Origin of the sequence: Xanthomonas prunicola, from assembly GCF_002846205.1 — a bacterium.
GTDB classification, from domain to species: Bacteria; Pseudomonadota; Gammaproteobacteria; order Xanthomonadales; family Xanthomonadaceae; genus Xanthomonas; species Xanthomonas prunicola.
The window spans coordinates 55,104-109,441 of the sequence record NZ_PHKV01000002.1 but is presented as its reverse complement, the minus strand read 5'-3'; the positions used below and the strand labels follow the sequence as shown (position 1 = coordinate 109,441).

General features: G+C 64.9%; 56 protein-coding genes and 2 other RNA genes (2 of these 58 cut by a window edge). 25 read left to right on the top strand and 33 right to left on the bottom strand.

The features are described 5' to 3' along the window. The 6 genes from XpruCFBP8353_RS07045 to XpruCFBP8353_RS07020 all read right to left on the bottom strand — a co-directional run. Positions 1-154 carry the start of an ABC transporter permease gene (locus tag XpruCFBP8353_RS07045; RefSeq protein WP_101362604.1) on the bottom strand. The gene continues 731 nt to the left of window position 1, outside the view, so only the first 154 of its 885 coding nucleotides appear in the window; it begins with the start codon at positions 152-154; its stop codon lies off the left edge, out of view. Next, positions 151-984, bottom strand: coding sequence for an ABC transporter ATP-binding protein (locus XpruCFBP8353_RS07040; RefSeq protein ID WP_101362603.1), 834 nt, complete (start codon positions 982-984; stop codon positions 151-153). The genes XpruCFBP8353_RS07045 and XpruCFBP8353_RS07040 overlap by 4 nt, the downstream gene beginning before the upstream one ends. Positions 985-987: 3 nt before the next feature. Further along, positions 988-2,034, bottom strand: a complete 1,047-nt coding sequence (locus XpruCFBP8353_RS07035) for an ABC transporter substrate-binding protein (protein ID WP_101362602.1) — start codon at positions 2,032-2,034, stop codon at positions 988-990. A gap of 41 nt (positions 2,035-2,075) precedes the next feature. Beyond that, positions 2,076-2,993 carry a TauD/TfdA dioxygenase family protein gene (locus XpruCFBP8353_RS07030; protein WP_162300977.1) on the bottom strand — a complete coding sequence of 306 codons (918 nt, stop codon included), beginning with the start codon at positions 2,991-2,993 and terminating at the stop codon, positions 2,076-2,078. 293 nt (positions 2,994-3,286) lie between these two features. Then, positions 3,287-5,770, bottom strand: coding sequence for an ABC transporter permease (locus XpruCFBP8353_RS07025; protein WP_101362601.1), 2,484 nt, complete (start codon positions 5,768-5,770; stop codon positions 3,287-3,289). Next, entirely contained in the window at positions 5,767-6,384 is a 618-nt protein-coding gene (locus tag XpruCFBP8353_RS07020) for an ABC transporter ATP-binding protein (protein ID WP_279327727.1), read from the bottom strand. The genes XpruCFBP8353_RS07025 and XpruCFBP8353_RS07020 overlap by 4 nt, the downstream gene beginning before the upstream one ends. A gap of 91 nt (positions 6,385-6,475) precedes the next feature. Between XpruCFBP8353_RS07020 and XpruCFBP8353_RS07015 the strand changes: the two genes are divergently transcribed. The 3 genes from XpruCFBP8353_RS07015 to XpruCFBP8353_RS07005 all read left to right on the top strand — a co-directional run bounded on the left by XpruCFBP8353_RS07015 (position 6,476) and on the right by XpruCFBP8353_RS07005 (position 9,365). Continuing rightward, complete coding sequence (locus XpruCFBP8353_RS07015; RefSeq protein ID WP_207759613.1) at positions 6,476-7,144, top strand: arylesterase; 669 nt, start codon at positions 6,476-6,478, stop codon at positions 7,142-7,144. Positions 7,145-7,235: 91 nt separating this feature from the next. Next, entirely contained in the window at positions 7,236-7,949 is a 714-nt protein-coding gene (locus XpruCFBP8353_RS07010; RefSeq protein ID WP_002811889.1) for a response regulator transcription factor, read from the top strand. Between the two features lie 144 nt (positions 7,950-8,093). Next, on the top strand, positions 8,094-9,365 hold the full coding sequence (locus XpruCFBP8353_RS07005) for a sensor histidine kinase (RefSeq protein ID WP_101362598.1): 1,272 nt from the start codon (positions 8,094-8,096) through the stop codon (positions 9,363-9,365). 432 nt (positions 9,366-9,797) lie between these two features. Here XpruCFBP8353_RS07005 and XpruCFBP8353_RS07000 read toward each other — a convergent pair whose 3' ends face one another. Next, positions 9,798-10,499 (bottom strand): SGNH/GDSL hydrolase family protein, encoded by a 702-nt coding sequence (locus tag XpruCFBP8353_RS07000; RefSeq protein ID WP_101362597.1) that lies wholly within the window; start codon positions 10,497-10,499, stop codon positions 9,798-9,800. Positions 10,500-10,681: 182 nt separating this feature from the next. On the opposite strand from XpruCFBP8353_RS07000, the gene XpruCFBP8353_RS06995 reads away from it, so the two are divergent. From XpruCFBP8353_RS06995 to XpruCFBP8353_RS06960, 8 genes are all read left to right on the top strand, one after another. Then, positions 10,682-11,062 (top strand): diacylglycerol kinase, encoded by a 381-nt coding sequence (locus XpruCFBP8353_RS06995; protein WP_101362596.1) that lies wholly within the window; start codon positions 10,682-10,684, stop codon positions 11,060-11,062. A 101-nt stretch (positions 11,063-11,163) separates the two neighbouring features. Continuing rightward, positions 11,164-11,790 carry a LemA family protein gene (locus XpruCFBP8353_RS06990; protein ID WP_101362595.1) on the top strand — a complete coding sequence of 209 codons (627 nt, stop codon included), beginning with the start codon at positions 11,164-11,166 and terminating at the stop codon, positions 11,788-11,790. A 331-nt stretch (positions 11,791-12,121) separates the two neighbouring features. After that, positions 12,122-13,012, top strand: a complete 891-nt coding sequence (locus XpruCFBP8353_RS06985; RefSeq protein ID WP_101362594.1) for a TPM domain-containing protein — start codon at positions 12,122-12,124, stop codon at positions 13,010-13,012. Further along, the gene (locus tag XpruCFBP8353_RS06980) at positions 13,012-13,503 is read left to right on the top strand and encodes a TPM domain-containing protein (RefSeq protein WP_101362593.1); all 492 of its coding nucleotides are present in this window, start codon (positions 13,012-13,014) and stop codon (positions 13,501-13,503) included. Before XpruCFBP8353_RS06985 ends, XpruCFBP8353_RS06980 begins: the two co-directional genes overlap by 1 nt. Before the next feature lie 53 nt (positions 13,504-13,556). Further along, the gene (gene lgt, locus XpruCFBP8353_RS06975; protein ID WP_101362592.1) at positions 13,557-14,447 is read left to right on the top strand and encodes a prolipoprotein diacylglyceryl transferase; all 891 of its coding nucleotides are present in this window, start codon (positions 13,557-13,559) and stop codon (positions 14,445-14,447) included. Further along, complete coding sequence (locus tag XpruCFBP8353_RS06970) at positions 14,444-15,238, top strand: thymidylate synthase (protein ID WP_101362591.1); 795 nt, start codon at positions 14,444-14,446, stop codon at positions 15,236-15,238. The genes lgt and XpruCFBP8353_RS06970 overlap by 4 nt, the downstream gene beginning before the upstream one ends. A gap of 52 nt (positions 15,239-15,290) precedes the next feature. After that, positions 15,291-15,812: a hypothetical protein gene (locus XpruCFBP8353_RS06965; RefSeq protein WP_133125628.1), complete on the top strand. Its 522-nt coding sequence runs from the start codon at positions 15,291-15,293 to the stop codon at positions 15,810-15,812. Positions 15,813-15,814: 2 nt separating this feature from the next. Beyond that, a complete protein-coding gene (locus tag XpruCFBP8353_RS06960) occupies positions 15,815-16,309 on the top strand; it encodes a dihydrofolate reductase (protein ID WP_101363063.1) in 495 nt (164 codons plus the stop codon). Between the two features lie 47 nt (positions 16,310-16,356). On the opposite strand, the gene XpruCFBP8353_RS06955 is transcribed toward XpruCFBP8353_RS06960, so the two are convergent. From XpruCFBP8353_RS06955 to XpruCFBP8353_RS06910, 10 genes are all read right to left on the bottom strand, one after another. Then, positions 16,357-17,343, bottom strand: a complete 987-nt coding sequence (locus XpruCFBP8353_RS06955) for a symmetrical bis(5'-nucleosyl)-tetraphosphatase (protein WP_101362589.1) — start codon at positions 17,341-17,343, stop codon at positions 16,357-16,359. Between the two features lie 28 nt (positions 17,344-17,371). After that, positions 17,372-17,755, bottom strand: a complete 384-nt coding sequence (gene apaG, locus XpruCFBP8353_RS06950; protein WP_101362588.1) for a Co2+/Mg2+ efflux protein ApaG — start codon at positions 17,753-17,755, stop codon at positions 17,372-17,374. 36 nt (positions 17,756-17,791) lie between these two features. Continuing rightward, positions 17,792-18,580: a 16S rRNA (adenine(1518)-N(6)/adenine(1519)-N(6))-dimethyltransferase RsmA gene (rsmA, locus tag XpruCFBP8353_RS06945; RefSeq protein ID WP_101362587.1), complete on the bottom strand. Its 789-nt coding sequence runs from the start codon at positions 18,578-18,580 to the stop codon at positions 17,792-17,794. A gap of 48 nt (positions 18,581-18,628) precedes the next feature. Continuing rightward, positions 18,629-18,714, bottom strand: a non-coding RNA gene (locus XpruCFBP8353_RS06940) — sX9 sRNA. Between the two features lie 58 nt (positions 18,715-18,772). Beyond that, a complete protein-coding gene (gene pdxA, locus XpruCFBP8353_RS06935; RefSeq protein ID WP_162300976.1) occupies positions 18,773-19,759 on the bottom strand; it encodes a 4-hydroxythreonine-4-phosphate dehydrogenase PdxA in 987 nt (328 codons plus the stop codon). A gap of 20 nt (positions 19,760-19,779) precedes the next feature. Next, a complete protein-coding gene (locus XpruCFBP8353_RS06930; protein ID WP_101362586.1) occupies positions 19,780-21,171 on the bottom strand; it encodes a peptidylprolyl isomerase in 1,392 nt (463 codons plus the stop codon). After that, positions 21,168-23,597 (bottom strand): LPS-assembly protein LptD, encoded by a 2,430-nt coding sequence (lptD, locus tag XpruCFBP8353_RS06925; protein ID WP_101362585.1) that lies wholly within the window; start codon positions 23,595-23,597, stop codon positions 21,168-21,170. Before lptD ends, XpruCFBP8353_RS06930 begins: the two co-directional genes overlap by 4 nt. A 127-nt stretch (positions 23,598-23,724) precedes the next feature. Continuing rightward, on the bottom strand, positions 23,725-24,633 hold the full coding sequence (locus XpruCFBP8353_RS06920) for a histone deacetylase family protein (RefSeq protein ID WP_101362584.1): 909 nt from the start codon (positions 24,631-24,633) through the stop codon (positions 23,725-23,727). Between the two features lie 38 nt (positions 24,634-24,671). Continuing rightward, a complete protein-coding gene (locus XpruCFBP8353_RS06915) occupies positions 24,672-25,229 on the bottom strand; it encodes a cob(I)yrinic acid a,c-diamide adenosyltransferase (RefSeq protein WP_101362583.1) in 558 nt (185 codons plus the stop codon). Positions 25,230-25,232: 3 nt separating this feature from the next. After that, positions 25,233-25,811: a hypothetical protein gene (locus XpruCFBP8353_RS06910; protein ID WP_101362582.1), complete on the bottom strand. Its 579-nt coding sequence runs from the start codon at positions 25,809-25,811 to the stop codon at positions 25,233-25,235. A gap of 128 nt (positions 25,812-25,939) precedes the next feature. Here XpruCFBP8353_RS06910 and XpruCFBP8353_RS06905 point away from each other — a divergent pair. From XpruCFBP8353_RS06905 to XpruCFBP8353_RS06880, 6 genes are all read left to right on the top strand, one after another. Next, a non-coding RNA gene (locus XpruCFBP8353_RS06905) (sX9 sRNA) lies at positions 25,940-26,015 on the top strand. A gap of 133 nt (positions 26,016-26,148) precedes the next feature. Beyond that, positions 26,149-27,357 (top strand): 2-octaprenyl-6-methoxyphenyl hydroxylase, encoded by a 1,209-nt coding sequence (ubiH, locus tag XpruCFBP8353_RS06900; protein WP_101362581.1) that lies wholly within the window; start codon positions 26,149-26,151, stop codon positions 27,355-27,357. Then, complete coding sequence (locus XpruCFBP8353_RS06895) at positions 27,354-28,535, top strand: UbiH/UbiF family hydroxylase (RefSeq protein ID WP_101362580.1); 1,182 nt, start codon at positions 27,354-27,356, stop codon at positions 28,533-28,535. Before ubiH ends, XpruCFBP8353_RS06895 begins: the two co-directional genes overlap by 4 nt. A gap of 127 nt (positions 28,536-28,662) precedes the next feature. Next, positions 28,663-29,385: an alpha/beta fold hydrolase gene (locus XpruCFBP8353_RS06890; RefSeq protein ID WP_101362579.1), complete on the top strand. Its 723-nt coding sequence runs from the start codon at positions 28,663-28,665 to the stop codon at positions 29,383-29,385. A 99-nt stretch (positions 29,386-29,484) separates the two neighbouring features. Continuing rightward, entirely contained in the window at positions 29,485-29,916 is a 432-nt protein-coding gene (locus tag XpruCFBP8353_RS06885) for a nuclear transport factor 2 family protein (protein ID WP_101362578.1), read from the top strand. Positions 29,917-30,057: 141 nt separating this feature from the next. Then, complete coding sequence (locus XpruCFBP8353_RS06880) at positions 30,058-31,089, top strand: SphA family protein (RefSeq protein ID WP_162300975.1); 1,032 nt, start codon at positions 30,058-30,060, stop codon at positions 31,087-31,089. 167 nt (positions 31,090-31,256) lie between these two features. Here the strand turns inward: XpruCFBP8353_RS06880 and XpruCFBP8353_RS06875 are convergent, their stop codons facing one another. Then, positions 31,257-31,931 (bottom strand): GntR family transcriptional regulator, encoded by a 675-nt coding sequence (locus XpruCFBP8353_RS06875; RefSeq protein ID WP_101362577.1) that lies wholly within the window; start codon positions 31,929-31,931, stop codon positions 31,257-31,259. Between the two features lie 235 nt (positions 31,932-32,166). On the opposite strand from XpruCFBP8353_RS06875, the gene XpruCFBP8353_RS06870 reads away from it, so the two are divergent. From XpruCFBP8353_RS06870 to XpruCFBP8353_RS06860, 3 genes are all read left to right on the top strand, one after another. After that, positions 32,167-33,063, top strand: coding sequence for a gallate dioxygenase (locus XpruCFBP8353_RS06870; protein ID WP_101362576.1), 897 nt, complete (start codon positions 32,167-32,169; stop codon positions 33,061-33,063). Positions 33,064-33,073: 10 nt separating this feature from the next. Next, entirely contained in the window at positions 33,074-33,433 is a 360-nt protein-coding gene (locus tag XpruCFBP8353_RS06865) for a protocatechuate 3,4-dioxygenase (RefSeq protein WP_101362575.1), read from the top strand. Between the two features lie 65 nt (positions 33,434-33,498). Beyond that, positions 33,499-34,500, top strand: coding sequence for a LysR substrate-binding domain-containing protein (locus XpruCFBP8353_RS06860; RefSeq protein WP_101362574.1), 1,002 nt, complete (start codon positions 33,499-33,501; stop codon positions 34,498-34,500). 174 nt (positions 34,501-34,674) lie between these two features. Here XpruCFBP8353_RS06860 and XpruCFBP8353_RS06855 read toward each other — a convergent pair whose 3' ends face one another. From XpruCFBP8353_RS06855 to XpruCFBP8353_RS06825, 7 genes are all read right to left on the bottom strand, one after another. Then, positions 34,675-36,153, bottom strand: coding sequence for an AMP-binding protein (locus XpruCFBP8353_RS06855; protein ID WP_101362573.1), 1,479 nt, complete (start codon positions 36,151-36,153; stop codon positions 34,675-34,677). Between the two features lie 204 nt (positions 36,154-36,357). After that, entirely contained in the window at positions 36,358-37,827 is a 1,470-nt protein-coding gene (locus XpruCFBP8353_RS06850) for an aldehyde dehydrogenase (RefSeq protein ID WP_101362572.1), read from the bottom strand. A gap of 83 nt (positions 37,828-37,910) precedes the next feature. After that, positions 37,911-38,738, bottom strand: a complete 828-nt coding sequence (locus tag XpruCFBP8353_RS06845; RefSeq protein WP_101362571.1) for a p-hydroxycinnamoyl CoA hydratase/lyase — start codon at positions 38,736-38,738, stop codon at positions 37,911-37,913. Positions 38,739-38,783: 45 nt separating this feature from the next. Further along, on the bottom strand, positions 38,784-39,257 hold the full coding sequence (locus tag XpruCFBP8353_RS06840) for a MarR family winged helix-turn-helix transcriptional regulator (RefSeq protein ID WP_101363060.1): 474 nt from the start codon (positions 39,255-39,257) through the stop codon (positions 38,784-38,786). Positions 39,258-39,387: 130 nt separating this feature from the next. Further along, entirely contained in the window at positions 39,388-39,795 is a 408-nt protein-coding gene (locus XpruCFBP8353_RS06835) for an EF-hand domain-containing protein (RefSeq protein WP_101362570.1), read from the bottom strand. A gap of 200 nt (positions 39,796-39,995) precedes the next feature. Next, on the bottom strand, positions 39,996-40,718 hold the full coding sequence (locus XpruCFBP8353_RS06830; RefSeq protein ID WP_101362569.1) for a hypothetical protein: 723 nt from the start codon (positions 40,716-40,718) through the stop codon (positions 39,996-39,998). An 81-nt stretch (positions 40,719-40,799) separates the two neighbouring features. Then, positions 40,800-41,705 (bottom strand): SMP-30/gluconolactonase/LRE family protein, encoded by a 906-nt coding sequence (locus XpruCFBP8353_RS06825; RefSeq protein WP_101362568.1) that lies wholly within the window; start codon positions 41,703-41,705, stop codon positions 40,800-40,802. A gap of 168 nt (positions 41,706-41,873) precedes the next feature. On the opposite strand from XpruCFBP8353_RS06825, the gene XpruCFBP8353_RS06820 reads away from it, so the two are divergent. Then, positions 41,874-42,983: a Gfo/Idh/MocA family protein gene (locus XpruCFBP8353_RS06820; RefSeq protein WP_101362567.1), complete on the top strand. Its 1,110-nt coding sequence runs from the start codon at positions 41,874-41,876 to the stop codon at positions 42,981-42,983. Between the two features lie 312 nt (positions 42,984-43,295). On the opposite strand, the gene rlmM is transcribed toward XpruCFBP8353_RS06820, so the two are convergent. From rlmM to XpruCFBP8353_RS06795, 5 genes are all read right to left on the bottom strand, one after another. Further along, positions 43,296-44,339, bottom strand: coding sequence for a 23S rRNA (cytidine(2498)-2'-O)-methyltransferase RlmM (rlmM, locus tag XpruCFBP8353_RS06815; protein ID WP_101362566.1), 1,044 nt, complete (start codon positions 44,337-44,339; stop codon positions 43,296-43,298). A 36-nt stretch (positions 44,340-44,375) separates the two neighbouring features. Then, complete coding sequence (locus tag XpruCFBP8353_RS06810) at positions 44,376-44,936, bottom strand: nucleoside deaminase (RefSeq protein WP_101362565.1); 561 nt, start codon at positions 44,934-44,936, stop codon at positions 44,376-44,378. Further along, the gene (locus tag XpruCFBP8353_RS06805) at positions 44,936-45,340 is read right to left on the bottom strand and encodes a hypothetical protein (protein ID WP_101362564.1); all 405 of its coding nucleotides are present in this window, start codon (positions 45,338-45,340) and stop codon (positions 44,936-44,938) included. The genes XpruCFBP8353_RS06810 and XpruCFBP8353_RS06805 overlap by 1 nt, the downstream gene beginning before the upstream one ends. A gap of 295 nt (positions 45,341-45,635) precedes the next feature. After that, on the bottom strand, positions 45,636-46,577 hold the full coding sequence (locus XpruCFBP8353_RS06800; protein ID WP_101362563.1) for a DMT family transporter: 942 nt from the start codon (positions 46,575-46,577) through the stop codon (positions 45,636-45,638). A gap of 383 nt (positions 46,578-46,960) precedes the next feature. Beyond that, positions 46,961-48,700, bottom strand: coding sequence for a glutamine--tRNA ligase/YqeY domain fusion protein (locus tag XpruCFBP8353_RS06795; RefSeq protein WP_101362562.1), 1,740 nt, complete (start codon positions 48,698-48,700; stop codon positions 46,961-46,963). A 420-nt stretch (positions 48,701-49,120) separates the two neighbouring features. Between XpruCFBP8353_RS06795 and XpruCFBP8353_RS06790 the strand changes: the two genes are divergently transcribed. Both XpruCFBP8353_RS06790 and XpruCFBP8353_RS06785 read left to right on the top strand, forming a co-directional pair. After that, positions 49,121-49,762, top strand: coding sequence for a glutathione S-transferase family protein (locus tag XpruCFBP8353_RS06790; RefSeq protein ID WP_101362561.1), 642 nt, complete (start codon positions 49,121-49,123; stop codon positions 49,760-49,762). Positions 49,763-49,764: 2 nt separating this feature from the next. Then, positions 49,765-49,995, top strand: a complete 231-nt coding sequence (locus tag XpruCFBP8353_RS06785) for a putative signal transducing protein (protein WP_010367414.1) — start codon at positions 49,765-49,767, stop codon at positions 49,993-49,995. A gap of 35 nt (positions 49,996-50,030) precedes the next feature. On the opposite strand, the gene XpruCFBP8353_RS06780 is transcribed toward XpruCFBP8353_RS06785, so the two are convergent. The 3 genes from XpruCFBP8353_RS06780 to XpruCFBP8353_RS06770 are packed head-to-tail and all read right to left on the bottom strand — an operon-like array spanning position 50,031 to position 53,106. Next, on the bottom strand, positions 50,031-50,495 hold the full coding sequence (locus tag XpruCFBP8353_RS06780) for a response regulator (protein ID WP_101362560.1): 465 nt from the start codon (positions 50,493-50,495) through the stop codon (positions 50,031-50,033). After that, positions 50,492-52,402 carry an ATP-binding protein gene (locus tag XpruCFBP8353_RS06775; protein ID WP_101362559.1) on the bottom strand — a complete coding sequence of 637 codons (1,911 nt, stop codon included), beginning with the start codon at positions 52,400-52,402 and terminating at the stop codon, positions 50,492-50,494. The genes XpruCFBP8353_RS06780 and XpruCFBP8353_RS06775 overlap by 4 nt, the downstream gene beginning before the upstream one ends. After that, on the bottom strand, positions 52,399-53,106 hold the full coding sequence (locus XpruCFBP8353_RS06770; protein WP_101362558.1) for a helix-turn-helix transcriptional regulator: 708 nt from the start codon (positions 53,104-53,106) through the stop codon (positions 52,399-52,401). The genes XpruCFBP8353_RS06775 and XpruCFBP8353_RS06770 overlap by 4 nt, the downstream gene beginning before the upstream one ends. Positions 53,107-53,229: 123 nt before the next feature. Here XpruCFBP8353_RS06770 and XpruCFBP8353_RS06765 point away from each other — a divergent pair, with 123 nt between their 5' ends. Then, positions 53,230-53,745 (top strand): SgcJ/EcaC family oxidoreductase, encoded by a 516-nt coding sequence (locus tag XpruCFBP8353_RS06765; RefSeq protein ID WP_101362557.1) that lies wholly within the window; start codon positions 53,230-53,232, stop codon positions 53,743-53,745. Positions 53,746-53,840: 95 nt separating this feature from the next. After that, on the top strand, positions 53,841-54,338 hold the 5' portion of the coding sequence (msrA, locus tag XpruCFBP8353_RS06760) for a peptide-methionine (S)-S-oxide reductase MsrA (protein ID WP_101362556.1). It continues 153 nt past the right edge of the window; only the first 498 of its 651 coding nucleotides appear in the window; the start codon lies at positions 53,841-53,843; the stop codon falls past the right edge of the window.

The window sequence follows — 54,338 nt, the reverse complement described above, 5'->3', positions numbered from 1 at the left end:
CCAGCACCAGTGCTTTGCGCAGCCACGGCGGTGCCTGCCAACGCGTGGGCGTCGCAGCGGCGACCAGGGCAGGGTCCAGCGGTGTCAATGCCACTTCGTACTCGGGCCGCACCGGCGGAATCGGCGGCAGTGCGGTCGCGGTGTTGCGGCTCATGTCAGTGCCTCACGTTGGCGCAAGGAGGAGCGACGCAGCGGTGCCACCTTGTCGTCGTCCAGCGTCTCATCGGGCAGATCGAACAGCAGTCGGTGAATGCGTTGCGCGGTTTGCTGGAATGCCACGCTACCGGCGCTGTGCGGGCTGAATGCATGCGCGTTGAGTTCGGCGCGTACCTGGCCCGGGTGCGGCGACAACAGCAAGACGCGGTTGCCGACCACCAGCGCTTCTTCGATGGAATGGGTGACGAACAACAGCGTGAACCGCGAGTGTTCCCATAATTCCAGCACCTGCTCCTGCATGCGCGAACGCGTCAACGCATCCAATGCCGCGAACGGTTCGTCCATCAGCAGCACGCGCGGGCGCATCGCCAGTGCGCGTGCGATTGCCACGCGCTGTTTCATGCCGCCGGACAAGGTGTGCGGGTAGGCATCCGCGAATGCACTCAGCCCGACCTGGGCCAGACTTTCATCGGCGCGCTCGCGCGCTTCAGCGCGGCCGAGCTTGCGCGCTGCGAGCAGGCCGAACACCACGTTCTGGCGTACGGTCTTCCATGGTGCCAGCTGGTCGAATTCCTGGAACACCACCACCCGGTCTGGCCCCGGCCCGGTGACCGCAAGACCATCCAGACGGATCTGCCCTTCGCGCGGTGCAACGAAACCGGCAACCGCCTTGAGCAGGGTGGATTTGCCGCATCCCGATGGCCCCAGCAGCACGAAGCGGTCGGCCTCATGCACATCGAAGCGCACACGATGGGTGGCCCGCACCACGCGTTGCGCGGAGGCGTATTCCAGGCTGACATGATCGACTTGCAGCAGCGGCGCACTCATCGCTTAGCTCCCGCCCGCAATCAGCGGGTCATCGAAGAAATAATCGCCCACCTTGGCGGGTGCCTGCTTGATCGCACCGCTGCGCTGCATGAATTTGCCCAGTCCCAGCGTGTTCTGCGGCGCCACGGTGAACTGCACCTTGGGGTCCTTGAGAATCTGCAGGACCAGCGCGCGGTCGATGCTCGACCCGTTACGACGCAAAAAGATATCGGCCGCCTGCTCCGGATGGGCAGTGACGAACTTCGCTGCCTGATCCAGTGCTGCGACAAACGCGCGGTAGGTCTTGGGATTGTCGCTGCGGAATTTTTCGGTGGCATACAGCACCGTTGCCGACGACGGGCCGCCTTCGATCTCGTACGAGCTGGTGACGATGTGCGCGGCCGGATTGCGAGACAGCTCCTGCTCCTGAAACGGCGGGCTGGCGAAATGCGCGGTGATTTCGCTGCGCCCACGGATGATCGCCGCGGCGGCATCCGGATGCGGCAACGCGACCTGCAGCGCATCGAGCTGATGGGTGCCCTTGTCGCCCCAGCATTGTTGCGATGCGTGTTGCAAGAAACGTGATTGCACCGAGACACCCGTCGCAGGGACCGCAATGTGGTCCTTTGGAGTGAAATCGCCAATGGATCTGATGCGCGGGTTGTTGCTGATCAGGTAGTACGGGAAATTGCCCAGCGAGGCCACACCACGCACATTCTGCCGGCCGCGCGTGCGGTCCCAGATGGTGAGCAGCGGCCCGACGCCTGCGCCTGCGATATCGATCGAACCGGTGAGCAAGGCATCGTTGACCGCCGCGCCGCCGGAGAGCTGCAGAAACTGCACGTCGATATCCACGCCGGCGGCCTTGCCCTGCTGTTCGATCAACTTTTGATCCTGCGCCACGTCCAGCAGCAGGTAGACGATGCCGAATTGTTTGGCGATACGCAGCTTGCCTTCGGCGTGCGCATGCGCGCTATGTAGCAGCGGCAGCGCAGCCAACACCAGCAGCGCGATACGCCGCAAAAAACGCCAGCGCTGGGCGGGCGCGTGAGAAGTGACAGTCAAACGCATGCGGCGCTCCAGTCGGAAAGGGGGAGGGAACAGGTGCATGCTCAGAACGGCGCATCGCCTTCGATGGTGGTGCGGTTGAGCCGACGGCGCAGATGATCCGGCGTACCTGCTGCCAGATGCATCACCGAACGGTTGTCCCAGAACACCATGTCGTGCGGCTGCCAGCGATGTCGATACACCAGCGCAGCGCGCGTGGTGTGCTCGAAGAGTGTGTGCAGCAGCGCGCGGCTTTCGTCTTCGGGAAGGCCGACAATGCGGGTGGTGAAATGTTCGCTGACGAACAGCGCCTTGCGGCCGGTTTCCGGATGCGTACGCACCACCGGATGCTGCACGGGTGTCACTTCGGAAATCTGCTCGGGCGTCAGTGCCGGGCGCCACGGATTACGCGCGCGCAACTCTTCGTACTTGGCCAGATAACTGTGTTCGGCACGCAGGTCCTGCACCGTGCGCTTGAGCGATTCGGGCAGCGTTTGCCACGCCAGATGCTGGTTGGCAAACAGGGTATCGCCGCCTTGGGCAGGCAGCTCCTGCGCATGCAGCAGCGATCCCAGGCTCGGAGTTTCCTTGTACGACAGATCCGAGTGCCAATAATGTCCGGCGTCGCCCAGGCCGATCGGCTCGCCATTCTCCTTGATGTTGGACACCACCAACACTTCCGGATGTCCACGCAGTTGGAAATTGCGCAGCACATGAATCTGCAACGGTCCGAAGCGACGGCTGAACTCCACCTGCTGGGCCGGTGTGATGCGTTGATCGCGAAACACCAGTACGTGGTGATCCAGATGCGCCCGATGGATGCGGGCGAAGGTGTCGGCATCCAGCGGTTGCGAGAGGTCCAGGCCGATCACCTCGGCGCCCAGCGGGCCATCGAACGCCACGATCCTGACGCTGGAGCTCTGCACGGGGGAAGGCGCATCGCGCGGCGTCTGCACACGCGCTGCGGAAGTGATGCTGACCATGACGTGGCACCTCGACGCAACGAAAGGCCGCCTGGGCCGGCGACCGGACACACCACTCTAGGCAGTCGTGTCGCCGCTGCGAACGTACGATTTGCAAGGTGCTTATGCGTTGCCGGTATATGCAAGCCCTGCTAGCGAGCGCCGCATGGCACGCGCGGCAACCTCCGTTGCGCTGATTGCCGGCACAGCGCATGCCGACGCCAGCATGCGCGGCGTTCCCGCGCGCCTAGAGCGGCGGCCAACACGTAGCGAGCAGCCGTCAGACAGCTGCGCAGCTGTGTTGTTGGCTGCGCTTATTCGCTACGCAACGCCAACGCCGGCGGCGTGGACAGGATGCGCCGGGTGCCCGACCAACCCGCCAGCAGGCTCAAGGCCAACCCGAAGGCGCCGCCGATCAGCAGCCGCGGCCAATCCGGCGTCAACGCGATGTCGAATGCCTGCTTCCCGACCACCGCGCCGATCACGGCCGCAGCGGTGACCGCCAGCGTGGCGGCCAGCAAGCCGAGTGCACCGAATTCCACCAGCACCGCACCGCGCAACTGACCACGGCGTGCGCCCAGCGTGCGCAACACCGCGCTGTCGTAACGTCGCTCGCCAGCGGTGGCCTGCAACGCGGCCAGCAATACCAGCACGCCGGCGAGCAGGCTGAAGCCCATCACCAACTGCACCGCCTGCGCTACCTGGTCGATCACCTCGCGTACGCGGCCCAGGATGGCGTCGATATCCAGCAACGAGATATTGGGATAGTCGCGGCTCAAGGACGCCAGCTTGGACGCAGTGCCGGGCGGCAGGTGGAAGGCGGAAATCAGGTTGTACGGCGCATCGCCGACCGATCCCTGGTTGAGCAGCAGGAAGAAGTTGACCCGGAATGAATCCCAATCGGCCTTGCGGATGCTGGTCACGGTGAACGTGCGTTGCTGTTCGCCCAGCAGCAAGGTGATGCGATCGCCCAGTTTGAGCTGGTAGCGCTGCGCCCAGCCTTCTTCCACCGACGCTTCTGCGGCGGTGCTATCGGCTGCCCAGAATTTGCCCTGCAGCAGCGTATTTGCCGGCGGGAATGCATGCCGCCAGGAAAAATTGACTGGGCGGTTGTCACCGTCGCCATCGTCCTGCGGGTCGCGATCGTCGCGCACCGGCGGTTTGTCGTTGATGGCGACCAGGCGGCCGGTGGAGAACGGCTCCACTGCCGCGCCCTCCACACCCAGGCCGCGCAGCGTCTGCAGCACTGGCTGGGTCTGTTCGGGCTGGATGTTCATGAGAAAGTAGTTCGGCGTGTCCGCCGGCAAGCGATCGCGCCACTGGCCAAGCAGGCCTGGGCCAACCACCGCCAGCAGCAACAGCGCACATAACGACAGCGACAGCCCGACCAACTGCACCACACTCAGCCCGCGGCGCCGCGTCAGCGAGGCAAGGCCCAGCTTCCAGGAACCGCGCAGGCGGTGCTGGATCGGCCGCAGCAACGCCAGCAAGCCCAGCCCCAGCAACATCGCCACCAGTGCCAGCGCGGCAAGGCCGCCCAACACCCAGCCGGCCAGCACCAAGTTGCCAGTGGCGTAGACGGTGAGCGCCAGCGTCGCGGCCAACGCCGCGCCGTAGACCAGCAACGAGCTCGGCGGCACCGCAGCAAAACTGCGGTTGAGCACGCGCATTGGCGGCACGTTGCGCAGCCGCAACAGCGGTGGCAGACCGAAGCCCAGCAACAGCACCAGGCCGATGCCTGCACCGGCCAGGGCCGGCGTGGCCTGTGGCAGCGGCAGCCGGTTCGGGATCAGGCTGCCCAGCGCCTGTACGAGGCCTTCCTGCGCCAGCATGCCCAAGCCAATGCCGACCAGACAGGCCGGGATCGCGGTCAGCAGCAACTGCAGCGACAGCATCGCCAGGATGTCGCGCTGCCTGGCGCCCAGGCAGCGCAGCACCGCCACGGTGTCGATGCGCCGCATCGCAAACCGGTTGGCCGCCAGCGCAGTGGCGACGCCGGACAACAACACCGCCAGCAAGGCCGACAGGGCCAGGAAACGCCCGGCGCGATCGAACGCGGCGCGCATGCCGCGCTGGGTGTCTTCGATGCCGACCAGGCGGTATTGGCTGGCGCGCGGCTTGAGCCAGGCGCGCAGGTCGGCGATCGCGTCCGGCGCACCGGCAAACATCAATCGGTAGGAGGCGCGGCTGCCCGGGCCCAGCAGGCCGGCGCCGTCGATATCGGCACGGTTGACCAGCAGCGGCGGCGCAAGCTGCATCAGCTCGCCAGAGGCATCCGGCTCGGCGCGCAACACGCCGGTGATGGTCAGATGGCCGGCGCCGAATTCCAGCTGCTCGCCAACGCGCAGGCCCAGTGTTTCCAGCAGCCGCGGATCGGCATAGGCCTGGCCCGGCGGCGGCGCGCTGGCGACGCTGCCTTCCGTCCCGGTGCCATCCTTGGACACCAGCAGCTGCCCGCGCAGCGGGTAGCCCGCACCCACGCCGCGGATATTGGCCATCTGGCTGGCATCGCCATGGAACAACACGCTGGGGAAGCTGACCATGCGCGTGCTCTGCAGGCCACGCCGTTTGGCTTCTTCGGCAAAATCGGCCGGGATTTCCTGCCGCCCGGTCACGCCCAGATCGCCGCCGAGCACTTCGGCCGCGCTGGAGGTCAGCGCCAGGGTGACCCGGTCGACCAGGGTGCCCACCGCCGTCATCACCGCCACGCCCAACACCAGCGCGGCGAACACGGTCAGCAGATCGCCGGCCAGGAATTCGCGGCGCACTGCCCGCGCGGCTTGGCGCACGACGTTCATGCGGCCGAACCGGTCTGTGCATGCAGACGGCCGCTGTCGATGCGGTAGATGTGACGGCAGCGCTGCGCCAGGGTCATGTCGTGGGTGACCAGCACCAGGGTGGTGTCGCTGGTGGCATTGAGCGTGAACAGCAGGTCGCTGATCTGCGCGCCGGTGGTCTGGTCCAGGCTGCCAGTGGGCTCATCGGCGAACAGGATGCGCGGCTTGGCCACGAACGCGCGCGCCAGCGCCACGCGTTGCTGCTCGCCACCGGACAGCTGGCGCGGGTAATGCCGCGCACGTGCGCTCAGGCCCACTGCTTCCAGCACCTCACGCACCCGTGCCGGATCTTCGCGTCCGGCCAGTTCCAGCGGCAACGCGACGTTTTCTTCGGCGGTCAGCGCCGGCAGCAAGTGGAAGCTCTGGAACACAAACCCGACCTCGCGGGCACGTAGCGCGGCCCGGGCTTCTTCGTCGAGCTTGCCTAAATCCTGGCCTGAGAGCGCGATGCTGCCGCGGCTGGGCAGGTCCAGCCCGGCGAGCAAGCCCAGCAGGGTGGTCTTGCCCGAACCGGAAGCACCCACAATGGCGATACTGTCGCCTTCACTGACCGTCAAGCTGACGTTGTCGAGGATGTGGAGTGTTCCCTCCGGGCCACTGACGGACTTGCCGACCTCGCGAACGTCGATGGCGGTGTGGGTGCTGGAGCGGGGGGCCAGACTGTCGATGAGGAATCTCCGAATGCGTGAAAGAACACTGCGATATGGCGCGCTGGCCTTGTGGCTGCTGACACTCTCCCTGCTTGCGCCGGTGATTGCCTCTGCCAAAAGTCCGCTCGCAACCGCGCCGATCCTGGTCGTCGGCGACAGTTTGAGCGCCGCGCACAACATCCCGGTGCAGTCCGGCTGGGTCACCTTGCTTGACCAGCGCCTGAAACGTGACATGGCGACGCCACCGCCGGTCGTCAATGCCAGCATCAGCGGCGAGACCACATCCGGCGCACTGACCCGCCTGCCCGGCTTGCTGCAAAAGCACCATCCCGGTGTGGTGGTGATCGAACTCGGCGGCAACGATGCGTTGCGCGGACTGACCCCGGCCCAGCTCAAGGGCAATCTGGAAAAGATGGTCCAGCTCAGCCAGCAGGCCGGCGCCAAGGTGCTGCTGCTCGGGATCGACGTGCCGCCCAATTACGGCCCAGCCTACCGCGAGCGGCTCAAGGCGACCTACGCCGACCTCTCCAGACAGTACAAAACCGCGCTCGTGCCGTTTTTCCTGGAAAAGGTTGCGTTGCAGCCTGGGCTCATGCAGGCCGACGGTCTGCACCCCACTGCCGCTGCGCAGCCGAAGGTGCTGGAAACGGTGTGGCCTGCGTTGCGTCCGCTGCTCGGCCGCTGAACGCTGAGCAAAGCAAAACGTTATCCAGTCTTCACGCCCTTTCCACCGTCGATCGGGCATGTTTCACAAAGCTGAAGACCGAGGAAAGTCCATGCGTCAGACCAAGGAAACGTCCGGCCTCGTGCTGGTCGTCGAAGACAATCGCAATATCTCCGAAATGATCGGCGAATACCTGGAAGGCCGTGGCTTCGAGGTCGACTACGCGCAGGACGGCCTGGACGGTTACCGTCTGGCCGCCGAGAACAGCTACGACGTGGTCGTGCTGGACCTCATGCTGCCACGCCTGGACGGTATCGAAGTGTGTCGCCGCCTGCGTAACGACGCACGCAAGTCCACCCCGGTGCTGATGCTGACCGCCCGCGACACGCTGGACGACAAGCTCACCGGCCTGGGGTTCGGCGCCGATGACTACCTGACCAAGCCGTTCGCGATTCAGGAACTGGAAGCGCGCCTGCGTGCCCTGATCCGCCGCGAGCGCCGCCAGGTCGGCTCGGAAGTGCTCAAGGTCGCCGACCTGGTGCTCGATCCGGTGAGCATGCGCGCCACCCGCGCCGGCACCGAGCTGCAGCTCTCGCCGATCGGCCTGCGCCTGCTGACCATCCTGATGCGCGAATCGCCGCGTGTGGTGACCCGCCAGGAAATCGAGCGCGAGATCTGGGGCAACGGGTTGCCGGATTCGGACACCCTGCGCAGCCATCTGTACAACCTGCGCAAGATCATCGACAAGCCGTTCGACCGTCCGCTGCTGCACACCGTGCAGAGTGCCGGCTATCGTATCGCCGACATCGCCCAGCCGATGGCCTGATGTCACCGGCCGGCCGCCGTTCTGGCGGCCGGTCACCTCCTCTAGGCGCCCACGCGCCTGTCGCTTCCGCGTGCTGCCGTCTGGCTGCACGACGGGCTTACGGAAGCGTTGCCTATACTCCGGCGCTCTCCCCTGGATGCAGCAATGCCGCACGGGCTTCCACGAAAAATACGTCTCGCCTTCCTGTTGCAGGTCGCGTTGGCGAGTCTTGCCCTCGTGCTGGCCGGGTATCTGGTGTCGTTCGTCGTCAAATACAGCCTGGTGCGCACCGTGCTCGCCGACGAGGCGGTGCATTTCTGGCAGATGCAAAAGAGCGTGCCGGACAACCGGCCGCCGAACACGCGCAACATCCAGGGGTACTTTTCGCCCGCAGGCGCTGCTGCCGATACCACGCCGCCCGCGCTGCGTGCGCAGTCGCCGGGTTTCAGTGAAGTCGCTGCCGCCGATGCACTGGTGTATGTCGATCAACGTCCGGAGGGGCGCCTGTATCTGGTGTTCCCGCGCTCGCGTGCGGCGCATCTGACGCTGTGGTTCGGCGTGGTACCGGCGATCGTGGTGTTGCTGGCGATCTACGGTGTGTCCTGGGTGACCTACCGTGTCTCCAAACGGCTGGTCTCGCCGATCAGCTGGCTGGCGCGGCGTGTGTCGCAATGGGACCCACGTAACCCGGATGTGGACGAACTGGCTCCGGAACGGCTGCCTGCCGAATTACAGGGCGAAACGCGCCAGCTCGCCGCCGCGTTGCATGCGTTAGGGCTACGCGTCAGCGAGCATGTGGCGCGCGAACGCAATTTCACTCGCGATGCCAGCCATGAATTGCGCACGCCACTGACGGTGATCCGCGTGGCCAGCGACATGGCATTGGCCGACGACGCATTGTCGCCGCGCACGCAGCGCAGCCTGCGCCGTATCCAGCGTGCTGGCCACGATATGGAAGCGGTGATCGACGCATTCCTGATCCTGGCACGCGAAGCCGAGATCGATCCGCAAAGCGAAAACTTCGATGTCACCGAACTAGCCAGAGAAGAAGTCGAGAGCGCGCGTGACTTGCTTGGCGACAAGCCGGTGTCATTGCGCATGGTCGGCGACCGTAGCCTGCAGATGTTCGCACCGCCCAGGGTCATGCGCGTGGTGCTCAGCAATCTGTTACGTAACGCCTGCGCTTACACCGATACCGGCAGCATCGATGTCGAGGTGACGCACGATCGCATCGTGGTGCGTGACACTGGGATCGGCATGAGCGAGGAAGCGCGCGCACGTGCGTTCGAACCGTTCTTCCGCGCCGACCCCACCCGCCCGCAAGGCACCGGCCTGGGCCTGTCGATCGTGCGCCGGCTTTGCGACCGCTTTGGCTGGCGCATCGAATTGCAGAGCGAACCCGGCGTCGGAACTTCGGTGGCGGTGGTCGTGGCCTGAGGTGGAGGTCGGTCGGCATGGTGTTGGCTGATCACGTCTTACTGCCGCCCACGTAGCCCGGCAGCAGATACCGGCAAAGCGTATCAACGGCTGCGGCACGCGGGATTCGACCGCCGCGTCGTTGGCCAAGTTCAGCAGCTCGGCAGCCACAACGATCGATAGCGGTGTGACCAGCGCAGCGCCGATGCGCCTACGCTCTTGTAACGGCTGTCAGCGACGTTAAAGATGGTTGAGCCTTGCTGCGATCTCGCGCGCATCGCCGAGCGACGTCAGCTGCGTGCGCAATAGCAGATGGCTAAATCAGTTGCATGCCGTAGCGACTTCGACGCTTTGCCGCCGCGCCGACATGCGCGCTGCAGATGAAGCGTCGACCAGCGCATCGCCTGCATACCGGCCGATCCGACGCCGCGCGCCGGATCGATTCCATTGCGTTTAGCGGTCTTCCAATACCGGTGCCACGATCTTGCGCCAGATCGCGTACCCATCGGCCGTCATGTGCAGCCTGTCTGTGCGGAACAGTTCTGCGCGCGGTTTGCCGCTGGCATCTAGCATCGGCGTGTAGATGTCGACGAAGTCCACGCGCGGTAGCGGTGCGAGCGCTTCCTTGATCAGCCGGTTGGCAGTGATGACCTCCGGCAGCAGTTGCGCGCGCGACGGGCTGGGCTTGATCGACAGATAGCTGATGCGTGCCTCGGGCAGATCGCGGCGAACGCGCGCCACGAATGCCAGCACGTCATCGCGCACCTGCTCGGGCGAGCGGCCGCTGTTGAGGTCGTTGTCGCCGGCATACAGCACCACCTGGCGCGGTGCATACGGAATCACGATGCGGTCTGCGTACCAGGTGCTGTCGCGCACTTCCGAGCCGCCGAAACCGCGGTTGATGACCGGTTTGCCCGGGAAATCCTGGGCCAGCGTTTCCCAAAACCGGATCGACGAGCTGCCGACGAACACGATGCCGTGCTTGGCAGGCGGCTGACGTGCGTCGCTTTCGGCGAAGCGTTGCATGTCTTCTTCCCAAGCGGCGTTGGAGACCTGCGTCGGCACGGCGGGAGCGGTGTGCAGCGCGTCGGCGGACACATGGCCGGACAACAGGGCGAGGGCGCACAGCACCGTGCGCAGGCGATAGAGGGGCATGCAGGAACCTTGAGCAGTGAGGCAGGCTGCCATGGTGCGCCAGGCTGGAAGCTGAGGGCAAACCGGCTCGCCGCTGGCGGGGCGGAGCGTCACGGTGCAAGATTCGCACTTTCCTCAGTAGCGACCCTGCCATGCGTTCGATTTGTTCCCATATTCGCCTTCATGGCGGGAAGCGCTGACGCATGGCTGATCAATTGGGGCACGTCCCGCGCGGCCCGCGCCGTATGCTCAAGGCGGCGATCTGGTCATGGCAGGGATTGCGCGCGGCGTGGCTGCATGAATCTTCGTTCCGGCTGGAAGTCTGCCTGGCGGCGGTGCTGGTACCGCTCGGTCTGTGGCTGGGTCAGTCGGGACTCGAGCGTATTGCACTGATCGCACCGTTGTTGATCGTGCTGGCTGCCGAACTATTGAACTCGGCGATCGAGGCGGTGATCGAACGCTATGGCCCGGAGCATCACGTACTGGCCGGGCGTGCCAAGGACATGGGGTCGGCCGCGGTGTTCGTGCTGCTGATCAATGTGCTGCTGTGCTGGGGGTTGATCCTGCTGCCGCGGCTGTTCTGAAGCGGCGGTACCACCGGCGAGCGAGCCGGGCAGGGCCATGTGCATGCGGGCTTGACTTGGCCCATGGCATGCTCGGGCTCTCTTTCAACGGAATCGCCTGCATGCCTGTCCTGATTCGCGCCCTGGCGTTGCTGGTCCTGACCGCTTCGCTGTCGGGTTGCGGCTATAACGCGATCCAGCAGAAGGAAGAAGGCGTCAAGGCCGGTTGGTCGGAAGTGCTCAATCAATATCAGCGTCGCGCCGATCTGATTCCCAATCTGGTGCGCACCGTGCAGGGCTATGCCCAGCAGGAACGCCAGGTGCTGACCGAAGTGACCAATGCGCGCGCGCGCGTGGGGCAGATCCAGGTCAATGCCGATGACGAAGCGTCATTGAAGCGGTTCCAGCAGGCGCAAGGCGAGCTGGGTAGCGCGCTGTCGCGTTTGTTGGTGGTCAGCGAAAACTATCCGCAGCTCAAGTCGGACCAGTCGTTCCGCGATCTGCAGGTGCAGCTGGAAGGTACCGAAAACCGCATCACCGTGGCACGTGGTCGGTATATCCAGACCGTGCAGGACTACAACACCTATATCCGTTCGTTCCCGCAGGTGATCACGGCGAAGATGTTTGGATATCAGCCAAAGCCGAATTTCAGCGTGGAAAACGAAGCGCAGATCTCGCGCGCTCCGCAGGTGGATTTCGGTCATCAGCAGACGCCGCAGCAACAGCCCGCACCGCAGCCTGCCCAGTAATCAGCTGTCGTGCGTGTGCGGTGCCCGCGCAGTCGTCGGTTGCAAACGCCATACGCGCGATGCCAAAGCAGCCTAGGCACGCGCCAAGGCAACGCACGCCGAGCAGCACGTCCGTACGCATCTGCGGACCAAACCAACAGAACGTGTCGAAGCGGAGAGCTTTCCAGTCGGGAGAGGGGGGATGACGCGGGGCCCAGCAGTCGTCCCAGCCCCAGGTGGCTCCGCTTCCGGCACCTTTTCTCTCTGTAAGGGGCAAATGTTCCACAGGGACAAGCAGTAGCAAAACCCAGCGCTGATCGACGATCAGCGCGCATCAGGTTAGGAGTTGGCAATGCGGCGAACGTCTTTGGGAGTGGTGTGGATGATGGTGTTGCTGCTGCCGGCGGCGCTGCTGGCGCAGGGGTTGGCTGCCATCCCGCCGCTGCGCTCGCCGGTTGTCGATGTCACCGGCACCCTGGATGCGGGGCAGATCCAGCAACTCGAGCAACAGGCGCTGGCCTTGCAGCAGCGCAAGGGCGCGCAGCTGCAGATCTTGATCGTGCCGACCACGCAGCCGGAAGCGATCGAGCAGTACACCCAGCGCGTGTTCGATCAGTGGAAGATTGGCCGCAAGGGCGTGGACGACGGCGTGCTGCTGCTGGTGGCCAAGGACGACCGCCGCGTGCGTATCCAGCCCGGTTACGGCCTGGAAGGCGCCATTCCCGACATCACGGCCAACCGCATCATTCAGGAGTATCTGGCGCCGCGCTTCCGTGAGGGTGACTACGCCGGCGGCATCGGTGCTGCAACCGCGACGTTGGCCGGCCTGATCGAGGGTGAGGCCCTGCCGCCGCCGGTCAGTGGACATGCCGATGGCGGCAACGGCGCGGGCGGCGGTGGCTGGATCATGGCGCTGTTCGTCGGTTTCGTGGTGGCCATGGTCGCGCGCGGGATCCTGGGCGCGTTACCTCGCCCGCTTCGCGCCTTGCTGACCGGGGTTGCTGCGGGCGGCGCGGCATTGCTGTTTACGTCGTTGCTGTTCGCCAGCGCGGGCGCGGCGGTGATCGGCTTGCTGGCCGGCCTTGCCGCTGGCTCGCCTGGACGCTTCGTTGGTGGCGGCGGCTGGGGTGGCGGCGGCTTCGGTGGATTTGGCGGCGGCGGCCGTGGCGGTTTCGGCGGTGGTGGTGGCTGGGGCGGCGGCGGCGGGTCATCAGGAGGCGGTGGCGCCTCGGGGAGCTGGTAATGCGGTGGCTCAGGCATCTTTTCGCGCCCTCGGCGCAGCGTAGTTTTCCAGCCGCGTGCATGGACGCCATTGCAGCGGCGGTCTCCGCTAGCGAGCGTTCCCACACCGGCCAGATCATGGTGGCTGTCGAGGCCGACCTGCCGCTGGACGCGTTGTGGCGTGGGCATAGCGCCCGCCAGCGTGCCGAGCAGGCCTTCGCGCAATTGCGCACCTGGGACACCGAGGCCAACAATGGGGTGCTGATCTACCTGCTGCTGGCCGACCACGCCATCGAAGTGGTCGCCGACCGCGGCCTGCGCAGTCAGGTGCCGGAGGCGCAGTGGGCGGAGGTGTGCCGGCGCATGCAGCAGTTCCTGCGCGAAGGCCAGCACGAGGCCGCAGTCCTGGCCGGGATCGAGGCGGTGACCGAGTTGCTGGTCGTGCATTTCCCGGCCGCCGGCGACGTGCAGCATGAAGACGAGCTGCCCGATCGGCCACAGCTCTTAGGCTGAGCGCGCCCGAGGTGTCAGAATAGCGGCCTCGCTCTACGTGATACGCGGTCCGCATGATCTATCTGCACGCCATCGACCCCATCGCCTTCTCGCTCGGCCCGGTGCAGGTGCACTGGTACGGTTTGATGTACCTGGCGGCCTTCTTTTCCGCCTGGGCGCTGGGCCGCTCGCGCATCCTGCGCGGCCGCCTGCCCGGCGTGGACATGGACGGTTTTTCCGATCTGCTGTTCTACGGCATGCTCGGCGTGGTGCTGGGCGGGCGCATCGGCTACATGCTGTTTTATGCGTTCGAGACTTTCCTGGCCAACCCGCTGATCCTGTTCAAGGTGTGGGAAGGCGGCATGAGCTTCCACGGCGGCCTGCTCGGCGTATTGATCGCCTGCTGGTTGTGGGCGCGCAAGCACCGGCTGCACTTCTTCGATGTGATGGATTTCGTTGCGCCGCTGGTGCCGTTGGGTCTTGGCTTCGGGAGGCTCGGCAATTTCGTCGGCGGCGAATTGTGGGGCAAGTTCACCCAGGCCGGCTGGGGCGTGATCTTCCCGCATGCGCCGGAACTGGCTGACCAGTTACCTGCGCAGATCCAGGCGCAGTACGCCGCCGGTGCGTTGAACCAGTTCGCACGCCACCCCTCGCAGCTCTATGAAGCTGCACTGGAAGGCGTGGTGATGTTCGTGGTGTTGTGGACGTTCTCGATGAAGCCGCGCGCGCGTTATGCGGTCTCGGGTTTGTTCGCGCTGCTATACGGCGTGTTCCGCTTCATCGTGGAATTCGTGCGCGTGCCCGATGCGCCGATCGGCTATCTGGCCTTCAACTGGCTGACGATGGGCCAGATTCTGAGCCTGCCGTTGATTGCCGTTGGCCTGGTGTTGCTGGCGATGTCGCGCCGCGCGCCGGTGTTGCAGCCAGCGTTGCCGACGCCCGCTGGCGTAGAGGCGGCCAAGTGAAGCCTTACTTGGATCTGTTGCAGCACGTTCTGGAGCACGGCGCCGAAAAGTCCGATCGCACCGGCACCGGCACGCGCAGCGTGTTCGGCTGGCAGATGCGCTTCGACCTCAACGCCGGCTTTCCGCTGGTCACCACCAAGAAACTGCACCTGCGCTCGATCATCCATGAGTTGCTGTGGTTTCTGCAGGGCGACACCAACATCGGCTATCTCAAGGACAACCAGGTTCGCATCTGGGACGAATGGGCCGATGCCGATGGCAATCTTGGCCCGGTGTACGGCAAGCAGTGGCGGCGCTGGACCGGACCGGACGGGGTCGAGATCGACCAGATGCAGTGGTTGGTGGACGAGATCAAGCGCAACCCGGATTCGCGCCGGTTGGTGATCAGCGCCTGGAATGTCGGCGAGCTGCCGCAGATGGCATTGATGCCGTGCCATAGCCTGTTCCAGTTCTATGTGGTCGACGGCAAGCTCAGTTGCCAGCTCTATCAGCGCAGCGGCGACATCTTTCTCGGCGTGCCGTTCAACATCGCCAGTTACGCGCTGCTGACCCATATGGTGGCGCAGGCCACCGGGCTGGGCGTGGGCGATTTCGTGCATACGCTGGGCGATGCGCATCTGTACGCGAATCACTTCGATCAGGCCCGCGAGCAACTGGCGCGCACCCCGCGTGCACTGCCCACCTTGCGTCTGAATCCCGAGGTCACAGATCTGTTCGCGTTCCGCTTTCAGGACATCGCCATCGAGGGGTACGACCCGCATCCGGCGATCAAGGCGCCGGTGGCGGTCTAGAAATTAGCTCCTCAAGGAGGACGGTATGCAGAGGCGTTTGCTGGTTTTCATCGTGTTGCTCGGGCTGACGTCGACAAACGCCATCGCGTTCGCCGAAACCGTGCGTGGTCCGGCCGGTAGCCTGCAACTGCCCGATGGTGTGACCGCGACGGTCGCGCCATCCAATCCGGCGCATCCGAGTATCGACACCAGCGCGATCATCACGTTGACGACGGCGCAGGCTGATGCGCTTGGGCCGGTCACGCTCGAAATGAGTTGCGCACCGGCTTTCGGTCAACTGAATTCGGCCAAGGGCATGGAGCGATTGGCAGCGGTGACGTTTCAGTTGGACAAAAAGCTGAAACGCGAAAAGGCCGAGTGGAGCGAACTCGATACCAGGCAGGCTTACCGTACCGATGCTTCGCGGGCCGATGGCACGCGGCTGACGCAGTGGCTGGTGCCGTCAGGGAGCTCGTTTGCCTGGATCAAGTTCGACCGGCCGGGCGCCTCGCCGCTCGAGCAGGACGTGTTGAATGCCATCGCCGGGATTGAACTCCTGTGTGGCTCCAAGCCTGAAAGCAACAAGGTCCGGTGATGTTGAAGCTTGCGCTCATCGTGGCGCTCGACCGCAACAACGCCATTGGTCGCGATAACGATCTGCCGTGGAAGTTGCCGGACGATCTCAAACGTTTCAAGGCGCTAACGCTGGGCAAGCCGATCCTGATGGGGCGCAAGACCGCGCAATCGCTGGGGCGCACCTTGCCAGGGCGTCTGAATCTGGTGCTGACGCGCTCGGGGCAGCTGCCGTTCGCGGGCATGCAGGCGGTGGCATCGGTCGATCAGGCGATCCAGCGTGCCGGGCAGGAGGGCGCGCAGGAGTTGTGCGTGATCGGAGGCGGCGAGGTGTATCGCCTGACGATGGAGCGCGCCGACCTGTTGGCCGTCACCGAGGTCGACACCGTGGTCGACCATGCCGATACGCACTTCCCGCCGATCGACCCGGCTGTGTGGATGCCGGTGCAGCGCCAGGCGCATGCGGCCGATGACCGCCATGCGTTCGCCTTTTCTTTCGTGGATTACCTGCGGCGCTGAGCCGGCAAGGGCGCCGCGCGCGACCGGCGCGCCAGATGCAAGGCGCTTTACTCCGGAGCGCCGCCACCTTGCGGCTTGGCCGGCACAGCGTTGCCGTTGCCCGCATTTCCCGCAGTGTTTCCGCCATTACCACGTCCACGGCCACGCCCGCGCGGGCGGCCCTGGCCTTCGCGTGGACGCCGCGGCGCGTGCGCGGCAGGTGCGGCGGGGGCGGTGACTTCGCGCCCCGGCACCTGCACCACGCGCAGCTCCTCGGTATCCAGCTGCAAGGCGGTGAGCTTGCCGCCCCACACCGCGCCGGTATCGATGGCATGCACGCCCTGGGTGATCGTCAGGCCTAGCGCAGACCAATGCCCGCAGACGATCTTCAGATCACGCTCGACCCGGCCCGGCACTTCGAACCACGGGTAGAGTCCTTGTGCCTGCGTTCCCGGCGTGCCCTTGTCGTCGGTGGCGATGCGCCCGCGTGGGGTGCAATAGCGCATGCGCGTGAACAGATTGATGATCGCGCGGCTGCGGTCGTAACCGCTCAGGCCCGGCGACCAACCGGGCTGATCGCCGTACATGTTGCGCAGCAGTTTGCGGTAGCCGCCGCCCTGCAGTTGCTGCTCGACCTCGCGCGCGTGTTTTTCGGCCATCTGCGTGGTCCATTTCGGCGCCAATCCCGCGTGGATCATCATCCAGCCCAGTTCGCGGTCCACGTGCGCCAGCTTCTGCATACGTAGCCAATCGAGCAGCGCATCGCGATCTTCGGCCAGCACGATGCGTAGCAGATCCGGGTTGACCTTGCGCTGCTCTTCTTCCGAGCGCGCGCCGATCGCCAGCAGCGACAGATCGTGATTGCCCAGCACCACCACGCTGTGCGCGCGCAACGAATGCACCAGGCGCAACGTCTCCAGCGATTGACCGCCGCGGTTGACCAGGTCGCCGCAAAACCACAGCGTGTCCTGCGCGGGATCGAAATTGATTTTTTCCAGCAACCGCTGGGTGATGTCGTAGCACCCTTGCAGGTCGCCGATTGCCCAGACGCTCATTGCGCGCGCTCCCTCAGTCCAGTGTTCATCAGTGCAGCGTCCTGGGTACGCTCAGCACGAAGGCGGCGATCGGGGCGATAAATTCGGTGCCATCGTCGGCCACCATGTCGTAGTGGCCTTGCATCTGTCCCTGTTCGGTCTCCAGCATCACGCCGGAGGTGTAATGGAAGGCCTCGCCCGGGCGCAGCCACGGCTGCTCGCCGACCACGCCTTCGCCATCCACCCGCTCGGTGCGTCCGTTGCCATCGGTGATCTGCCAATGGCGCGCGATCAGCCGTGCAGGGACGGCGCCCGCATTCTGGATGCGGATGCTGTAGGCGAAGGCATAGCGGCCTTCGTCCGGGGCGGATTGATGGGCGAGGAAGCGGGGCGATGCCTCGACCTCGACCCGGTAGCGCGGATCATCATGCATGGCGAAAGTCTAAATAAAACAGTGTGGGAGCGGCGCTCAAGCCAGCTCGACATTGGCCAGCCGGACGAAATCGGCGACCTCGAGTTGTTCGGCGCGTGCGTCCGGGCGCACCTGCGCGGCCTCGAAATGCGCCGGTTCGCAGACAGTGGACAAGGCGTTGCGCAAGGTCTTACGGCGTTGCCCGAACCCGGCGCGCACCACATCGGCGAAGCGGCGGCGGTCATTGATCTGCACCGTGGCCGGGTCGCGCGGCACCAGCCGCACCACCGCCGAATCCACCTTCGGCGGCGGCCGGAATGCGCCCGGCGGCACCACGAACAGCGCGGTGACCTCGCAATACGCCTGCAGCATCACGCTCAAGCGCCCGTACACCTTGCTGCCGGGGCCGGCGGCCATGCGGTCGACCACTTCCTTTTGCAGCATGAAGTGCATGTCGGCTACCGCACCGGCATGGTCCAGCGCATGGAACAGGATTGGCGAGGAGATGTTGTAGGGCAGGTTGCCGACCAGGCGGATCGGCGTGCCGTCGGCCAGCGCGGTGAAATCCACGCTGAGCACATCGCGGTGGATGATGCGCAACGCGCCGATCGGTGCGGCGGCCTCGGTCAACGGTGCGATCAGGTCGCGATCGAATTCGATGACGGTCAATGCGCCATGCTTGCGCAGCAGCGGAAAGGTGATGGCACCCTGGCCCGGGCCGATCTCGACCAGATGCTGGCCGGCGCGCGGATCCACCGCCTGCACGATGCGGTCGATGTAATACCGGTCGGCAAGAAAGTGCTGACCAAGCGACTTCTTGGCCGGTGCGCTGAAAGAAGAATTCATCCGCGCAGTTTAACGGAGGCGGCGCCTGCACGCGGCGTCGTTTGCGCAGACTAAGAGTCTGTACCACTACGTAGCGAGCGTTATCAGGTGGGTGCGGACGGTGGGCTCAGAACCGCAGTGTACGAAAGGTACATGCCGAGCCGAGCACCGGTCGCGCCAGTCTGACGACAGGGCAGTTGTTTGTTGGCCGCTCTAAGGCCTAGCGGATAAGCGGCGTGCCGCCAATCGCGCGCACAGCTCGGTGGCCGCCATCAGGCTGGAAGGGTCTGCGATTCCGCGGCCGGCCAGTTCCAGTGCGGTGCCGTGATCCACCGCTACGCGCGGGTAGGGCAGGCCCAGGGTGATGTTCACCGCCTGCTCGAAACCGCTGTACTTGAGTACCGGCAGGCCCTGGTCGTGGTACATCGCCACCACCGCATCGAAACCGCCCAGTTTCTGCGGCAAAAAGGCGGTGTCCGCAGGCAATGGGCCGATCAGCTGCATGCCTTCGCCGCGCAGCTGCTCCAGCACCGGGATGATGATGTCCAGTTCTTCGCGGCCCAGGAGGCCGTCTTCGCCCGCGTGGGGGTTGAGGCCGAGCACGGCGACACGTGGGTTTTCCAGGCCGAAATCGCGACGCATCGCTGCGTGGGTGATGCGCAGGCACTGCACCAAGGCATCGGCGGTGATTGCATCGGCGACGGCACGCAGTGGCAGATGCGTCGTCACCAGGGCGACGCGCACGATGCGGTTGGCCAGCATCATCACCACCGGGCAGCCGGCTTGTTCGGCCAGGAGTTCGGTGGTGCCGGTATAGGGAATGCCGCCGCCGTTGATCACCGCCTTGTTCACCGGGCCAGTGACGATGCCCTGCAGGCGGCCGGCGAGGCAGTCGCCCGCGGCCCCGCGCAGGCCGGCAATCACTGCCGCCGCGTTGGCCGGGTCGGGCGCGCCAAAGCGTGTCGCCACGGCTTGGCGAACGGGATGCAGTGGCAGGTCGCCAGGCGCGCGCGCCGACTGGTCGGGGTCGAGCAGGCGCACAGACAAAGACAGCGCCTTCGCGGCGCTGTGCAGGGTATCTGGATCAGCGTAGGCAATCAGATGCGCATCCGAGCGCGGCCGCTGGACGAGCCGGACGCATAGCTCCGGCCCGATTCCGGCCGGCTCACCTGGTACCAGCGCGAGCGACGGGACCATCATGCTATCTGCCGCGCCCGGCCTCAGCGCGTCGGCTTTGCCGGTGGCGGCGTAGGCGCTGCAGGATCTGCCGATTTGGCCGGGGCGGCAGTGGCATTGTCATCGGCGCGGTCGCCGGTGCGGTAGCTCACATACGCTTCGCCACGCAGTTCCTGCAGATAGCGGTTGTACTCTTCTTCCAGCTTGCGGCGGCCGATCGTTTCACGGGCCTGCGCGCGCTGGTTCTCGGCGCTGACGTCGGTCTGGCGGCTACCGACGCGCTGGACGATGTGCCAGCCCGCCTGGGTGCGGAACGGCTCGGACACCGCGCCATCTGCCAAGCCTTCGACCTGCTTGCCGAAGTCCGGGCCGAACGCATCAGCCGGGAACCAGCCCAGATCGCCACCCTGGCTGCGGCTATTGGTGTCCTCGGAGGACTCCTTGGCCGTTGCCTGGAAATCGGCACCACCGACGATGCGCGCACGAATCGTATCGATCTTTGCCTTGGCCTGCGCCTCGGTCTGGTTGTCGCCGACCCGCACCAGGATGTGGCGTGCGTTGTACTCGGTGACCACCTTCTTTTCGCCGCCGGCATTGGCGTCGCGCATTTCCACCAGCTTGAGCAACTGAAAGCCGCTGGGGCCGCGCAGCGGTCCGGCTACTTGACCTGGCTTCATATCGCGAATCAGCTGGGCAAATGCATTGGGAATTTCATCCAGGCTGCGCCAGCCCAGATCGCCGCCTTCGAGCGCATTCGGGCTGTCCGAATAACGCACCGCGGCAGCCGGAAAGTCCAACTCGCCCTTGTCGATCAAGGCTTTGACGCCATCGACCTTCTTCTGGCCAGTGGCGATCTGCTCGGCGGTCGCGCCTTCCGGCAAGCCGATCAGGATGTGCGCCAGGTGGTATTGGCTGCCGGTGGCGGCCTGTTGAGCCAGCGCGGTATCCACTTCGCCTTCGCTCACGCTGATGCGGCTCTGCGCAAAGCTCTGGCGCAGGCGCTGCACAATGATTTCGTCGCGCACCGAGGCGCGGAAATCGGCGTAGCCCATGCCGTCGGCGGCCAGCTTCTGGCGCAAGCCGTCCACGGTGGTGCCGTTTTGCTGAGCGATGCTGGCGATGGCGCGGTTGAGCTCCTCGTCGCTGACGCGGATGCCGCTGCCATCGGCACGGCCGACCTGCAGCTTGACCAGGATCAGGCGCTCTAGGACCTGGCGCTGCAACACGTCGTCAGGCGGCAGCTGGTTTTCGCGACCGGCGTACTGCGACTTGACGTTGCGCACAGCGCGATCGAGCTCGCTCTGCAGCACCACGTCTTCGTCCACGATAGCGGCGATACGATCCAGCGGCTGGGATTGCTGCGCCGATGCCAGCGGCGAGACCGTGCTGGTGATTACCAGCAACGAGGCAAGAAGAACAGAGAAAGGCTTGGTCATGGAATCAGGTTCGGATCGTAATCGTCCGGATTGGTCGTGGTGTTGCTGGGCGGGACCAGGTACAGGTCGTCGCGGTAATAACCGAGAATAGCACGGCGCAAAGTGCGGTCCGTGTTCTGCCCGAACGAGCTCAATCCCTTCAGCACGAACTCCACCTGGATGGAGTTGTCCATCTGGCCATCGCGGTTACGCACAAACCGGCGCACCAGCCCGCGGACCGCCAGGCAGCAGCTATCCCACTGCACGCCACCGATGATTTCCAGCGGCTTGCGGTCCAGCAGCGAGTAGTAGTAGCGACCGACCGCACTCCAGCTGGGGCTGATCGGATACAGGAAGGAGAAGTCGGCCTGCTTGAGCTGGTCGCTGTTGTCGACAAGGTTGCGACGATAGCGATACGCCAGGTTGATGATGCCGTCGTTGTTGAGCAGGTAGCGCGTGCGCAGGCTCGCCAGATCTTCCTTGCGCGAGTTCGGGTTCCACTGGTAGGTGGCGCCCATCGACCAGCGGTCGTTGATCATGTAGTTGGCGTCAGCCACCCAGGCGGACTTGCCCTGGTCGATGGTCTGCTCGCTGCCAGCTGCCGAATTGTTGCTGTTGTTGATGGTGACCAACGAGTCGCTGAAGTACAGGATCTGCCCGGCACTCAGCGAGAGCTTCTCGCGGCCATCGTCCTGGCGCAGCCAGCGCGAGGTCACCGCCAGGGTCAACTGGTTGGCATCGTTCTGGCGGTCGGCACCGGTGTAGCGGGTATCGCGGAACAGCTGCCCGTAGCTGAACGTGAACGGACGGGTGTCAAACACCGGCAGATCGTCCTGGTCGCGGTACGGCACGTACAGGTAGTACATGCGCGGCTCCAACGTATTGAGGTAGTTGGTGCCGAACAGCGAGGTCTCGCGATCGAAATACAGACCGGCGTCCACGGACGCGATTGGCAGGCTGCGCGTGGGCGAGCGATTGCCCGTCAATGGCGGGGTGGTGGCCAGCGTGGAGTCCAGCTGGTAAGCGGTGTAACGCCACGCCACCGTCGGTGTCACAAACCAAGCTGCGCCAGACAGCGGCATCGAAATATACGGTTTGACGTCCAGGCGAGAGCCGCTTCCGTATTGCTTATTGCGGATATTGGTGCGGACGTACTCGTCGCCGTTTCTATTATTGTTGTCGGCGTTCGGGATGAAATTCACCTGGTACGAATCGTCGTGGGTGAAGTGCACCGCCTCGGCGTACACGCCCGCCTCGAAAATGCCCAGCGGCTTTTCCCAGGTGAAATACGCACGCGGCTGCCGGTTGTAGGGCAGGGCCTGCTCGTCTAGCGTGTAGTCGGTGAGCTGCCAGCGGTCGGCCATCAGGCCTGCGGTCCAGGTCTCACCAGTGCCGTAGATACCCACCGTGCTCTGCAGGCTGGACGCCGAGCCCATGCCGTTGATACGGCTGGTGAAGTCCTCAACGTAGCGCGTGTCGCTGACCCAAGCGATGCTGCTGCGCGCCTGCCAGTAGGTGTTGACGTTGTGGTAGCCGCTGTAGAACACGCTGCCACGGTCCTTGTCGCGCAACTTGTCGTTGGGCAGGTAATTGCCGGTGATTTCGCCGCGACCGCCGTCGTACAGGTAACGGAATTCGGTGCCGAACATGAAACCACGCTTGCTCATGTAGCGCGGCAGCAGGGTCGCGTCGTAGTTCGGCGCCAGGTTGAGGTAGATCGGTTGTAGGTAATCGAAGCCGTTGCGGCCGGACAAACCGAACTGCGGGAACAGCAGGCCGGTCTGGCGGCGGTCATCGATCGGGAACTTGAACCACGGGAAATACAGCACCGGCACCTTGCCAATCTGCAGGACAGCGTTACGCGCGGTTCCGAAACCCTCTTCGTTGTCGACGTCGATCTCGGGGGCACGGACGCGCCAGATCGGCTGCGACGGGTCGCAGGTGGTGTACGTCGAGCGGTGCATCTGCCCGACCTGGCCCTGCAGATCCACCGATTCGGCGTCGCCATTGCCGCGGCGCTCCACCAACTGATACTGGATGTTGGTGACCTTGTGGGTGTCGGTGTCCTGATTACCTTCGGCGCGGTCTGCGACCATGCGGAAGGAGGTGTCCTGGTAGCGGACATTGCCCTCGGCAATGTAATTGCCGGTTTCGGTATCCATGCGCAGGTTGTCCGCGCCCAGGAACTGATCGCCGCGCTTCAGCGCCACGTTGCCCTGGTATTGCGGAGTGGTGCTGGTGCCGGAGAGCTGGTCGCCTTCGATGTCGGTCGGCAACTGTTGGCGCATTTCGGCCGCCTTGGGGTCCGCGGCGGGGGCGCCGTCGAAGCCGGGTAGCGGGTCCACGGCCGGGCACAATCCCCAGTTCAGCGGCTTGTCGGCAGCCATGGCAGGAAGGCACATGGCGATGCTCAAAGGCAGGGGCAGCAGGCGGAGAGCTCGGCGCACGCGGGGGTCAACCAATAAAATGGCGACTAGCTTGCCGCATAGCCCGCATAGGGGCAATGAAGAGTGCCGGCATCGGGAGGGCGAGGTTCATCGCAATCGGTGGCGCGACTGGCGCCCCGACAGGGATTCAGCGCAGCGCCGCCACGTGCGCCACGCTGCTTTCGCGCAGCGCCTGCAAGTCGTAGCCGCCTTCCAGCATCGACACCACGCGGCCGCGCGCATGGCGGTCGGCCAGGGTGCGCAGCGCCCCGGTGAGCCAGGCGAAATCGTCGTCGTCGAGCATCAGGTCGGCCAGCGGATCGCGCAAATGCGCATCGAAGCCGGCGGAGATCAGGATCAATTGCGGGCGGAAGGCATCGACCAGCGGCAGCATCTCGTCCTCCCAGACATTGCGGAAGCGCAGTCCGTCGCTGCCCGGGGGCAGCAGCAGATTGTGGATATTGCCGACGCCACGCTCGTACACGCTGCCCGAATGCGGATACAGCCCGGACTGATGGGTGCTCAGGTACTGCACGGCCGGGTCGCGCTCGAAGATCGCCTGCGTGCCATTGCCGTGGTGGACGTCAAAATCCACGATGGTGATGCGCTCAAGACCATGCCGATCGCGCGCGTGGGCGGCGGCCACGGCAATGTTGTTGAACAGGCAGAATCCCATCGACACCTGTGCGGTGGCGTGGTGGCCGGGTGGGCGCACTGCGCAGAAGGCGGTGCGGGTCTGGTCCTGCATCACCGCGTCCACCGCGGCGATGCCGGCACCTGCGGCGCGCAAGGCGGCTGCGCGCGAGGCAGGCACCATGCGCGTGTCCACGTCCAGCTGGCGATAGCCGTCGAAGGCGGTTTCCAGCACCGAATCCACCTGCTCGCGCTCGTGTACGCGGCACAGGTCGCCCAGCTTGGCCAACGGCGCCTCGCGCCAGTCCAGATCCGGGAATGCGGCGCGCAGGGCGTCGACCACCGCTTCCAGGCGGGCAGGGCTTTCCGGGTGCTCAGGGCCGGCGTCGTGACCGAGGCAGGCGGGATGGGTAAAGACCAACATGGGGCAACTCTAGCCTCTGCGCCGACGCTGGCACATGCTCAACCGCGTCGGCGGTCGTGCCGCCACAAGACTTCCTGCTGACCATCGGCACGCGCCAGCACGCGCGCCAGCACGAACAGCAGGTCGGACAAGCGGTTGAGGTAACCGATCGCCTCGCTGCGCACCGCTTCCTGACGCGACAGCGCGACGGTCTCGCGCTCGGCCCGGCGCACGATGGTGCGGGCAAGGTGGCAGCGCGCGGCGGCTTCGCCCCCGGCCGGCAGAATGAATTCCTTCAGTGCGGGCAGGGTGTCGTTGAAGGCATCCAGCTGGCGCTCCAGCGCCTGGATGTCGGCCGCGTCGATGGCCGCGTGGCCGGGGATGCACAACTCGCCGCCGAGGTCGAACAACTGGTGCTGCACGGTGGTCAGCAAGGCGGCAATCGGCTCCGGCACGCCGGGTGCGGCCAGCAGCACGCCGATGGCCGAATTGGCTTCGTCCACGGTGCCGTAGGCATTGACGCGCAATGCGTCCTTGCCGGTCCGGCTGCCGTCGCCCAGGCCGGTGCTGCCGTCGTCGCCGGTCCGGGTATAGATACGAGAGAGTCGGTTGCCCATGGCTTAGCCGGCGTGGGGCTGGCGGCGCGGTGCGGCCCCACGCTCGGCAGCCACCTGGATTGCCGCGGCGGCCGCCACGTAGAGCGCGGCGCTGCGCAGGTAGGGACCCAGCCAGTCGGTGTAATTCTTGAACCAGCCAGCCACGGTCGGTTCGGCCACGCTGGCGCTGATCCAGTAGAAGCTGCCCTGGGCGATCAGCTGGCACAGTGCCACAGCGATCAGTAGCGCGGGCACCAGCCGGGCCAGCGCGCTCCACTGCGCGCCGTGATAGTGCCGGCGCAGCCACACGCCGCCTGCCCACAGCGCGAAGTACGCCGGGATCAGGCACCAATACGCCGGCGACACGCAGTAGTGCTGCCAGAAGCTCATGCCCTGCCGGGTGATCACCAGCCAATCCACCGCCACGGCGAGCAGCATCAGCAGCGCAAACGCCAGCTTGGTGCGCGTAGCCAGATGAAAGCCACCAATGAAGAACACCGCCCAGGAGGCATCAGGGACCGGGGCGAAGTGATTGATCCGCGTGGCCGCCATCAACACGGCCAGCAGACTCAGAATCAGGGTGTCGTGCGAGCGAGGAGTCATGCGGAAGGGAGTCAGATCACAGGCCAGCGAGTGTAGCGCGGAGCGGCGTCGCCCGCGGCTTGGGTTAAGAGCAGCGACCAAAAGGACTGCCCAGTCCCAAGGCGGCGCAGCCGGTGCTCGGGATCGGCATCTACCACGTGTACGCTGCGGTCCCTGGGCGCTGTCCATACCCACCTGGCGACTGCGTGCGACCTGTTTGTAGCCGCTGTGGCTTGTAGGGAGCGCGTAGGCAGCTGCGGTGCGCCTGAGTCACACAAGGCGCAGACGACCGCGGGCGCGGCAAGATGTCCCGCCTTGCGGCGGCAACGCGCAGGGGGCGAAGGCTTATCATGTGGACATGACACTTCCCCATGACGTTCTGATCGTTGGCGGCGGCCTGGTCGGCTCCAGCCTGGCGATTGCGTTGGACCGCCTCGGCCTGGATGTCGGGTTGGTGGAGGCCACCCCGGCCGGCTCCCCGCCGGCGGTGTTTGACCAACGCAACCTCAGTTTTGCGGCGGCTACCGTGAACGCGCTGGGCGCGCTTGGAGTGATGGCCAAGCTGCGCAGCCCGCCCGGGCCGATCCGGCGCATCCATGTCAGTCGTGCCGGTGACTTCGGTCGCGTGCAACTGGACGCGGCCGATTACGGCCGCGACGCCTTCGGCCAGGTGGTGGTGGCACGCGACTTCGGCGATGCCTTGCAGGCGCGCCTGGACGAGTTAACCCATCTGCGCCGCTATCGCCCTGCGCGATGCATCGGCATAGAGCCAGTGCAGGACGGCCTGCGCGCGGTGCGCCTGACCACCGAGACTGGTGAGCAGCGTGTCCACGCCAAACTGGTGGTCGGCGCGGATGGCAGCCATAGCGCGGTGCGCGAGCTGCTGCATATCGGCACCGACGCCCACGATTTCCTGCAGACCCTGTTCGTGGCACGCGTACGTGCGTCGCGACCACCCGACGGCACGGCCTGGGAGCGTTTTGGCGAACATGGTCCAACCGCCCTGTTGCCACGCGGCGACCGCCATTACGGCGCGATCCATTGCGTGGCGCGCTCCGAGGCGGAGGCAGTGGCTGCGCTCGATGAGGCTGGCTGGCTGGCCCGCCTGCAGCGTGCCGCTGGCTGGCGCGCCGGGCGGTTTATCGCCAGCGGCGAGCGCAGCGCCTACCCGCTGGTGCAGGTGCTGGCCAACAGTCTCATCGCCGAGCGCGTCGTGCTGCTGGGCAATGCCGCGCAGACGCTGCATCCGATCGGTGCGCAGGGCTTCAATCTGGGGTTGCGCGATGCGCTGACGCTTGCCGAATTGATCGAACACGATCGCAGCGATGTCGGTGCTGGCGCGTTGCTGGCCGACTATGTGGCGCGGCGTCGGGTGGACCGCGAGCACACCATCGGTTTTTCCAGCGGTCTGGCCCGGCTCACCGGCAACCCGGCACCCTTGCTGCGGCCGTTGCGCAGCCTCGGCTTGTTCGCGACCTCACAGGCAGCGCCGCTGCAGTCGATGCTGGTCGGCGGTGCCATGGGCTTCCGTGGCGATGTGCCGCAGCTCTGCCGGGGCGTCGCATGAGCCGACGCAGCACGCGTGATGCCGTGATCGTCGGCGGTGGCGTTGTCGGCGCCGCCTGCGCGCTGGCGTTGACCGATGCCGGCCTGAGCGTTGCCCTGGTCGAAGGGCGCGAGCCGGCTCGCTGGCGCGCTGATCAACCTGATCTGCGCGTCTATGCCTTCGCCGCCGATAACGCCGCGTTGCTGGACAGTCTGGGCGTGTGGAACGCGGTACGCGCCGCGCGCGTGCAACCGTATCGGCGGATGCGGGTCTGGGACGCCGCTGGTGGTGGCGAGCTGGGCTTCGATGCCGACACGCTGGGGCGCGAGCAACTGGGCTGGATCATTGAAAACGACGTGCTGGTCGACCGCTTGTGGGCAGCCGTGCATGCGGCCGGCATCGAGGTGCATTGCCCTGCACGCGTGGTCGAGCTGGAGCAGGACGCCACTAGCGTGCGGCTGCGGCTGGACGATGGCAGCCGGCTGGAAGCGGCAATGGCGATTGCCGCCGATGGCGCAGCCTCTACCCTGCGCGAGCTTGCCGGGCTGCCAGTCTCGCGGCACGCCTACGCACAGCGTGGCGTGGTTGCCTTCGTGGAAACCGAACACCCGCATCAGGCCACCGCCTGGCAGCGCTTCTTGACCACCGGGCCGCTGGCATTTCTGCCGTTCGCCGATGGGCGCAGTTCGATCGTCTGGACCTTGCCGGATGCCGACGCCGAGCGTGTGCTTTCGCTGGACGATCTGGAGTTCTCGCGCGAGTTGACCCAGGCTTTTGCTGCCCGCCTGGGCGACTTGCGCGTGGTGTCGGCGCGCACCGCCTTCCCGCTGCAGCGGCAGTTGGTGCAGCAATACGTCAGCGGCCGCGTACTGACCTTGGGCGACGCCGCGCATGTCGTGCATCCGCTGGCCGGGCAGGGCGTCAACCTCGGCCTGCGCGATGTGGCCGCGTTGCGTCAGACGGTGTGCGAGGCGATCGCCAAGCGTGCGGATTGGGCCGCGCCGCATCGCCTGCAGCGCTGGGCACGCACCCGGCGTAGCGAAAACACCGTTGCCGCGTACGGCTTCGACGCGATCAACAGGGTGTTTTCCAATGACCAGATGCACCTGACCTTGTTACGCGGATCGGTGCTTGGCCTGGCCGGCAAGTTACCGCCGCTGGTCGATGTGCTGTGGAAGCGCGCCTCCGGCGGCGCGTGATCGCACCACGACAGACGCCGTGACCCGCATCGGCAACTGTCAGCGAAGTCTTTGTATGCCTTTAGAGATATAGCGGAGGCAGCAGGTTCCATACGACGGACGAGGCAGGCGTGGCTACAGTCGCGTCATGATCTCGTCCGCTCACCCTTCGTCCAAGCCGGTAGTGCTGCTGTTGTGCGGCTTGCTGTGCGACGCCGCCATCTGGCAACCGCAGCGTGCCGCGCTGCGCGATCTGGCCGATGTGCAGGTGGTGGATTTCGCCGGGTTCGACAGCATCACGCACATGGCAGCGCATGTCCTGGCCGTCGCGCCGCCGCAATTTGCGCTGGCCGGGCATTCGATGGGCGGACGGGTCGCGCTGGAAATCATGCGGCAGGCGCCCACACGTGTGCTGCGGTTGGCATTGCTCGACACCGGCATCGCGCCGCGCCGCGACGGCGAACGCGAAGAGCGACTGGCGCTGGTACGACTGGCGCACGCCCAGGGCATGCAAGCGCTGGCACGGCGCTGGTTGCCGCCGATGCTGCATCCCGATCACACCACCGATACCGAGCTAATGGACGGTTTGATGGCCATGGTGCAGCGGCAGAGCGCGCAGAGCTTCGCCGGCCAGACCAACGCCTTGCTGGAGCGTCCCGATGCGGCGCCGGTCCTGGCGCAGATTGCCTGCCCCACGTTATTGGGGGTCGGGCGACAGGACGCGTGGAGCCCCTTGGCGCGGCATCAGGACATGGCGCGGCAGATTCCGCAGGCGCAGCTGGCAATTTTCGAGGACTGCGGGCACATGGCACCTGTCGAAGCGCCTGCCGCCGTCAACGACGCACTGCGCGACTGGTTGCAGGCCGCGTGATGGCACGCCGGCCGACGGTGCGCTGTCACCGGGTTGGTGCTGACGCGCATCACCGGATGGCAATCCAGATCGCGTTGGTAAGACCTTAAGGAGCGCTGCATGCACGAAGATGTCTCGATCATCATTGCCTGCGAGCAAGCGATCCGCCGGTTCGCGCTGTACAACGATCGCCACGATCATGCTGGGCTCGCTGCGTTGTTTACCGACGATGGCGTGTTCGCGCGCCCCAGTGCGCCGGATGCGCCTGTGCGGGGGCGCGAGGCCATCTTGCAATCGTTTCGCGAGCGTCCGCCGCGCACCACGTGCCACCTGATGCTCAATACGGTGGTCAGTGTCCAGTCGCACACGTCGGCGCATGCGCATAGCCACGTACTGCTTTACACCGCGGACGATACTTCCCCACCGCCGCCGTGGACGGCGCAATCGCCGGCATTGCTGGGCAGTTTCGATGATGTGCTGGTACTCGACCAGGGGCGCTGGCTGTTCCAGCAGCGGCTCGGTTCGCTGCTCCTGCGTGTCGGCACCGGCTAAGTCAGCGCATCGCTGCAGAAAACAACATTAGCTGCACCGCAGTCCTGATGGCGCATGCCGCGTGCCGCCGTCTTGCAATACCGCATTCTCCCCTCGCGGCGCATTGCAGTCATCCATCCATCTGCATCGGAGATTCGCCTAGTGGAACGCGTCCGTTCGTCGATTCGTTGTGGTTCCGTGTTGCCGCGTGCGCTGTCGCGTCGTCAACCTGCATTGATCATCGCTGCCTTGCTTGCCGCGGCATCGCCAGCGGCATGGGCGCAGGCCGTGCCGGAAACTGCGGCGGTACCCCAGGGCATCAACCTCGGCGGTACCAGCTTCTTCGATGGTTTCAGTTCCATGAAACCCGGATGGACAGCCATCGAATATCTGCGGCACTCCGATTTCGATGCGATCAAGAATGCGAACGGCGACAATTCGCCGGCGTTCCGTGATCCCAAGGTTGGCGTCAGCGTGGCATTGACCCAGCTGATCTACGTCACCCCATACACCTGGAAAGGCGGTGTGTTGAGCTTCGACGCCATCGTGCCGCTGGTCAATTACGACACCTCTTTCGCTGCCGATAGCCCGGTGCGCTTGAGCAGCAATGGCCTAGGCATAGGCGACATCTCGTTCGGGCTGGCGCTGCAGATGCCACCGGTGATGCGCGATGGGCGGCCGTTCTTCATTCAGCGATTTGCCGTCGACGCATTCGCACCCGTGGGCAAGTTCGATCGCGATGTCGCCATCAACCAGAGCACGGGTTTCTGGTCGGTCGTTCCGCACTGGGCCTTTACCGTGCAACCCACCGACAACTGGGAAATCAGCGGGCGGGTGAATTACCTCTACAACTTTCGCACCAGCCGCGCCGGCGGTGTGCCGCCGATTGCCGGGTTCCAGTTTCGCAACGGCCAGGCCGGCGATGCGCTCTGGGTCAACTTCGCCAGTTCGGTCAAGGTCACCGAACAGCTGCGCGTAGGCGTTAATGGGTTTTATCTGCAGCAGCTAAAGGACAACCGCACCAATGGCGAGCGCGTGCCGGACAGCAAGCGCAGGCAGTTCTATGCGGGCCCCGGGATGTCCTGGCGTTTTGATGAAAAGAACCTGCTCAACTTCAATGTCTATCTCCCCATCGATGTTGAGAACTCGGTGGCGGGCAATACCTACAACCTGATGTTTGTGCATTCGCTGTAACGCGCGCCGGTAACGCATCCCACATTGCCGGCGCACCGGCTCCGGCAATGTGGGATGGAACTGATGCGACGTCTCGAGCGGATCGGGTTGCGCTGTGCACGCGACATCGTCGACCAGGAAGGTGCCGCCGCCCGTACAACGGGACCAACCACCGCAACACGTGCGTCTCAGATTCCCATGCTGTGCCGTTGGGTGTTGGCGTGCTCGCGGAACAGCAATTCGGCGCGTGCGGCATCGCGTTGTTCGATGGCCGAGACGATCGCGTGGTGTTGCCTGTGTCCGTAATACAGGTCGTCGTAGGTGAGCGTGGCAGAGCGTTGGCCGAACACCACGTTGATCGGGCTGACGAACGGCACCAGCGTGCACCGTTCCATGGTTTCGGTGAGGATCGGCTTGTTGGCAGCCTCCACGATGGCGTGATGGAAACGGGCATTCATTGCGCCATAGGCCTGCTCATCGTTGGCGCAGAGGGGGCGACTGGCCAGGATGCGGTCGCCTTCGCCCAAACAGGCATGCAGCGTGGTGAGTAACTCCTCGGATGCGCCTTCTTCGGCGACCGTGCGCGCGGCCATGCCTTCCATCAATGCGCGCACCGTCAGTGCATCCAGGCTTTCCTGCTGGCTGAAACGCCGCACCGCGTAACCACGGTTGCCGGCCTGCACCAGCAGACCTTCCTGGCATAACGCCGGCAGGGCCTGACGGATCGGCGTGCGCGAAATGCCCAGGCGCTCGGCCAGTGCTGCCTCGGTGACGCGCTGGCCAGGGGCGAGGGTGCCGCACAGGATCAATTCGCGTAGCTGCTGTATCGCTTGCAATCGGTGATTGTTCGCCATTGGCTCCATTCTCTCGCGCCATACCGCAGCGCACGTTCCTTCGACAGGGAAAACTTGCAATGACTGGTATAAAAAACTTGCGGATGAGATCGCTTGATGGCACTTTTGGATCCCAAGGATACCTATTTGGCGATCCGTAGTCGTTGGTCTTCCTTTTTGGGATCCATTGCGGTGCAGGTCCCGACTCACTTACTGATGCGCGCCCGCCCTGATCAGCGGCCGGCCCGCGTCGCAGGAGCGCAGCATGGCAAGCATCATCGGCGGTATCGGGACCTCGCACGTTCCCACCATCGGGGTGGCCTACGACAAGGGCAAGCAGCAGGATCCGGTGTGGAAGCCGCTGTTTGACGGCTATACGCCGGTAGCGGCGTGGCTGGCCGAACAACAGGCCGACGTGCTGGTGTTTTTCTACAACGACCATTGCACGACGTTCTTCTTCGATCTGTATCCCACCTTCGCGCTGGGCGTGGGCGAACGTTTCCCGGTTGCCGACGAAGGGGCGGGGCTGCGCAACTTGCCGCCGATTCGTGGCGATGTGCAGTTGCAGGCACATATCGCCGAATGCCTGGTCAACGACGAGTTCGACCTGACCGTGTTCCAGGACAAGCCCATCGACCATGGCTGCGCGGCGCCGCTGCCGCTGCTGTGGCCGCATGTGCCGGACTGGCCGGGCACGGTGGTGCCGATCGCCATCAACGTGCTGCAGTACCCGTTGCCGACCGCGCGCCGTTGCTATCGCCTGGGCCAGGCGGTGCGCCGCGCGATCGAGTCGTATCCGGAGGATCTCAGGGTGGTGGTCGTGGGCACCGGTGGGCTATCGCACCAGATCCATGGCGAGCGCACCGGTTTCAACAACACCGATTGGGACATGGAATTTCTGGACCGGTTCCAGCATGCACCAGAGAGCCTCACCGATCTCACCCACACCGATTACGTGCGCCTGGGCGGTGCCGAGAGCGTGGAGCAGATCATGTGGCTGGCGATGCGCGGCGCGCTCGACGGGCCGATCCGCAAGCTGCATCAGAACTACTACCTGATGACCACCACTGCGATGACCGTGGTGCTGTACGAGCCGGGCGAAGAAGCGGCCGGTGCGCCGCGTTCGGCCGAGTTGCTCGCGCGCACTGCCGACGCGGCATGAGGAGGTGCTGATGAATCCGCAAACCCAGGGCATGGAGCAGATCGAAGGTACGTACCTGTTCGATCTGCGCACCAGCAATCGCGCACTGCGCCTCAACCGGTTCTTCTGGCACATGATCCGCGCCCCGTGGCGCGATCGCTTTTTGCAGGATGCAGAAGTATTGATGCAGGAAGCCGAACTCACCGAACAGGAGAAGGCGTTGATCCGCGCGCGCGATTGGCTTGGCCTGGTGCAGTACGGCGCCAACTTCTTCGTCATCGAAAAATTCGCGCGCGTGGTGCGCATGACCAATCTGCAGGTCTACGCCATCATGCGCGGCGAATCGTTCGAGGACTTCATGAAGACGCGGCGTGTGCCCCATGCGCGCTGAGCGGCGCGTAGCGGCGATGCGCCGTACCGCCGCATTACCCCACTTCCCAACGTAAGGCCCACCCCATGACCATGTCCTCCGTGTTCTTTGAACATCGCATCAAGGTGCGGCACCTGCGTGTGATCGAAGCGCTGGACCGGCAGAAAAGCCTGTTGCGCGCCTCACGCGTCCTGAATGTCACCCAGCCTGCGCTCACGCGTGCCCTGCAGGAGATCGAAGAGATCGTCGGCGCGCCACTGTTCGAGCGGCACTCGCGCGGCGTGCGCCCCAACGCGATGGGCGAGGTGCTGGTGCAGACTGCGCATGTGGTGCTGGGCCAGCTACGGCGTGCGCAGGACACCTTCGAAGGACTGCTGCAGGACGATGCGCTCACCATCACGGTCGGGGCCTTGCCGGTGGCAGCCAGCGGTTTGCTGCCGGCGGTACTGGCCGCGTTGTATCGCACCGAACCCACGCTGCGGGTACGTCTGCTGCACGGTCGCACCGATGAGCTGTTGCCCAAGCTGGCCGGTAACGAGATCGATCTGGTGGTCGGGCGGTTGTATCCCCTGGCCCGCTACGACGCACTGATTCGCAAGGTGCTGTACCAGGACCCGATTGCGCTGGTGGCGCGCAGCGACCACCCGCTGTTCGCCAACGGCCCGGTGCGCATCGCCGAAGCGGTCGCCTACCGCCAGGTGCTGCCGACCCTGAGCCAACATGTCGAACGCGACGTTGCACAGGTGATGCGCGAACACGGCCTGGCAACGCGCGATCAGTTGCGTTCCAGCTCGGCCAGTTTCACGCGCGAAATCCTGCTCGGTACCGACAGCATTGCGGTGATGCCAAGCATGATGGTGGCTGGCGATATCGCACGCGGCGAGTTGCGTGCCTTCCAGCTGCAGCAGCCCTCGCAGGCCCGCGCAGGTGGGGTGATCTATCGCGATGGCGGCGCAATCCACAAGCCCGGCGTGCGCTTGCTGATGCGCGAGCTGGAGAACCAGCTCGCGCTCATGGCCGAACAGGGCGCGGTGTGGGTGGATGATCGTATCGGCGAAGACGACGTGTTGCTGAACGAATCTGCGTGATCGCATGAGGCTTGGGCACCGAGCGCTGCTCGTGCTGACGTGCATAAACGCTCGACGGATGTCGAACGCATAGCGGTTTGATGCAGCAGACAGTGCGTAATGCCACAGCAACGGGCGGCTCAGGCTGCCCGTTGTACAGTTTGGTCTGCGCACCCGCGCCGATGCGATGGCGCATCAGTTCTCACTGGCCAGGGCATCCCTCAAGCGCCCCTTCTGCAACTTGCCGGTGGCCGTGCGCGGCAATGTCTCCACCAAGCGTAGGTGCTTGGGCACCTTGTACTTGGCCAGCCGTGCGATCAGGTAGCTGCGGATCTCTTCCAGATCCGGTACTTCATCGGCCGGCACGATCGCCAGATAGCCCACTTCGCCCCATTGCTGATCGGCCATGCCGACCACCGCGCACTCGCGAATGCTCGGGTGATCGGCGAGCAAGGCTTCGATCTCTGCCGGATACACGTTCTCGCCGCCGGAAATGAACATGTCCTTCTTGCGGTCGACTATCCAGAAGAAGCCGTCGGCATCACGCTGCACGATATCGCCGGTACGGAACCATCCTTCACTATCGAGCACGTCGGCGCTGGCCTGCGGGTCACGCCAGTAACCTGGGCTGAGGTTGGGGCCGCGCAAGAGCAACTCACCGGGAACGCCCGCCGGGCAGTCGTCGCCGTTGGCATTGACCACGCGTGTCTGCACCGATGGCGCTGCGATGCCAGCCGCGCCCAGCTTGTTGCGGATCACATCGCAATTCACCGACATGCCGAACACCGTGCCGGCCTCGCTCATGCCGAAGCCGCAGACCATCGGGATGCCATCGTCCAGCCAGCCGAGCAGATCGTCGCTGGCGTGCGGCGCGCCACCGCTGACCAATGCGGTGAGATGACGCAGCGCTGCCGCATCGAAGCCGGGCTGATTGCGAAATGCCTGCATCATCTGCGGCACGCCGACGTAGTGGGTGATACCCAACGATCGATCGGCCAACCAGCCCAACGTGCGTTTTGGCTCAAAGCCATTAGATACCTGGATCGAGCCACCCACTGCCAGCACCGGGCGCACATTGGTGACCAGGCCGATGATGTGAAACATCGGCGCTTCGCACAGAAAGCTGCTGCTCGCGTCCACCCGCGTGGTGACGCCAAAGTTGTGCGCCGCGTGCCGCAAATTCTGCTCGCTCAGCATCACGCCCTTGGGCTGACCGGAGGTGCCGGAAGTAAACAGGATCAGGCTGACGCGTTCCGGCGGAATCGATGGGGTGTCGGCTGGCTCCAGGGCATTGGCACTTGCGATGAACCCAGCCAAGGCTTCCACGTCGGTGCGACCAGCGGCGATATCGTCGCCCAGCAACACGCGCGGCTCCGCGCGTTGCAGCAATGCATCCAGCTCGGTTGCGCTCAACCGCCAATTGAGCGGGACATAAATCGCGCCAACCCGCCCGCAGGCGAAATGCAATGCCACTTGCCACACCGAATTGCGCGCCAGCACCGCCAGCCGCTCCCCATCGACGCAGCCGCGCCTGCGCAGCATGGCAGCCAGGCGGCCGACCAACGTGTCCAGTTCGGCGTAGGTCCATTCGATGCCCAGCAACAGATCGCGTGCGGCCAGCTGTTGCGGCGAGAGACGGGCGTGGAAAGCGATCGAGTCGGTCGGCATGGCCATGGCGCTGTCTTCTGGAAAATGAGGAAGTGACTGGGGTGAGTGCGACTGCTGCGTGTGGAAGGTTTAAACGCAACGGATGGGCGGGTGAGAGAATTTCGCCTGCAGGCAGCCGACACGCAGGCAAACAGCACCCAAGCGGTGAGCAATCACTCGGAGAAACTGCACACCAACACGTGCGCACACGCGGGCTTGTCCGGACGCGTGCTAGCTCAGATACACGGCCTTGGTTTCGAGGAAGGCATGCAGACCTTCGATACCGCCTTCGCGGCCGATGCCCGAGTGTTTGAAGCCGCCGAATGGCATGCTGATGTCTACCCACATGCCGTTGATCGCGTGGCTGCCACTGCGCACGCGGCGCGCGATGCGATAGGCGCGTTCGGCATCTTCGCTGTAGATGGTGCCGTGCAAACCGTAGTCGCTGGCATTGGCTTTGGCGATGAGATCGGCTTCGTCGTGGTAGTCGATGAAGCTCACCACCGGTCCGAAGATTTCCTCGCGCGCAATGGTCATGTCCGGTGTGACGTCGGAGAACACCGTCGGTTCGACGAAGAAGCCGCGCGGCAAGTGTGCCGGACGGCCACCGCCCATGACCAGGCGCGCGCCCTCGGCACTGCCTTTTGCGATATAGGACTGCACGCGTTCGAGCTGGCGGCCCAACGCCAACGGGCCCATGCCGGTGTCGGCGGCAAACGGGTCGCCTAGTTTCACTGCGCTCAATGCCGCGCAATACGCCTGCAGGATCTCCTCGCGGCGCTGCGCCGGCACCAGGACGCGCGTCAACGAAAAGCACACCTGCCCGGCGATCGGCATCGAGTAGGGCACCAAGGTGGGCAGCACCTTGGCGATGTGGGCATCATCCAGCACGATCGCCGCCGATTTGCCGCCCAGCTCCAGGCCAACCCGCGCCAGGCGTTCGGCGCAGGCGATGCCGATCAAGCGCCCCGCCTGGGTAGAGCCAGTAAAGCTGACCTTGTCGACATGCGGGTGGCGGATCAATTGCTCGCCCACCTCGCGGCCGGCGGGGAGCAGATTGAACACGCCGTCGGGCATGCCGGCAGCGCTAATGCATTCGGCCAGGATGTAGGCGTCGATCGGCGTTTCCGGCGATGGCTTGGCTACCACCGTGCAGCCGGCCGCCAGCGCGGCGGCGACCTTGTAGCACAGCAAGACCAGTGGCGCGTTCCAGGGCGTGATTGCGGCGACCACGCCAACCGGCTCCTGCACCACATGCACGCGTCCACCGTTCGGGCGCACGCGTGGGTCGACGAAGGCATGCGTGGCAATCAGATCAGCGTAGTAGTCGAATAAATCTGGCGCCTGCTGCGAGGCGCGCCGGCTGAAACCGATGGTGGCGCCGACCTGGCCGGTCCAGGCTTCGGCCAGCTCCGGCATGCGCGCGCGCAGCTGGTCGGCAACGCGCTTGAGGATCACCCCGCGCTCGGGCGGCGACAGTTGCGGCCAGGGTCCGGTGTCGAAGGCGGCACGTGCCGCGGCCACGGCCGCCTCGGTATCTGCATGCGATGGTTCGGTGTAGCGCAGCAGGTGTTCTTCGGTATGCGGTGCGATCACATCGACATGGCGATCGCCGTTGCTTGCGCGCCACTGGCCGTCGATGAACAGACCCAGCGGCCCACGCGCAGCGATCCCGCGCAGCGTTGCGGATAAGGCTTCCATACTCCCTCCTCGGTGCAGAAAACCACTGGCAGCGCCAGCGATGCGTGGGTCGCACGCATCGCTTCGGGCGCCGTAGGACGTGCTTAGGCGCTGTTTTTCTTGAGGTCGTATTCGCCCAGGCCGGGCTTGTAGCTCTTCTCGTCGATGAACTGACGGATGCCTTCCTTGCGGGCGTTGTTGTCGAACGAGTTGGCCGCTTCCTGCATGCGCACCAGATAATCTTCGGCTTCGTCGTAGGTCATGGTGCCGACGCGGCGCACCGCATCCTTGGCATACTTGAGCGCGACCGGGTTCTTGCGCAGCAGCAGTTCGGCCACTTCGCGGGTGCGCGATTCGAGGCGTTCCAGCGGCACACTTTCGTTGACCAGGCGCCATTCGGCGGCCTTCTTGCCATCCACCATTTCACCGGTCAGCGTCATCCACATCGCATCGCGCATCGACAGCAGTTCCACCGCCACCTTGGTCACGCCGCCGCCGGGCAGGATGCCCCAGTTGATTTCCGACAGGCCGAACTGTGCCTCGTCGGCGGCAATCGCCAGATCGCAGGCGAACAGCGGGCCGAAGCCGCCACCGAAGCACCAACCGTTGACCATGGCGATGGTGGGCTTCTGATACCAGCGCAGCCGGCGGAACCAACCATACGATTCGCGCTGCGAGCGCCGCACGCCGCGCAGACCCTGCGCTTCGGTTTCGCGAAAATACTCTTTCAGGTCCATGCCGGCCGACCAGGCCGTGCCTTCGCCACCGAGCACCAGCACGCCGACGTTGTCGTCGAATTCCAGCTCGTCCAGCACGTCCATCATGCGGCGGTTGAGCGCCGGGCTCATCGCATTGCGCTTGTCGGGGCGTGCGAACTTCACCCAGGCAATGCGGTTTTCGATGCGAACCGATACCACGTCATGCTCGTTCAAGCGGCGTCTCCTTCGAGTCGTGAGAGTGCTGGTGTGTTGATGGGCCTAGAGTGCTTCGGCCAGCGCGGCGTCTGGTGCGGCGGCGCGTTCCAGTGCAGCGCTGGCGTTCAATTTGCAGAGCAGGCGCAGCAAGGTCTGTTGCTCGCTGGCCTGCAGGCCGGTGCAGGTGCGCTCGCCCGCGCGCGCCAGGCAGCCTTGTGCAACCAGCAGCGTGCGCTCGCCCAGGTCAGTCAGATACAAACCCTTGCTGCGACGGTCGCGGCCGGCCAGGCGTTCGATCAGGCCTTGCTCGGCCAGCGCATTGGCGATTTTCATGCCGGCCGCGCGATTGACCAGCAGGCGGTTACCCAGTTCGGTCTGGTCGCAGCCGGGTTGATCGCGAATATGGATCAATGCGGTGACGCGCGCCGGTGTGAGCTGCAGCTCGGCCAGTTCCTGGCGCGCAGCGTGGCTGGAGGCGAGGGCGGCCAATTGCAGCTGGTAGCCAAGGTCGGCGGCAAGTGAAAGGCGAGCGGTCATCTGTCCGTCCAAATTGTATCCGTTAAATACAATCTAGCCGACCGAAGCGGGCGCTGCAAGAGGGGGCGATGGCGCTGCGCGAAGCGCTGTGCGCGGCTGCGTAGTACAGCCGCGCTTGCGGGAAAGACAATTATTGAATTAGCCAGCCAGCAAGCTGTTCGCGGGTCAGATAGCCGCTGTGATGGGTGTCGAGCGCGTCGAATTCATCGGCCAGGGCCGAGTTGGCCTGCGCCTCGGCGCGGCTGATGCGGCCGTCGCCATCGGTGTCCATGGCCTGAAAATCGATGTGGTAGCTGCCCAATACGCTGCTCGGCTGGATCGAACGCACGATCACGCTGGATTCCCCGCGTGGGCGCGCCAGCTCGGTTTGGTGGGTGACCTCGCCGTTGGATAACGGCTGGGTGCGGATGGGGCTGGGGACATCGATCAGCGGCGAGCTGCTGGCCGGGGTGGGCGCCTGTTGTGCGTGCGCGGCGGTACAAAGCAACAGCGAGAGAGCGAGCGTGGAGATGCGTGTGGCAGTGCGGCGAGTGGTCATCAGATCCCCCTGATGTAGAACAGCCTGCAAGCATAGAGCTTGGCCGCCATCTTGCGGCGCGACGATGGCGTGGTGGTTGGGGATGGATGAGGCAGTGTTCGAGCGGTTGTTGGGCAAATAGGGTTCGTCTCGGCCCGGCGCTGTTGGCGTGGGGCGCGCACGGTGCATTGCATCATGCCGTGCGCGCCGTATGACGCGATTCAGCCTGGGATGAATGGAAACACGATCTTCAGCAGGCCCTTCAGGCCACCCTCCGCCGTGCTTGCCACCGCCTTGGCACCCAGGCTGTTGAGCGCGCGGCGGACGTCGTCCCAGCGCAACTGCGCGATGTCCTTCTTCAGCAGATCCGAGACCTCTTCTGCCGTGGGCGTGAGCTTTTGCAGTTCACGCACGGTGGCTTGCGGATCCGGTTGCAGATAGCCCCAGCGCTCGGCGATTTTCAGCAGCGTGTCGAAGCGCACCGCGACCACTTCACGGTTGCGTTCGTACACCGGCAGCGCGCCGACATCGAGAATGGCCTGTTCGAACTGTTGCGCGTCGTCGGGATGTTCGATGCGCACCGCCAAGAAGCCTTCCTTGCGGCTGCGTTCGCTGACGTGCTTTGCGCCGGAGCGCAGATTGTCTTCGGTGAGCACGTTGGCGACGATGCGCTGCATCGCGGCGTCGCCTTCTTCGGGTACCAGCGAGCGCCAACGCGCATAGCCATCGCGCCGCAGTGCCTTGACCTTGGCCGAGGTCACCCGCAGCTGCAACGCGACCATGGCGTTGGCGCTGTTGCGCGAGATGGCGCCGTCGCGTTCAAGCAGTACGAAGATCAACAATTCCAGATCACGCTTGGTCAGCGACTGAAACCCCTGCAACAGGGTCAGGCGCAGGAATTCGTTGCCAAAGGCGGCCGCGTCCTTCAATTCGATCGGTTGCATGGGGAGTCCTCTACAGGTGACCTGCAGGATGCCAGGACGCTGTTGCGCGACCTGAGAACCAATGCGACGCACACACCAGTTTCAGCGACCGGTTTCGCGCCCGCGCCGATCGGACCTGAACGTTTCAACTGCGCCGCGGTCCTGCAATGTGACAAACACCTGCTTGCCATCGGCACCGCCGAATGCCACGTTGCTGACCTTGCGACCTTTCAGCGCAACCGTGCGCAGCAGTTTGCCCTGCGGCGACACCACTGCGATCTGCCCGGCATCGTAGCGGGCGATGTATAAATTGCCGTCGGCATCGCAGCGCATGCCGTCCATGCCGAAATCGGGGAAGCTGATCAGCAGGCGTTTGTTGCGTAGGCTGCCGTCGCTGGTACGGTCGTAGACCCACACCTTACGCGACATGCTTTCGTTGACATACAGGTGCTTGCCGTCGGGGCTGACATCCAGGCCGTTCGGTGTGGTCATGCCTGCTTCCAGCAACCGCGTCGCGCCGTCGCGGCTGATGTGCCACAAACGTCCACTGTTGTCCTTCCAGTCCGGATCGCTCGCGTAGAAGCTGCCATCGGGTGCAAGGGCCAGATCGTTGGGGCCATCGCCCTCGGGCAATGCCGCAAACGTACTCACTGCGCGCGTCTGCATGTTCACCTGCAGAATTTTGTGGCCGGTGTAATCGGCGACATACATGGTGCCGTCGCGAAAGCGGATGCCATTGCCGGTGCTGCCGTCGGGCAGGGTCACGAATACCTCTGCCTTGGCGCTGCCGTCTGTTTGGAGCGCAATGCGTGCGATGGTGCCGTCCTTGCCCAGATTCACTGCGTACAACGCGCCATCCGGACCAGTGGCGGGTCCTTCGGCATTGTGGGTGAATGCGCCATCGCCGATCAGATCACGCGCAACGAACGGTTTGTCGGCGGCAATAGCGAACGGACTGGACAACAGCAATGCCAGCGGCAAAAAACGAAGGCGGGCAACAACGGTCATGCGCAATGCTCCGGATGTGATCGCCAGCAGTGTGCCAGAACCTGCAGCGCGACCATGGCGGTGATCACCTGCGATCAAGTAAGGTGCGCGAGCAGTACGCCCTAGATCGGCCAACAAAGCGTTGCGCGGGAGTTATGTTGGCCGTTATCACTCGCGAAGGAGGTTTGCATGTCCGTGGAATCGATCACACGTCGCCGCTTGCTTGCTGCCTTCGGCGGTGCAGGCATTCTGCTCGCTGCACCGACCTGGGCAGTGCCGAAGAAAAAGCCCGGAAAACCACTGAATGTGGCGTTGGTCGGGTTGGGCAGTTATGCCAGCGAACAGCTCGCGCCGGGCCTGGCATTGACCAAGCATTGCAAGCTCGCCGGCATCGTCACCGGCACGCCGGAGAAGATTCCGCAGTGGCAGGCCAAATACGGCATTGCCGATCGCAATGTCTACAACTACGAAAATTTCGATCGTATCGCCGACAACGACGAGATCGATGTGGTGTACGTCGTCACGCCTACGCATCTGCATGCGCCGCTGACGTTGCGTGCCGCTGCGGCAGGCAAGCACGTATGGTGCGAAAAGCCGATGGCGATGCATGCCGGCGAATGCGAGGCGATGATTGCGGCCTGCAAGCGCAGTAAGGTGGCGCTGACCATCGGCTACCGTATGCAGCACGAGCCCAATACGCGGCGCGTGATTGCGATGGCCAGCGAGAAGCCGTTCGGTGCAATGCAGCGCGTGCGTGCCGAGGCCGGCTATAACGGCTACCACGATGCGACCAAGGCGGACCGCCCTTGGCGGTTGCGTTCGCAGTTCGGTGGTGGTGCGATGTATGACATGGGCGTGTATCCGCTCAACGCGGCGCGCTACACCGTCGGTGCCGAGCCGCTGGCAGTGACGGCCAAGCGCTGGACCGACCGCCCCGATCTGTTCGATGAAGTCGACGAGCACATGGACTTCACCCTGGAATTTCCCAATGCGGTGCGTGCCGAGTGCAAGACCAGCTTCGGCAAGAATATGAATGTGCTACGCGCCGAATGCGAGCGCGGCTGGTATGAGTTGTCGCCGTTCCAGAGCTACCAGGGCGTGACCGGCAAGGCCAGCGATGGACGCGTGTTCGACGCCAAGGTGCAGCATCAGCAGGCTTTGCAGATGGACGAAGACGCGCTGGCGATCATGAACGGCACACCGCTGCGTGCGCCGGGCGAAGAAGGCCTGCGCGATATCCGCATCGTCGATGCGATCTATCGCTCGGCGCGAGAGGGTAGCAAGCGCATTGTGCTGTGAGGGTGGCCCGCTCTGTTGACAAGCAGGGCGGGGACTTGGTGAGCTGAGCAAGCAGGCTTGCTTCGATCAATGCGCAAAGCTGTCGTGCAGACTCGCTGTAGGACTTGTTGAGCGTTGCCGGGCGATGCTGGTGGACCACGACTGCCAAGTGCACGGGTGCAATGCCATGGAAAGGCGCGTTAGGGGCGTCTGAACAATGCACGGCAGATTGTAGCGTCTGTCGATCGAAGCACTCCTGATCCCATCAGCAAACGCAGCAACGCACCCGCCGGTCACCCGCTTTTACGAATCCCAGCTTCCAACTGCCACTCATCAGTCCCGCATCGCCAGCACCGTGATCTCTTCGCGATCGTGATATAGCTGCTTGGCGCGCACGATCAATGACTTCTCTGCCTGTTGCTCGAATAGATCCAAGCATAGACGGGTCTCGTCCCAGCGCTTTTTCATCGGCAGCTTGAGGTTGAAGATCGTATTGCGGCACCAGCCTTCGCGCACCCAAGTGGCCATGCGTTCGGCCACGCGGCGTGGTTGCTCGACCATGTCGCAGACCATCCAGTCCAGCGATTGCGCGGGCTTCCAGTGGAAGCCGTCGGCCCGCAGATGCTCCACCAGTCCGGTTTCCAGCACATGCTCGCGCAGCGGGCCGTTGTCGACGCTGGTGACGTGCACATGCTGCCGCGTCAGCACCCAGGTCCAGCCGCCGGGTGCAGCGCCCAGATCGGCCGCACGCATGCCGGGCTTGACCAGTGCTTCGCGTTCTTCGGGACTGAGTAGCGTCAGCAAGGCTTCGTCGAGTTTGAGTGCAGAGCGCGACGGCGCTTCCGGCAGCAATTTCAGGCGTGGAATGCCCAAGGGCCACGGCGCGCTGTCGGCGCTGTCGGCCACCGCAAGCAAGGCGTGGTCGCCGTCGAGAAAACAGATGTGCAACCGCGGTTGACGCGGTTGCGGCTTGTCGGTGAGCAGGCCGGCCTTGCGCAGGGCCGGGCGCAGCGCATTGCCGAAGCTGCGCGCCAGGCCCGCCAGCGGCTTGCCCGCGTCCGAATCCGGGTGTTCTACCCACAGATCGCCGAAGCGCTGTTGGCCGTCCAGCGCGGCAAGGATCGGCGTGATGCGGTCCTTGGGGTCGATGCCTTTCAGCTCGGCAATCACCACCAGCTTCTGCCGCGCGAAGATCAACTCGCGCCATTGCAGCTTGGCAGCAAGTTGTGCGGCCTCGTCGCAGACGAACAGCACATAGCCGTCGTTGCGCTGGGTCCGCGCATAACCGGCAATGCCGACGAATGCGGCGCGCGCGCTCAGTTCTGCGGCCAGCTCAGGTTCAAAGCCCTGGCGGCAGTAACACAGCAGGCCGCTCATCGCGGCACCGGCAGTGCGCCAGCAGCGCACACGACATCAATAATGATCACCGCCGCCCTCACCGTAGTTGCGCAGCACCGCACAGGCCTGGTCGCGCAGCACGTCGCGCACCACCTCAATGCCGCGGCGGCTCAGTTCGCCCACCCAGTCGGCCGGCAACGGGCCTTCGTCGAATTGCGTCAGCGCCATCACGTCGTCGGCGCGCGCGCCGATCAGCAGGCGGTCGATGCCGGCCCACACCGTGGCGCCATAGCATTGGCAGCACGGCTGCGCGGAGGTGGCCAGCGTCACCGGCGACAGCACATCGTTCAAACGCGGTGTCTGCAGGCGTTGCTGCGCGAGCATGTAAGCCATGTTTTCGGCATGCGCCAGCGAGGTGGTTTGTGGCACCACGCGGTTCACTGCTGCAGCGATGATGCGGTGGTCCGGGCCGAACACGACCGCGCCGAACGGACCGCCGCTGCGCTCGCGCACATTCATCCGCGACAGCTCGATCGCCAGCGCCACCTTGTCTTCATCGCTGGGATAGGCGCGGCTGTCGTCGACATGCGCGTGGATCCAGTCGGGCAGGGTGAGGTGGACGTGCGCGTTAAGCATCAGTGGACCGTTTCTGTAGGGGGAATGGCGGGGCGCAGTGTATCGGCCTGCGCGTCCTTTGCGGCACATTGCCCGGCCACGCACTGGCAGGCGCTGATCTCGCGGAAGCCGCACACGCTCATCATGCCGCTGGCCTGGCACTGCGCGAGCACGCCCTTGGGGTCGGTGGCGCTGTTGACGTTGACGCAGGCCGGAAACGCACCACAACAGTTGCCGACATTCTTCACCGTGCAATCGGCATCGGTGCGGCAGGTGGTGGTGACGGCGACCGGTGTGGCAGGCGCCGGGATGCTGGCCGGCGGCGGCGTGGCCGCATCGGTCGGTGGCGTTGCCACACAGCCGATCGCGGCAAGACAGGACAGCAGCAACAGGCTGCTCAGGCACCAGGACACAAGACGGGACATGCGGCTGCTCCGATCAGACCATATGAGGGACCATGGTAAGCCCAGGCCGCGCGCGGGGTCAGAGCGGCTGGCGGGATCTGTGCCGACAAGCAGAAAGCGGCGTACAGGCAAGCGCTCTTACGCCGGCGACGGCACAGTGCGCGCATGGCGCGCGATCGGCGCCTGGCCATCAGCGATGCGCGATCGAGTCCGCCACCGTCTTGAACCTAGCTGCTCAACGCCGCTAGTGAATGGCAGAGGCAGGCGCCTGGCGTGTTCCTGCGGGACATAGCTGCATCGTGCTCGCGCATGCGCGTCAGCGGCCTGCATCACGCACTGGCGCATGCAGTGCCGCGCACCACAGCACTCCGACCAGCAGGCAGGCGATCGCGGCCAGCTCCAATGGGGTGGGCAGGCGCAGTTCCCAGGCAAAGCCGTACAGCAACGCAAACACTGTTTCGAACACGATCATTTGCCCGACCAGGGTCAGCGGCAGCACGCGGCTGGCGCGATTCCACAGTGCGTTGCCCATCACCGAGGCCAGGATGCCCAGCGACAGCGACACACCCCAGAAACTGGCCCATTCCAGCGGAGCATGCGCTGCGCTGCCGATCAGGGCCGCCGGCGCCAGCAACAACGCCAGTGCGCCGGTGACCACGCCGGTGAGCAGCGACCAGTCGCCGCCGGACAGATCCGGGCGCCGGCGCAACCAGCGCGCATTGGCGATCGAATAGGCCGACCACGACACCAGCGCACCTACTGCGCACAACAGGCCGGCGATGCGGGTGAGGCGGTCGCTCGCCAGCGCGCCCGAGTCGTCCTGCACGGTGTCCAGCGACACCAATGTCACGCCGATCACGCATAGCATGCAAGGCGCCGCCAGACGTCGTAATTGCACCGCGCCGGCGGCACGCGTACCGATCACGGTGACCAACACCGGCAGCAGCCCGATGATCAGCGCAGTTGCCGCGCTGCCCGCCCACTGCACGGCGCTGCCAAGCAGCACGTAATACACCAGATTGCCCATCAGGCTCAGGCGCACCAGCGCCCACCATTCGGCGCGACCCAGTCGGGCGGCGGTCTGTCGCGCACGTGGCGCTAGTACCAACGCCGCGACCGCGCCATACGAGAGATAGCGCGCTACCGCTAATTGCAGCGGCGTAAATGCGGCCAGCAATTGCGGTGCCAGAAACACCAGCCCCCACAGCGCGCCCGCACCGATTCCGCAGGCAACACCGACCATCAAGCGTTCACGCATCGTGCTGTTCCTCAGGGCGTGCATCGCAGCGTGCCGTGCGGCAGGTGGTTGATCAAGGCGCGCGCTGTAGAAGTTTGAACGCGGCCAAGTTGCATCAATGACGTTGCTGCAGCCCGCTGCGCTGGCGTAACGCGCGGCCAGAGTGCTGCGGGCATCGATTGCGTCGATGGATCAATGTGACGCCATCGCAGCGCATGCGCGACCAACGTGTCGTGATTGCCTGGGTGGATCAACGGCGCGGCGAGTCGTTGCTCCGCGTCGGCGCTGAGGCCGGGGAACGCGTGCGATAAGACGCAGATGCCGCTACCGCAGCCGCACAGTTGCCGCGGCCGCGGTAGCAGTGACGCCCTGCTTGCAAGGGCGTCGCTGTCCTTGCTTGCCGGTTACTTGGCCCAGGTGTCGCGCAGGGTCACGCTGCGATTGAACACCGGTGTGGCCGCGCTATGGTCGCGGCGGTCGGCCACGAAGTAGCCGGTGCGTTCGAACTGGAATGGCTGCTCGGGCGCTGCCAACGCTGCGCTAGGCTCCACATAGCCGCGCACGTTGCGCTTGGACTCGGGATTGAGATAGTCGCGGTAGGTTTTGCCTTCGGATTCGTCGTCGGGCTTTTCCACCGAAAACAGGCGGTCGTAGAGGCGGATTTCCGCTTCCACCGCATGCGCAGCGCTGACCCAATGGATGGTGCCCTTGACCTTGCGGTTGGCGCCCTCCATGCCTGGCCGCGATTCCGGATCCAGCCAGCCGCGCAATTCGACGATCTCACCCGCTTCGTTCTTGATCACCTCATCCACGCGCGCAATGCCCGCGCCGCGCAGACGGATTTCGCCGCCCGGCACCAACCGCTTCCAGCCCTTGGGCGGAACCTCGGCAAAGTCCTCGCGCTCGATCCACAGCGCGCGCGCGAACGGCACCTCACGCGTGCCGAAGCTTTCATCCTTGGGATGATTGGAAAACTGCAGTGTCTCGGTATGGCCTTCCGGCAGATTGGTCAGCACCAGCTTGAGCGGGTCGATCACCGCCATGCGCCGCGCCGCTGCTGCGTCCAGATCTTCGCGCAAGCACCCTTCCAGCACCGAGAAATCGATCAGCGAGTTCTGCTTGCTGATGCCCACACGGTCCACAAACAGGCGCATCGCCGCCGGCGTATAGCCGCGCCGGCGCAGGCCCTGCAGCGTGTACATGCGCGGGTCGTCCCAGCCGTCCACCAGCTGTTCTTCCACCAGCGCGGTGAGCTTGCGCTTGCTCATCACCGTGTAGTTGATGTTCAGGCGCGAGAACTCGATCTGGCGCGGCTTGGCGGCCTCGCGCGGCAGGCCCTTGTCCAGCAGCGGCTGCAGCAGCTCCGGATGCCCGGCCAGGTCCACCTTGTCCACGCACCAGTCGTAGAGCGGGCGGTGGTCTTCGAATTCCAGCGTGCACAGCGAATGGGTGATGCCTTCCACTGCATCGCCCAGCGAATGCGCGAAGTCGTACATCGGGTAGATCGGCCACGCATTGCCGGTGTTCTGATGCTCCACATGCTTGATGCGGTACAGCGCCGGGTCGCGCAGGTTGATGTTGCCGCTGGCCATGTCGATCTTGGCGCGCAGCGTGCGCGCACCATCGGGAAATTCGCCGGCACGCATGCGGCCGAACAGGTCGAGGTTTTCCTCGACGCTGCGCTCGCGGAATGGCGAATTGCGGCCGGGCTCGGTCAGCGTGCCGCGGTATTCGCGCACCTGTTCTGCGGAAAGGTCGCACACGAAGGCGTGGCCATCGCGAATCAGCTTCTGCGCGGCCAAGTAATACACCTCGAAATAATCCGAGGCGTGGCGCAGCTGCGCCCAGTCATAGCCCAGCCAGCGCACGTCGTCCTGAATGGCGGTGACGAATTCGGGGTCTTCCTTGGCCGGGTTGGTGTCGTCCAGGCGCAGGTTGCACAGCCCGCCGAACTCGGCGGCCAACCCGAAATCCAGGCAAATCGCCTTGGCATGGCCGATGTGCAGGTAGCCGTTGGGCTCGGGCGGGAAGCGGGTGCGGATAACCGTGTGCTTGCCGCTGGCCAGATCCTCGCGGACGATCTGGCGGATGAAGTCTTTCTTCTCCGCCGGGGCGGTGGCGTCGGTGGCTAGGGTCTCGGACATGCGCGCATCAGCAATAGGTAAACCGCAAGTTTAGGCGGTGGCACCGGTTAGGGGTAGGCGCGGGCGCTGCGTGGTGGGGTTTGGCCCGCGATTCGGGCGTGGCCGGCGTGCCGGGTAGCCTCCTGCAGCCCATGCGTGCCATGGTTGGCGCTGTTGTGCGGCCTGCCTTGGCGCATGCCGCCAAGGGGCACGCGACGCGGCCGACGCACCTGGCATGCCGGTGCGGCCGCCGCGGCCATGCCATGGCAAACGCTGCGCGTGGCTTCTCTCGCGTCCTGCCTGAGGTCGTTTGCGTCTGCTGCCCCGCAAGCGCTGCCTCGATGGGGGCTGCAAGGTAGGGCGTGCCGTGCGGCAGGCCATGGCTGGCGGTCATCGGGCGCGACGCGTACGCTGCGCCGACCCTCTTGGAGCGCACAGCCCATGCCACTGCCCCGCCTGGTGATCGGCGACAAGACCCTGTCCTCCTGGTCGCTGCGGCCGTGGCTGCTGTTGCGGCATTTCCAGGTGCCGTTCGAGGAAATCGCGCTGCCGCTCGCTACACCCGAATACGAGGCACGCATTGCCGGGTATTCGCCAACCCGCCAGGTGCCGGTGCTGTGGCACGACGCGCTGCATGTGTGGGATTCGCTGGCGATCTGCGAGTACATCAATGAGCGTTGGCTGGACGGTCGCGGCTGGCCGGCCGACCTGGCTATGCGTGCGCAAGCGCGCGCTGCCTCGGCAGAAATGCATTCGGGCTTTGCCGCCTTGCGCAGCCAGCTGCCGATGAATCTGGCCCGCGCGCCGGGCCCCGCGCAGGTGGATGCGGCCGCCGAGCGCGACATCACGCGCGTCCAGGCACTGTGGGCCAGCCTGCGCGCCGAACACGGCCACGCCGGGCCGTTCCTGTGTGGCGAGTTCGGCATCGTCGATGCGATGTTCGCGCCGGTAGCGCTACGTTTTTCCAGCTACGGCGTGCCGCTGTTTGAAGCCGCCGGCGATTATCTGGCAGCGCTGGATGCATTGCCGGCGTTACGCGACTGGCGCAACGGCGCAGAGCGCGAACGTGCGGAGCGTGGCTGAAGATGCAGATCGCCTACCGCGCCAGTCACATCATCGATGCGCATCTGGCCAAGCACGCGCTGGAAGATGCCGGCATCACGGCGTTCGTCTTCGGCGAATCGCTGCTGGGCGGCGCCGGCGAGCTCCCTGCTTTCGGCGTGCTGCAGGTTTGCGTGGCCGATGTGCATTTGAGCCAGGCCCAGGCAGTGCTGGCGGAGATCGGCCTGTGCGGGCAGGTCACGCGGGCGGTGTGAGATGTTGAATGGTCGCGTCGCATCCGCTCTCCAACTCAACGCTGCTGACGCCATCCCGGCGGCGCTGCATCCGGGGCTGCCAATGCGCGCAGACGCTTGAACAACACGGTGGTCTCGGCCACGTTCCAGACCCGCAAGGCGACCTCGAAAGTGTCCAGCGGCTTGGTCAAGAAGTCCTTGGCACCCAGGCCCAGGGCACGGTGGCGCGCGCTGCGGCTGGGGTCGGCGGTCAGCACGATCACGGGCAGAAACTGGCCGGGGTCCGATAGCCGTGCGAGCTGTTCCAGCAACGCGAAGCCGTCCAGCTCCGGCATCTTCAGGTCCAGCAGAATCAGGTCCGGCGCAAACGCCGACACCAGCCCCATCACCCGCAACGGATCGGTGGTGGCGATCACTTGCTGGAATCCTTCGCGCTGCAGCAGGTCCTCGAGCAGCCGTACGTTGGCCGGCTCGTCGTCGACGATGAGGATGCGGGAAGCGAGGATTTCGTCGCGTGTCATGCCAGCAACCTGTCGATCACGGTGAAGAATTCCGCCACATCAAGCGGTTTGGTCAGATAGGCGCGCACGCCCTGGTTACCGACGCGCGCAAGCGTGGCGGTCGTGGCATCGGCGCTGATCACCACCACCGGGATGGCCGCCATCGCCGGCTGCCCCTGCAATTCGCGCAATAGCTCTTCGCCGTTGCCATCGCTTAGATGCAGATCCAGCAAGATCAGATCCGGTACGCCGTGCTGCAACAGCTTCCGCGCCTGTGCCAGGCTCTCCGCTTCAAGCAGTTGCCATTGCGGGCGACGCTCGGTGAGCGTGCGGATCAATGCCTGGTTGGAGGGGTTGTCTTCGATGCTCAGCACGCGGCAAATGCCGCTGCCACTGACGCTAGGCGGCAGCAGGGGGCGGGCCGGTTCGCTGCGCTGCGGTTCACCTTGCGGCAGCGAGATCCAGAAGCGCGCACCCTCGTGGGTGCTGTCCACGCCGATGTGCCCACCCATGGCCTCGATCAGGCGCTTGCTCAGTGCCAACCCAAGACCGGTGCCTTCTACTGCAGAGCGCTCGGCGCCCAGCCGCTCGAACGGTGTAAACAAGCGTTCGATCTGCGCCGGCGTCAGCCCTGCGCCCTGGTCGGCCACCGTGATGCGCACGTGTTCGCCTTCGGTATGCGCGCTCACCTGCACCTGCCCGCCGGTACGATTGAACTTGACCGCGTTCGACAACAGATTGAGCAGCACCTGGCGCAGCCGCTGCGCATCGGCGCGCACCGTCCACGGCCCGTCGATCGATGCGGGTTGCAACGCGATGCCATGCTTGTCTGCATCCGGTGCGATCAGGCCCAAGGCTTCATGCACGGCCGTGCGGACCGAGATCGGTTCCGGGCTCAAATCCAGCTGATCGGCTTCGATGCGTGCGATGTCCAGCAACTCGGTGATCAACCCGAGCAAATGCCTACCTGCACCGAGAATATGCTGCAGATGCCGGCGATGGCCTGGCTCGGGCAGATCCATTTCCAGCACCTGCGCATACCCCAGAATCGCATTGAGTGGGGTGCGCAACTCATGGCTGCTACGCGACAGGAATTCGGTTTTTGCGCGATTGGCGGTCTCCGCTTCGCGCCGCGCCAGTTGCGCTTCGGCTGCGCGTGCGGCCAGCAGTTCGCTGGCCTGGGCCAGGCGCTGGCCAACCTGTCCCAGCTCATCGCCGGCACGCGGTTGCGCTGCCAGCGGCAGGCCTTCGCCCAGGCGGTCGGCATTGGCGGCCAGCGTGCGCAGGCGTCCGGACAATGCCGAGGCGAACCACGCCACCGCAAACACCGCGCCCAGGCCGCCGAGCATCGCTGCGCTCAAGGTGATGATGAGGTTGCGCTGACGCAGGCCTTGCGCCTTGGCGGTGCGCACCTGCAACTGCGCGGTTTCGTAATTGCGCAACTCGCGCAGTTCGGCACGCAGAATGTCGAGCTTGTACTTGCCGTCCCACAGCTGCCGGATCTCTTCTTCGCGGCTCAGATCCGGGGCCAGCAATCGGCGCCAACCCTGCATTTTTTCCGCGAAAAGTGGCTTGATACGCGCAAAGCGCTGCGCTTGGCTGGGGTCGGTAATGCGTTGCGACAGACGGTCGACCACGCCTTGCAGGCGTGGCTCGGCATCGCGATACGGGGTGAGGAATTCATCGCGCCGCACCAGCCGGTAACCGCGCACGCCGGCCGCGGTTTCGGCCAATAACGCGTGCGCTTCGTAGAGATCGCTGAGCACTTCCAGGGTCTGCCGCACGTCGTTTTCGGCAGCGATGTTTTGCCGCTCCACGCTGTAGATCGCCATCAATGCCACGGCCAGCAACAGCAACGGCAGTGTGACAACTGCCAGGCTCTTGCGGGTGATCGGCCAATCGTTCCAACGCACCGCCAATGCATTCATAGCGCAAGTCCGGATTGGACCGCGTAGACCGCGGCCTGGGTGCGATCTTTTACCTCAAGTTTCTGCAGGATTCGCTCCACGTGCACTTTCACCGTGCCGGGAGCAATCCCCAGTTCAGCTGCCAGGCTCGCGTTGGTGAGTCCGCGCGGGAGCAGTGACAACACCTGTTTTTCGCGCTTGCTCAGCGCGCCCAGACGATCGTCGTGCACCGGTTTGCGCCGCCGCGTGGGGATCGGTTTAGCCGGTTCGGCCACCATCGCCGGCAGCAGTAGCGCGAATGCCTGCAGCGCCTGTACATCATCGTTGCCGGGTGCCTGGCGGCCCTCGGTCCAGGCCACGCAAAGCATGCCGTGGGTGGTGCCTAGCGCATGGATCGGCACCCTGGCTTCGCCAATGTCTGAAGGACGTGGCGGCATCAACCAGGCCGCTTCGTGGCCGTCGCCAGCGGCGCTGGCCCCGGGCGGTAAGGCGCGGCCACGGCTGGCCAGCACGTGCGCGCGCGGGCCGCGCTGCGCCAGCACCGCGCCGTGTTCCAGGCCCAGCAACAGCAGCGCCCTCCCAAGGACGGCATCGCAGGCCTGCTCGGGGCTCTGCGCCTGGCGCAGTGTGACGGCGGCTTCCCAAAGCGCTTGCCAACGTGCGCTGTCGGAGGCTTCGCGGCGTAGGGCTAGCCGCCAATCACCAGCATTGGTGGGGGTTTCCATGATGTTGCTCTAGGCCGATCAGCGTATTTGAGTATATGCCACTCGGCAGAATTTTTGGGGCTGCTTGATTTCGATACTGAGCCTGCCCGATGAGGCACCCCCATCAATCACACGGAGATACCCATGCGTCGCACCCTTTTCTCTCTGGTTCTGGCTCTGGCTGCCACCCCGGCGCTGGCTGGCGGCGTGATGCACTACACCGACAAGGCCAAGCTGCCGGCCGGCGGCGAAGAGCGCGAAGTCGCTGCGCTGTTCGATACCTGGAACGCGGCGCTGGCCACCGGCAACCCGCACAAGGTGGCCGATCTGTACGCCCCGGACGGCGTGTTGCTGCCGACCGTCTCCAACGAAGTACGCGCCTCGCGCGAGCAGATCGAAAATTACTTCGAAATGTTCCTGACCAAGAAGCCGCAGGGCGTGGTCAATTACCGCACCGTGCGGGTGCTCGATGAGGACAGCGCAGTGGATGCCGGTGTGTACACCTTCACGCTGACCGACAAGCAAGGCAAGAAGAGCAACGTGCAGGCCCGCTACACCTTCGTGTACGAAAAGCGCGACGGCAAGTGGCTGATCATCAACCACCACAGCTCGGCGATGCCGGAAGTGGATACGCGCGCGGCAGTCGCCAAGACCAAGTAATGCGGGGCAGGCGACATGCGCTGGCCGGGTAGGCTTGAAAGCGGCTCCGGCCGGCGCCATCCAGCAGGCAATCCTTACGATTGCGGAGTTGCACCATGCTGGGAATCGGCGCCTTCAAACAACGTATGCCACGTCCGGGCGAGGCATTGCCCGGGCGCGAGCAAGCGCTGCCGCTGCACAACACCCACCTGATCAACGGTCATCCGTTGCGTGGTGAGTTCACGGGCCTGGCCCGGGTGCAATTCGGGCTCGGCTGCTTCTGGGGCGCGGAACGCAAGTTCTGGAACGTCCCAGGGGTGTACACCACAGCAGTGGGTTACGCCGGCGGGCAGACGCCGAACGCGACTTACTCGGAAGTGTGTTCCGGGCAAACCGGTCACACCGAAGCGGTGCTGGTGGTGTTCGACGAACAAACAGTGTCGTTCGAACAATTGCTGCGCACCTTCTGGGAAAGTCACGACCCGACCCAGGGTATGCAGCAGGGTAACGACGTCGGTACGCAATATCGCTCGGCGATTTACTGCACCACACAGGCGCAGTACGACGCCGCGCTTGCCAGCCGCGATACGTATCAGCAACAGCTGACAGCAGCC

Coding starts and splice junctions, on each gene's coding strand:
- ubiH (WP_101362581.1), top strand. CDS start 26,149: ATGACACTTCCCCATGACGTTCTGATCGTTGGCGGCGGCCTGGTCGGC.
- XpruCFBP8353_RS06915 (WP_101362583.1), bottom strand. CDS start 25,229: ATGGGCAACCGACTCTCTCGTATCTATACCCGGACCGGCGACGACGGC.
- XpruCFBP8353_RS06920 (WP_101362584.1), bottom strand. CDS start 24,633: ATGTTGGTCTTTACCCATCCCGCCTGCCTCGGTCACGACGCCGGCCCT.
- XpruCFBP8353_RS06805 (WP_101362564.1), bottom strand. CDS start 45,340: ATGTCCCGTCTTGTGTCCTGGTGCCTGAGCAGCCTGTTGCTGCTGTCC.
- XpruCFBP8353_RS07015 (WP_207759613.1), top strand. CDS start 6,476: ATGAGGAATCTCCGAATGCGTGAAAGAACACTGCGATATGGCGCGCTG.
- XpruCFBP8353_RS06770 (WP_101362558.1), bottom strand. CDS start 53,106: ATGGAAACCCCCACCAATGCTGGTGATTGGCGGCTAGCCCTACGCCGC.
- XpruCFBP8353_RS06885 (WP_101362578.1), top strand. CDS start 29,485: ATGCACGAAGATGTCTCGATCATCATTGCCTGCGAGCAAGCGATCCGC.
- lgt (WP_101362592.1), top strand. CDS start 13,557: ATGATCTATCTGCACGCCATCGACCCCATCGCCTTCTCGCTCGGCCCG.
- XpruCFBP8353_RS06795 (WP_101362562.1), bottom strand. CDS start 48,700: ATGTCCGAGACCCTAGCCACCGACGCCACCGCCCCGGCGGAGAAGAAA.
- XpruCFBP8353_RS06955 (WP_101362589.1), bottom strand. CDS start 17,343: ATGAGCGTCTGGGCAATCGGCGACCTGCAAGGGTGCTACGACATCACC.
- XpruCFBP8353_RS06825 (WP_101362568.1), bottom strand. CDS start 41,705: ATGACCGTTGTTGCCCGCCTTCGTTTTTTGCCGCTGGCATTGCTGTTG.
- XpruCFBP8353_RS06990 (WP_101362595.1), top strand. CDS start 11,164: ATGCCTGTCCTGATTCGCGCCCTGGCGTTGCTGGTCCTGACCGCTTCG.
- XpruCFBP8353_RS06875 (WP_101362577.1), bottom strand. CDS start 31,931: ATGGAGCCAATGGCGAACAATCACCGATTGCAAGCGATACAGCAGCTA.
- XpruCFBP8353_RS06980 (WP_101362593.1), top strand. CDS start 13,012: ATGCGGTGGCTCAGGCATCTTTTCGCGCCCTCGGCGCAGCGTAGTTTT.
- XpruCFBP8353_RS06995 (WP_101362596.1), top strand. CDS start 10,682: ATGGCTGATCAATTGGGGCACGTCCCGCGCGGCCCGCGCCGTATGCTC.
- XpruCFBP8353_RS07030 (WP_162300977.1), bottom strand. CDS start 2,993: ATGGTCAGCATCACTTCCGCAGCGCGTGTGCAGACGCCGCGCGATGCG.
- XpruCFBP8353_RS06910 (WP_101362582.1), bottom strand. CDS start 25,811: ATGACTCCTCGCTCGCACGACACCCTGATTCTGAGTCTGCTGGCCGTG.
- XpruCFBP8353_RS06855 (WP_101362573.1), bottom strand. CDS start 36,153: ATGGCCATGCCGACCGACTCGATCGCTTTCCACGCCCGTCTCTCGCCG.
- XpruCFBP8353_RS06895 (WP_101362580.1), top strand. CDS start 27,354: ATGAGCCGACGCAGCACGCGTGATGCCGTGATCGTCGGCGGTGGCGTT.
- XpruCFBP8353_RS06860 (WP_101362574.1), top strand. CDS start 33,499: ATGACCATGTCCTCCGTGTTCTTTGAACATCGCATCAAGGTGCGGCAC.
- XpruCFBP8353_RS07025 (WP_101362601.1), bottom strand. CDS start 5,770: ATGAACGTCGTGCGCCAAGCCGCGCGGGCAGTGCGCCGCGAATTCCTG.
- XpruCFBP8353_RS06865 (WP_101362575.1), top strand. CDS start 33,074: ATGAATCCGCAAACCCAGGGCATGGAGCAGATCGAAGGTACGTACCTG.
- XpruCFBP8353_RS07005 (WP_101362598.1), top strand. CDS start 8,094: ATGCCGCACGGGCTTCCACGAAAAATACGTCTCGCCTTCCTGTTGCAG.
- apaG (WP_101362588.1), bottom strand. CDS start 17,755: ATGCATGATGATCCGCGCTACCGGGTCGAGGTCGAGGCATCGCCCCGC.
- XpruCFBP8353_RS06810 (WP_101362565.1), bottom strand. CDS start 44,936: ATGCTTAACGCGCACGTCCACCTCACCCTGCCCGACTGGATCCACGCG.
- XpruCFBP8353_RS06870 (WP_101362576.1), top strand. CDS start 32,167: ATGGCAAGCATCATCGGCGGTATCGGGACCTCGCACGTTCCCACCATC.
- XpruCFBP8353_RS07035 (WP_101362602.1), bottom strand. CDS start 2,034: ATGCGTTTGACTGTCACTTCTCACGCGCCCGCCCAGCGCTGGCGTTTT.
- XpruCFBP8353_RS07010 (WP_002811889.1), top strand. CDS start 7,236: ATGCGTCAGACCAAGGAAACGTCCGGCCTCGTGCTGGTCGTCGAAGAC.
- XpruCFBP8353_RS06820 (WP_101362567.1), top strand. CDS start 41,874: ATGTCCGTGGAATCGATCACACGTCGCCGCTTGCTTGCTGCCTTCGGC.
- XpruCFBP8353_RS06785 (WP_010367414.1), top strand. CDS start 49,765: ATGCAGATCGCCTACCGCGCCAGTCACATCATCGATGCGCATCTGGCC.
- rsmA (WP_101362587.1), bottom strand. CDS start 18,580: ATGAATTCTTCTTTCAGCGCACCGGCCAAGAAGTCGCTTGGTCAGCAC.
- XpruCFBP8353_RS06840 (WP_101363060.1), bottom strand. CDS start 39,257: ATGACCGCTCGCCTTTCACTTGCCGCCGACCTTGGCTACCAGCTGCAA.
- XpruCFBP8353_RS07000 (WP_101362597.1), bottom strand. CDS start 10,499: ATGCCCCTCTATCGCCTGCGCACGGTGCTGTGCGCCCTCGCCCTGTTG.
- XpruCFBP8353_RS07040 (WP_101362603.1), bottom strand. CDS start 984: ATGAGTGCGCCGCTGCTGCAAGTCGATCATGTCAGCCTGGAATACGCC.
- pdxA (WP_162300976.1), bottom strand. CDS start 19,759: ATGATGGTCCCGTCGCTCGCGCTGGTACCAGGTGAGCCGGCCGGAATC.
- XpruCFBP8353_RS06835 (WP_101362570.1), bottom strand. CDS start 39,795: ATGACCACTCGCCGCACTGCCACACGCATCTCCACGCTCGCTCTCTCG.
- XpruCFBP8353_RS06765 (WP_101362557.1), top strand. CDS start 53,230: ATGCGTCGCACCCTTTTCTCTCTGGTTCTGGCTCTGGCTGCCACCCCG.
- XpruCFBP8353_RS06800 (WP_101362563.1), bottom strand. CDS start 46,577: ATGCGTGAACGCTTGATGGTCGGTGTTGCCTGCGGAATCGGTGCGGGC.
- XpruCFBP8353_RS06890 (WP_101362579.1), top strand. CDS start 28,663: ATGATCTCGTCCGCTCACCCTTCGTCCAAGCCGGTAGTGCTGCTGTTG.
- XpruCFBP8353_RS06790 (WP_101362561.1), top strand. CDS start 49,121: ATGCCACTGCCCCGCCTGGTGATCGGCGACAAGACCCTGTCCTCCTGG.
- XpruCFBP8353_RS06830 (WP_101362569.1), bottom strand. CDS start 40,718: ATGCAACCGATCGAATTGAAGGACGCGGCCGCCTTTGGCAACGAATTC.
- XpruCFBP8353_RS06985 (WP_101362594.1), top strand. CDS start 12,122: ATGCGGCGAACGTCTTTGGGAGTGGTGTGGATGATGGTGTTGCTGCTG.
- XpruCFBP8353_RS06780 (WP_101362560.1), bottom strand. CDS start 50,495: ATGACACGCGACGAAATCCTCGCTTCCCGCATCCTCATCGTCGACGAC.
- XpruCFBP8353_RS06930 (WP_101362586.1), bottom strand. CDS start 21,171: ATGACCAAGCCTTTCTCTGTTCTTCTTGCCTCGTTGCTGGTAATCACC.
- rlmM (WP_101362566.1), bottom strand. CDS start 44,339: ATGAGCGGCCTGCTGTGTTACTGCCGCCAGGGCTTTGAACCTGAGCTG.
- XpruCFBP8353_RS06850 (WP_101362572.1), bottom strand. CDS start 37,827: ATGGAAGCCTTATCCGCAACGCTGCGCGGGATCGCTGCGCGTGGGCCG.
- XpruCFBP8353_RS06775 (WP_101362559.1), bottom strand. CDS start 52,402: ATGAATGCATTGGCGGTGCGTTGGAACGATTGGCCGATCACCCGCAAG.